We start from the raw sequence: 57671 nt of genomic DNA on the forward strand, positions 1-57671 counted from the left end.
CAAAAAAGGTTTGTGCCAAAAAAATGGTTGCAAAGAAAAAGCCAGTTGCAAAGAAAAAAACAACCACAAGAAAAACAACCGCTAAAACTAAAAAATAATGGCAGTCGCAAAAACGCTTAAATTCTCAAAAAAAGACAACGGAATTGTGCTGCTTCAAAACACACAAGACAATTCGGTTGTGGCTTCGTTTGAGCCTGCAATGAGCCTGCAACGTGAGAATGGCGACAACAACCGTTTTCGTATCACTTCATCAACTGATGACAATGGTTTTTTGATAGATTATCGCACCATAGATTGTGATTTGTGTGTCCCTGTTATTGTTAAAGCGGATATAAACGAATTTTTGATAGCGCTTTCGAGGGACTTTTTTTTTTTAGCTAAAAAAGGAGGTTCAGCCATAACTAAGTCGGGCGATTTCTTAATATTTAAACGAGCGGGTAACGTTGATCTAACAAAACTCGAAATTAATGATTTTGCTATGGGTATTGTCGAAGATCAATTTATAAAAGGCATTTATCTAGGTGGTTCATTATCTCAACTAGGTTCTTTTGATGTTTACGACAGATTACAATTTTAAACCAATTTATAAATAAAAACTAATGAAAAAGATTATGTTGATTTTGGTTGTTTTAGTACAAACAACCCTTTTTGCTCAAAGCACTCAAACAATTGAGAAGCCACTTAAATTAACAAGCGTTGCAGTTGGCACACTTTCAGACGATGTTTTGTTAAGAGGGATAACCGATAAAGAGGTTAAGAAAATATCAGTCAATAATTTATTGATAAGTAAAGCAAATTTAGCCTCACCCACCTTTACAGGAACGCCAACATTACCTACTGGTACAATTGCAACGACACAAACAGCTGGGAATAATACAACAGCAATTGCAACGACCGCTTTTGTTACAAATGCAGACAACTTAAAGGCAAATTTGGCATCACCCACCTTTACAGGAACGCCAACATTACCAACTGGAACAATTGCAACCACGCAAACTGCAGGGAATAATACAACAGCAATTGCAACGACCGCTTTTGTTACCACAGCTGACAACTTAAAGGCAAATCTAGCTTCGCCAACCTTTACAGGAACACCAACGTTACCAACTGGAACAATAGCCACAACACAAACTGCAGGGAATAATACAACAGCAATTGCAACAACGGCTTTTGTATTAAATCAAATTCCAAACATTAACGGCAATTGGACACCTACAGTGACGTTACCAGTTAATTGCACAATAGGAAGTATAGACTCAGGAACATTAATTGTTGGTAACAGTAGATTTGCTTATATTTCATTTTCTGTAACAGTAACAGTAATAACTGCAAACACTTTAACATCTATAAGAGTTAGTGATCCGAGTAGCTATAGTGGGGGGGCTAATTCGCTTGTAGGATTCGGATTTGCTTATCTTTCTGATACTAACATAGTTCCAGTAATGTATAGAAGTACAGTTGGAAATATACCTACTGTTAGCTTTTACCCTACTGCTTCAGGAACTTATAAATTAGCAGTATCTGCATCATATAGAGTCTATTAATAATTGAAATAACTCCAAACACCATAATGCAAAAATTTACAACCCTAATCACAGGCACAACCGATACAGCTACCTATATGGCAGGATTGTTCTTTGCTTTAATTGGTTTGGCTTTTCACTTCAAAGTAAAAGTTGCTAGACGAAACGCAATCTCAAAAAACACACCGTATCATTTTTCTTGGTTGTTCTTTACGCAGGACAATCTTGTAGAAATTGTTTTTTCAGTGGTTGCTATACTACTGGCATTGCGTTTTTCTGTAGAGTATGCAGGTACACAAATAACAATGTTTTACGCTTTCGGTATTGGTTTGACGTTTCCAAAATTTATTGCTTTTATGTCAAAAATACAGGGCAAAGCACGGATATAGATTTTAATTTTAGTTAGTTTTGTTTTAGTAGGAGAATAGCGGTGCAGTTTGTACCGCTATTTTTTTGGGTAAAAGTAGATTTATTTGTTGTCCCGGAACAGCTGCAGAAACTCCAGGACAACAAAAAAAGCTACATTTTATTTTTTTTATTCAGTACATTAAAAATATATACCTTTGTGTAACTAAAATATAATGTTATGGAAATCACTATAAAAATTGACCAACGTAAGAAAGAAGCTAGGGCATTGCTTGAGTTTTTAAAAAACCTACCATTTGTTGAATTAAATATAGAAAAACCACGATACAACCCCGAAACCGAAAAAGCAATACAAGATGTTCGTAACGGCAATACGTTCAAGGTAAAAAACTCGAAACAACTTTTTGCTGAATTGGGAATATGAGTTATAAAATTGAATATACAGGCAAAATAAAAAAAGATATTAAACTAGCCATAAAAAGAAATCTTAATATACAACTATTCAAAAATGTAGTTGAAATACTTGAAAGCGAAGGCAAACTTCCAGCCAAATACAAGCCTCATATTCTAAAAGGAAATTATGCAGGTTTTTGGGAATGCCACATACAACCCGATTGGTTGCTAATTTGGGAACAAAATGACGAAATTAAGCTAATTTCATTAACCCGAACAGGAACACACAGCGACTTATTTTAGTCGCTTTTTCTTTACCCCCAAAAAAAATAAACTTTTTTTTGCAATCGTATTCTTTTTTTACATACGTTTGTAATGCTAAATAAAGATTACCGTTAGGAGAAATCCTCACAACTTTTATCGTAAAAAAATCATAAGCAAACCGTTGCTATGGTGTCGGGTTCTCGAAAGAGCCGAAAATCAATTCTCCTTACGGGGTCTTTGTTTAGCACACCTAAGGCAACGGCCTTGCTATTTATTAACGTTAAATTTTTTCAAGATGCTAAACAAAGAAAAAAACACAGAAGAAAATCAAGACTATGATTTTACCACACCGCTAGGGCGTGAATTTTTAGAACAAAACCGCCACGGCGACCGCCTAATTACAAAAGGGTTGGAAGTAATGTTTATCAACTATTTTAAGGACAATCGCTACATAGGCACCAATGGCAGTGATGCCGAAGCCGTGATGGAAGCCTACCACGTATGCAACTATCTTGTTGCAAACAAAAAGCAATTGTTTAACCCTAATACTGTAGCGTGATGAGTATTCAAGAAGAACAAATAGCGACATTAAGAAAACTATGTGAAAACTACAGAGAAGTTTTCTTGCTTCAAAACGAAAGAATTGCAAAACTAGAAAAACGCAACGCAGAACCCCAAACCATGAAAGAACTTTTTGCGGAAAGAGACAAACTGCGCCTAGAAAAAATGAAAGCCCTTATCCCTGATTTTTTTAATAACCGAATACTTAATTAAGCCATGAAAACCAAAAAACTCAAAAAACGCTTGAATAAACTAGAAGCTTCATTAAATTCATTAATGTATTATTTGAAAGAGAAACCGCTGGACACAGAAGCGCAGAAAGCAACTATTATGGACCAGGATAAAGAATACATTTTATTTAATTTATCCACTTTAATACCCGAAAGTATGTTTTTAAATGAGTGGATAGATTTTAGACTTTTGAAGCATTATTTTGAGGGTTATTCTAGTCAAAAGTTAAAAGAGGGATTAAAGGAATATTGCCAACAAAAAGACCATACACTTCAATTTAGCAAGAAGTTAGTCAAAATAGAGTCGTCGGGGCATAGTGTTGCTTTAACCCATTTTATAATCGTTACTTAAATTAATTTGTAAGAATTTAATAAATCTAAAAATCCAACTTTCGAGTTGGATTTTTTTTGTTTTTGGCTTATTTACAATATTTAAGCTAAAAAAGGGGTTTTGTTTCCAAATGTTTCCAAAGTTAAAACCCCTTGTTTCCTATTTTAAAACCCCTTTGGAAACAAAAAAAAAGCTGTTAACCCAGCAAAAACGGCTATTGTTTCCTTGTTTCCAAAGTTTCCTGTTTTTTCAACTTTAAATACGACTGCTATTAACACAAACAATTTAACTTTTTATTTTTTGTAAGAATCAAAAAGAAACATTTGCATCCTGTATAGTTGCGTCGCAACCTTTGTTACGGGGCGTATACAGTTCTGTAATTTTTATATCGTAATGACGTGCCTGATCTCTTACTTTTATCGCAGGAATTCCGCTGTTTAATAAATCTGTTATTCCCGTATCTTTTAGGGAATAGAATTGGTACTTTTTTTCTAATTTCAATTCGTCTCTTATTTTCTCCCATGCTGATGCAATTTTACGTACTGGCATTTGTACAGGGCCCACGTTAAAATCATCATTAGAAAACAAATAATCATTAGGCAAAGCTTTACCAATATGGTTTTTTAAGATTGACAAGAATTGGGACGGAATTGTAATAAATTCGTCTTTTTTGTTTTTGGATATTTCTTTCGGCAAGAAGATGGAGCTTTCTTCGAGGTTAACCATACTTACTTTTAGTTTTCCTAGTTCTGTATTTCGTATCAAACAAAAGTAGGTTGTCATACACAACGCATAATATCCGTTGTCGTAGGATTGCAATTTTGCATTTATTTTATTTTTAATGTCTTCAGGGAAAACTTCACGAGTTTTAGCTGGTAATTTCATAGGCTGAATACCTGCAGTTGGGTTTTCGCTCAAAACACCTCTAGAGACAAGAAAAGAGCAAAATAGCTTCAAAAAAATCAAATGATTGTTTCGGGTTCGTGGTGAATTATTACGATCCAAATAAATCCAGTCCAAATAATTCACACAGGTTTTTTTATTGATTTCTACTGCAAAGTTTATTTTAATGCTTTTCTCCACAAAATACTGTTGCAACAAGTTTAGGTTAGAGTTGTAGGTTCTCAGAGTGTCGGCACGCATAACCCCGTCTTTGAGTTGCTTTTTTAGGTGTTTTAAGAACTCTTCAATGACTTCTTTAAAGGTTTTGAAGTTTTTACCTGTTTCTTCAAGGTAAGGCGACCAACCATCGACAAGTTTTAAGTTGATTTCAAGGACGATCTTTTTCCCGTGACGCAAACGTTCAGCTTTGTTCTTCATTACTGGCACACGTAGGCGTTGCATTACTAACACACCGTTTACAGGATGCTTTGCGTAGTACACAATCATCCACTCTTTGTTTATTCTAAGTTCAGCGGGTTTGTAATCAATAAATGCGGTGCATTTATTACGTGTGGCGGAATTTTTTGAATTTGGCATTTTTTTTTATGGCTTAAAAAACACAGTGTTTTTTAAACTATAAACGTTTGACACAAATTTGACACAGCTTTTTTTAAAAAATCTCGTTAACACCAGTATTCATAAGGGTTAACGAGATTTAAGCAGAGAGGAAGGGATTCGAACCCTCGATACAGTTACCCATATACTAGCTTTCCAGGCTAGCTCCTTCAACCACTCGGACACCTCTCTATTTTATTTTGGTGTGCAAAGAACACTAAAAAAAATGAATTTTGAAAGTAAAAAATCAATATTATTGCATTTCTCCTCTTAATGAAGTTTCGAAAATAGTTTTAAACTCATTCTGAGGTATATTTTGTCCCAATAAATACATTAATTTGGTAATTGCTGCTTCTGTAGTTATGTCTTTTCCTGAAATAATCCCAAGATTTTTCATAGTGGTGCTTGTCTCATATTGACCCATACTCACACTGCCAATAGCACATTGAGTCACATTTATTACATGTAACCCTCTTGCAATTGCTTTTTGCAATAAGAATAAAAACCAATCTTCTGTAGGTGCGTTTCCAGCACCGTAGGTTTCAAGAATGATTCCTTTTAAGCTTTTTATATTCAAAACTGCAGAAAGAACTACTTCACTAATTCCCGGAAACATTTTTATAATAGCAACATTGTTATCCAAATGAGTGTGCACTTTAAAAGCAGCCTCTGGTTTTGTACTTAAAAACAAATCTGAATTAATTTTTAAATGTACTCCAGACTCGACTAAAAAGGGATAATTAGGAGCAATAAAAGCCCTAAAATGTTCTGCATTTATTTTGGTTGTTCTATTACCTCTGTATAATTTATATTCAAAATAAAGACAAACTTCTTGAATTATTGGCTTTCCGTTTTCTTGTAAAGCTGCAATTTGAATGGCTGTAATTAAATTCTCTTTAGCATCTGTCCGCAAATCTCCAATAGGCAATTGAGAGCCTGTAAAAATAACTGGTTTAGAAAGATTTTCGAGCATAAAACTCAATGCAGAAGCGGAATATGACATCGTATCGGAACCGTGCAATACTACAAAACCATCAAAATTATAATAATTTTTTTCTATAGTACGAGCCATTTCAGCCCAATGCTCAGGATTCATATTTGAGGAATCAATTGGTTGATCAAAAGAAAAAGTTTCGATTTCACAATCCAATAATTTCAACTCGGGAATATTATGAAGGAGTTTACTAAAATTAAAAGCTTTTAAAGCACCCGTTTCAAAATCCTTGCGCATACCAATGGTTCCACCGGTATAAATCAAAAGAATCTTCGATTTAGAAAACATCGGTGTATTTTAACTTATTGACAACAGGATTTGCATACATATCCAAAAAACCTTGTTTTGCAACAGGATGTTCATGATCAATACGCAGCTCTAAACGTCGTTCAAATAACAATTTTTCGTTTTCGGTATACGAATGAGCAAATCGATTCGAATTGTTTAAAATGTCGTAAGCAATAAAATTAGTCGTCCATAATTTGTAATTTATCAAAATGGAATCGTCAATTACTTGTGCCAATGCTTGTACCTGCTTATTAGTAGTATCTACATTTTTAATAATATCATCAATTTCGGTATCTAGAACGTCCCCAATATGTATATGTATCCTTTTCTTTTGGCCGATAATCCCACTCAATAAAGTTTTAAAATCTTCATTTTTTTCCTTAATATAAACTTCATTGTTTGCTTCGGCTAACAACTGAGGCATTTTCAAAGCATCTGTAGGATCATATTCATATGAAATAGAAACAGGGACAATTTTAATCTTCTTGAAATAGTCCATAATATTAGGCTCGTCAGATCCCATGGCTATCATTTTCAAAACACCTGGATTGGTTGCGTCATTCCCATCTTTAGTTCTTCCTTCCCGTTGCGCTATCCAAACCGAACGGTTTTCATGCAACATTAACTGTGCCATATAATCCGAAAGTAATTTAGAACTCACCAGCAATTCCCTTGGCGTTAAACCTCTTTGAACTAAAAAATTCCTATTTAATTTCGATAAAATTTTCAAAAATGATTTTTTAACCAAATTGTCTCCAATGGCCGATGAAGTCATATCCAAACCATGCTCAAACAAACAAGCATTTAATAAAGTAGTATCTAGAACAATATCACGATGATTCGAAATATAAAGGTAAGCGGTGTTTTTTTCTAATTTTTCGAAACCTGAGGTCGTTAAACCTTCAGAGCTTTTTTCTAATACTTGCTGAACTCCATAATAAATAAAATTACATTGAAAATCACGAATAGAATGAGTTTTGCGAAGCTGCTCTTTCCAAACTTCATCGTCTTGCCCCGGAAAACAAAAGTTCATCAAAGCTTTCATCATCGGATGATCAATAACTTTTATTATTCCATCGTTTATTTCAGAGTCATAAAAAGATCGAATTGCGTCAAATTTATTCATTTTGGATTTCAATTTAGTTGGACAAAAGAACAAAAAAAATATTAAAGTTAAGAAGAATCGAAGTTAAAAACCGAATATTTGAATAGAATTACCCGTTGTTATCCTTGCAATATCGTTTACCGAAAGACCATAAATTTGTGCTAATTTATCGGCAACATTAATTAAGTAACTGCTTTCGTTGCGTTTGCCGCGATACGGAATTGGAGCTAAATAAGGAGAATCTGTTTCAAGAACAATATGCTTCAAATCGATTTGATGCAAAAATTGATCTATTTTTCCATTTTTAAAAGTAACTACTCCTCCTATTCCCAACTTCATATTATAGGATATCGCTTGCAAAGCCTGTGCATACGTACCCGAAAAACAATGGAAGATTCCAAATAATTCAGGAGATTTTTCCTCTTCTAAAATTTCAAAGATTTCATCGAATGCCTCGCGACAATGAATTACGATAGGAAGTTTATATAGTTTGGCCATCTGAATTTGTTTTCTAAAAGCAATTTGTTGCTCGGCCAAATGTGTTTTGTCCCAATACAAGTCAATTCCTATTTCTCCGATAGCGACAAACTTTCTCTTGGCCAGCTCATTTTCTACATGTTGCAATTCCTCCAGATAATTATCTTTTACATAAGTAGGATGCAAACCCATCATTAAGAACACATTGTTAGGATAATCCTGTTCTAAATCATACATGCTTTGGGTACAGGAAGAGTCAATTGCAGGTACAAAAAAACGACTAACTCCATTGTCAATGGCGCGTTGCATCATTTCGCTTCGATCTTGATCAAATTCCTCTGAATATAAATGGGTATGAGTATCGGTAAGTATTGCTTTTGTTTCCAAGTTTAAAATTTAATGCTGCAAAATTACTCGAAAAAACGGGCTTTACCAAAAAAGGAATTCCACAAAGATTATTTCACAAAAATTCACAAAGAAAATAAAAGACACGCAAAGACTTATAAAAAAGCATGCATAAAAAGAAAACACAGATTTACACAAATTAATCTGTGTAAATCTGTGTTCAAATTACCTTTGCAAATATTTTAAATTAATCTCTGCGAATCTTCGCGTAATCCTTTGTGCATCTTTGCGAAATAACTACGTAAAAGCTTAATCCAAATCTTCCAACAAAGCATCAACCTCATCATTCCCCTCGAAATCTTCAGGAATAGTCAATAACAATTCCTTACACGCTTTATAGTCTTTTTGTTTTAGCTTACTCAAAGCCAAACTCCAAATCGCCTTGTTTTTATAAATGGAATTACCCGATTTCAATTCATTAAAAACCAATTCTGCTTCTGGCAATCTGTTCTCTTCAAGCAAAGCAACACCATAAAAATACTGAATCTCGGCACTACTATTCGTTTTCAAAATCGTCTCAAAAAGCGGAATTGCTGATTTATATTGCTTGGCATTAAAAGCATCCTGAGCCAATTTCAAATTATCATTTGCTTCTCCCCTCTCTGTAAAAAATGCAGCATCAGGATGGTTATAATCCTCAAAAGTTGGATCCGAATTTTGATTCAAAAACAACAACCCAAACAAAACCGCCACCGAAGCCGCCGCAATATAATACCACGGTTTCAAAGCCACCACTTTTGGCTTATTCTTTTTAAAATGCTCTTTAGAAATTCCTTTTAAATTCTTCTTAAACGCTTTTAATTCATCCGCTTGACCAAATTTATTTTCCAAATGAAGCTGCAACTCTTTGTACGTTTCAAAAGCCAATGTCAAATCTGGATGATCTTTTAATTGTTGCTCAAAAGCCATTTTTTCTTCGATGGTCATTTCGCCTTGAAGATATTCATCAAATTCCAAAAAGTGTTCTTCGTTCATGGCTAGGTATTTTTTATAGATTTAAAGCGATTGGTTTCTTGAATCCATTGTGTCAATTGACCAATGCAAAGCGATTTTTTCTTGCGAACATAACCATACGTTACAGCCAGTTTCTGGGCAACTTCCTCCATCGACGGAAGCGTAAAACTCAGTTTCAGCAATTCTTGGCATTTATCACCCAGTTTCTCAAACATCATATCATACAATTGCTGTTTCTCATCAAAATGTTCTGTTTGCAAAACCAACTGATCAACAGATTCAGGAATAGATACTAAATCATCCTTAATTGTTACCCCTTTATTCGATTGTTTTTTCAACTCATTGAGCCACTTTCGTTTACACAACAAAAAAAAGTACGCATCAAAAGGACAACTCAATTTTAATTGTTGTGCTTTGGCTTGATTAAAAAGCAAAATCATCACTTCTTGAACCACATCCTGCGCCTTATCTTCATCACCCGAATTGTTCTTTATATAATGAACCACCTTTGGCACAAACTTCTTATAAATAGCATGAATAATCGCCGAATCATTATTCGCTAATCCTTCAATATACATTTGGTCAAGATGAACAGTCGTTGAGGCCATAAAAAACTTTTCCTCGAAAATACTAAAAAAAGAACGAAAACCACCGCATATTTTCGTTTATGAACAAATGCAATCATTTGGGCGTAACCCCATTATGAAAAGAGGCCAACTGTGCTTTGCGCTTATTCGGCCTCTTCTCATAATGCGGTCGGGCTATCTGGGCTACTTCGGTAGCTTCCGTCTATCCCTTACGCGCATCACGCAAATCAAGATATTTAGTGCAAAAAATAAAATAAATAAAAACAGGGGTAACAATTATAAGACCAAGTTGATATAACCCTATAAATTAATAATTGGAGTATTTAAAACTTTTAGATTATGGAAAATTTAAAAAAAATAGGAATCACTTTTATCAATAAACTTTGGACATTAATTACCCGATGAAAAAAAAATTAAAACAAGGGTAACAATATCAAACCTTAATTGATATAAGAATGAAATCAGAAATTAAAAAAAGAATTTTCAAAAACAAGGGTAACAATATCAAACCTTAATTGATATAGACAAAAGAACCGTAATTAACAACCCGAGTCTGAAACAACCTCTTGAACATTTTCAAGACAGATTCAAAAAAAATTAGAAATCATGAACAAGAATTTAAAATCAATCGCATTATTATTTTTAGGAGCCATTTCAATGACGAGCTGTACTAATGACGAAACTCCAAACACCGAAATCCCGAATATTCCAGCAACAGCAACGGAATTTGCAACGGTCAGAACAGAAGCTTTAACCAAGCTGAAACAAGAATTCACCATTACTGAAGCTTCAGGCAATGTAACACTAACAAGTGCAAAAGGAGTAAAAATCAACATCAACAGAGATTACCTTCGCAAAAACGGAGTTGCTGTAACTGGCCCTATTAAAATTGAATATGTAGAATTGTTTGACAAAGGACACATGCTAGCGGCCAACAAACCTACCATGGGATTAATGCCAAACGGCGACAAAAATTTACTAATCTCAGGAGGTGAATTCTACATAAAAGCATCTCAAGATGGAGTAGCACTTGAATCTATAGCCAATATGACCCTTCTTGTCCCAACTTCTTTAACCGATGGATTAGACACAGCAATGACTCTTTGGATCGGTAACACCGAAGATGCTGACAACCTCGTTTGGAAAAACGCTGTCGATGCCACAGGAACAAACGGCGGAAAAGGAGGAGTACAAGGAGAAGGAAACAATTATTATGTCTCTTTCGGAAACTTTGGATGGACGAACGTGGATCGGTTTTACAGCGATCCAAGACCAAAAACTACAATTCTTGCAGCAGCACCAACAGGATATGACAATACGAATTCAGCAATTTACTTGTCCTATGATGGTGAAGGGCAAAATGCGCTAGCCAAACTAGACACCTATACAGCAGCAGGTTTGTTCAGTGAGCACTACGGCCAAATTCCAATTGGGCTGGCTTGCCACGTAATCTTTGCGACCGAAGACAACGGACAATGGAGATGGGCTATCAAAGGAGTAACAGTTGCAGCAAATGATGTATACACCTTCACTCTAGCGGAAACAACTGTAGGTACAGAAGCCCAGTTAATAGCTGCAATCAATGCTATTCAATAAGTTACAAATTCAAATAAATAAAGAAAGTGGTGATTTGCTCACCGCTTTTTTTTACATTTAAAAATAATTTGAATTTAAAAAAGTTCCAAAACTATAACGACCGACCAAAATAACCCATTATGAACAAATCGCTAATAGTCTTTTTTATTGCTATTTCATTTCCATTTTACGCACAAGTAAAAGTAAAAGATACCATTACCCGAAGAGCCAATATTGGATACGAACAAAAAGCAAACACAGTTACTTACAAAGCCGAAACACCTCCGTTGATTCCAATTGCAGGAGCTCCTAAACCAAGTTATTCTTACTTATGGGAATTAGGTGATGGCCAATATAGCAAAGAAGCTGAACCCAAACATGTTTACAAAAACAAAGGAACCTATACAGCACGATTGACTGTAACCAACAATTATGACAATGGTAAACCTCCCGCTACGCGTCCCAAAAAAGTAGTAGTTAATGATATTGAAGACCCCAATTACAAAGACATTGCTTCAATTGCTGATCAAAACGGCTTGTCCATTTTTAAAAATTGTGACCCCATTCCAGATCAAGAAATGCAAGTGGTGGTGAGTTATGCTAACCTAGAAAACTATGTTACCAACGGAAAATTGTATCTCTTTTTTAACGAAAAACAATTCAAAAACAACAATTTTGAATTACAGGAAGTACGACCTTATGCAGGAGAAAGATCCGTGAAGGAAAATAATATTGTTTCGGCAGATGACTTCGACAATTCTAATCGGTATTTAGCTTCAACTGAAACATTGGCTTTAAGCAAAAAATATTTAGAGACCACAGACGAAACCGACTTGGATTCTACTTTATTAGCTGCAAAAAACAGTTATGCAGCGGTTTCCATTCTAGAAATAGACGACCACAATCCAGGAGAAACCCGAAATGTTTTTTATACTTTCAAAACCACTCCCGAAATGCTCAAAGACACCAGTGCTACCATAACTATGCGTAGCATTTATGTACCCAATCGAAGTTTTAAAAACCATAAAATAAAAAATCTAGAAATGGAAATTGTCACTTCCCACGATCCCAACAAAATGGGCTCTAATGGCAGTTTTATGAATTATAGATTGGTGCGATTCAAAAGAGTCAAATTTAAAACGAGTTTTCAAAACAATGGCGAGGGACCCGCTCGAAAAATTCAACTTGAAACCGACATCCCAGATATGTTTGACAAAACCTCTTTGAAAATTGAAAGCATGTATCCCGAATGCCCAATCTGTCCCAAGGGTGAAGTAGCCACAACCAGCTGTTTGGACGTTATTGAAAGAGAAACACAGATCTTTTTTGTTTTCAGGAATATCTATTTACCCGGAAGCAACCAGAAAAATGTAAAAGAAATCGACAGTACCAAAGGTTTTGTGAAATACTCCATGAAATTTAATGAAGACTTTCACAAAATAAAAACCAAAAGCAGAACAGCCATAATTTTTGATAAAAACGAACCTATTATTACCAATTATGCTACAACTCGATTCACTCCAGGAATATCAATTGGCGCCAAAGCAGGCTATAATTTCTACACCAATTTAGACCATTCCAAAAGTTATTTTATTGGGGCTACAATTTCACCTTTTAAGTCTTACCGTTATTATGGACAAGCCGAGTTTTTAAATAGTTTCACATCTTATAATGGTGCATCAACAGTTGTTGACCAAATTAACCAAAGTACTGGAGTTGTAAATTTAAACCGAATTACAACCACAGTCGAAAATAAAAATATCAATTGGGAAATTCCTGTATTGTTTAGATACAACTTATCCACTTATTTTGGAGTTGGAGCTGGATTTCAGGTAAACATGAATATTTCCGAAGAAGAAACCCAAAACATAAAAACGGAAGTGTACGAAGGAACCACCGATAAATTTTTATTACGAACAGAATACTCCTCGATAACAACAAAAAACACGTCCCCCGAATTAAAATCTGGGTTATTACTTGATTTTACAGCTGGATTTGCAAGAATTGGCCCCAGTTTAGGAGCGCGTTATGTATTCAACTTTGACAATGATTTTAATTATATTCAGTTGTATGCTATCTGGAAGTTTTAAAAAACAGGAAAAAAAACTGTAGCTAATAAACAACTGCAATTTCACTGATTATTATGAAGAAGCATTTTATGGCTTTATAGAAAAAATAGATTAAATTCTACCAAAGGTATTTATGGAATAAAATCTGCATTGGCCTAAGAAAAAGCATTAAACTTTAAATTTCTGATTTAATTTCTTTAATTTCGTTTAAAATTGTTACTGTATTTAGTAGTAAAATAAAATATAATGCTGAAAAATATTATTTTCTTTTACCTCTTTACTTCTCTGACGGTATTCGGACAAAAAAGACAGACTCAAGAAGACATCACCTATGACGCCATTGACTACCTTGTTGCCAATCCGTCTCTAAAAGGCATTCAAAACCTCAACACGATAGAAGCCAATTTTTGGAAAAATCAAAACAAAAAATCAAAAGACGGATTATTGTCCATCGTTGTTTTAAACTGCAACAAAGCCTATTTCGAAAATACATTTGGTAAAACAAACCAAGCCATTTCCAGTTATGAAAAAGCGTGGAAAATATACCAAACCTATCAACTCACCGATTATGATATTGTAGAATATTGCCTAAAACCATTGGGCAATCTCTACACCACTATTGGGGATTATGACAATGCCGAAAACACAATCAAACACTATTATTTTATTGCCAATAATGAGAAAAACGAAAGCAATAAAATAGCTGCTATTATTAATTTATCGAACGTATATCAAAGCTCAGGCAAAAACAAACAAGCTATTGAATTATTAGAAAATACCTTGAATACGACCAAACTTAGCTCGATTCAAAAAGGAATGATTTTGAATAATCTAGGCAATAATTATGTTGTAAATGCGAAAGAAACGACTTTCGATTCAAAAAACTATTACAAAGCCGAAGACAGCTATGAAAAAGCCATTCTTCTTTTAAAAAACAACAACAATCAATCCGAAGCTTTATCGAATTGCTATCGCAATTTAGCTTCACTTAATGGCGAAAGAAGTGATTTTAATACAGCAAACACTTATTTCGAAAAGGCAAAAACACTTTTTTTATCTTCAAAAAATCATGGTGTGCGTGCCATAGCAAAATTACATTATGAAGAAGCATTGTTGCTTTATAAACAAAGAAAATTAGACCAGGCTAATCAATCCATTCAGCTTGTATATCAAACCTTAATTCCTTTATATCACAACCAAAAAAGAATTATTCCGTTACAAAACTCACTGTATGCCGAAACCCTTTTGCTAGATGCACTAGATTTACAAGCCGATGTTTACACCCTTCAAAACCAACCTAAAAAAGCCTTACAAGTTTACACATTATGCTTTCCTATCGAAGAATCGATGAGTAATTTATTGCTTTTTGAAAATTCTAAAATCATCAATCAGATCCGAATGAGCAATCGCACCGAAAAATGCATTGCTATCTATAATGAATTGTATAAAAAAGAAAAGAAAATCAGTTATATCGAAAAGGCTTTTCAATTGGCAGAACGCACCAAATCAGGTGTTCTAAAAAGTGAACTATCCAAAACCAAAAACGCTTCAAAAAAAGAAAAACAAAAGATTCAGGAATTGCAATTTTGGAATAATGAAATTCTAAAAGAACAACAAAAAGGCGATTTAGCAAATATTTATAAAATCAACAAAGCGATCAAAAAACAAAATTTAACGATGCTTTTGCTAAAAGAACTTCAGAAAAAAAATACACATTTCAAAAAAGAAAATATCGATTTAACTACATTATATTCCAAACTAAAATCAGACGATGCCTTGATGATTTACTATTTTTCGGGTTATGAAAATATGTATTATTTTATTTTGGGTGGAAAAGAAAATGAAAAAATAAAATTGAATTCTTTCAGCAATGATGCGCGTTACTCTGTTTATTTTTGGAAATTTATTACTTATTTTAATGAAGCCAATGCGATTACCAATGACATAAAGGGATACAATCATTTTGGAAAAATAGCCTATGATAAATTGCATTTACCTCATAATACTTTCAATAAAAACCTAGTTATTATTCCAGATGGACTACTTCACTTTCTTCCATTCGAAGCCTTGATCACAAAAGAATCCAACACCACCAATTTTGAAAAAATGCATTATTTATTGCATGATTTCAATATTGGGTATAACAATTCGGCTAGTTTCTATTTGAATACTAAACCCTTTTGTCCTAAAGAAAAAACAGTTCTTGGTATTTTTCCCGTTTTTGAAAAAACCAATTATGCATTGACTTATTCCAAAACCGAACTGCAATCCATTAGAACCAATTTCAAAGGGCACTTTTTTAAAAATGATTCGGCTACTTTTCAAAACTTTAAAAAAAATGCCTCAGCATATTCCATACTGCATTTGTCAACGCATGCTAGCGCTGGCGATATTGAAACGCCTGCCAGTATTAAATTCTATGATCGAGAAGTATTGTACTCTGAGCTTTATCATTTGAATACGAATCCAAATTTGGTTGTTCTGAGTGCTTGTGAAACAGGAATTGGCAAACTCTATAAATCCGAAGGAGCCATGAGTGTTGCCAGAGGTTTTCAGTTTGCTGGAGCCCAAAACTTACTATTCTCTTTATGGAAAGTTAACGATTATACTACTGCTGTTTTTATGGGAGATTTCTATAAATATGTTAAACAAAACGACTCCTATTTTGAAGCCAATTCAAAAGCAAAACTGGATTTTTTAAAAAATAAAAACATTTCAAATGCCAAAAAATCGCCTTATTATTGGGCTGCATTTGTATATTATGGAAGCCTTGAAAACAAAGAAAAAAACAACTATGTTTTATTGGGATTCGTTATTATCGCAATACTCATTGGCGGTTTCCTCTTGTTTAAATTGATTGCTAAGCGAATCAAAAAAGAAAAAATAAAGTCCAAAAAGAAAAAACATCGTTAGGAATATTATTTCTAACTTACAAAACATATATACTGTACATGAAAAATTTACATGAAAAACTAAAGAAGGCCGATTATAAAAAAATAAAATTTAGAATTACCAAAACACAACATCTTTTAGTCAAGGCAACCATCAATGGTGTGAAAGGGAATTTCATATTGGATACTGGCGCATCCAACAGTTGTGTTGGATTTGAAAGTATCGAACATTTTGTATTGGATGCCAAAAAATCAAAAACCAAAGCTTCAGGAGCAGGTGCAACTGGAATGTTGACACAAACATCCTCAAACAACATATTACAATTGGGCAAATGGAGCAACAAGAAATTAGATCTTATTATTTTTGATTTATCGCACGTCAATGAAGCCTTAAATCATTATAAAGTAAAATCCGTTCACGGCATAATTGGAGCAGATGTTTTATTGAAAGGAAAAGGAATTATTGATTACTTCAACCATTGTTTGTATTTGAAGTAGCATACTTTTTCAACGAAGAATAAGAAATAATACCGCTAATAATCATCAAAACACCTCCTAGAATAAATGGCATTCCCGCAAATTCAAACGGGGCACCTTTATGTGTAAAATAATAAAAGAGACCCGACATTACGGGTGGCCCAATAATGGTTGCAGCACTCATCAAACTCGCAATTGTTCCTTGAATTTCACCCTGTTCTGTTGGCAAAACATGATTTGAAACTATAGCTCGTAATGCTGGGCCTGCGATTCCTGCAAGACAATACGGAATCAAAAAGAGAAACATCATCCAGCTTTCAGAAGCAAAAGCAAACAAGAACATTCCAATAGTATATAATATCATTCCGATATAAATACTTTTTTCATTACCTAGTTTTCGACTAGTCCATCGTATCAATCCACCCTGAACGAGACTTACTAAAATCCCAACAACACCCAGTGAAATTCCAACCATTTTTTCGTCCCAACTAAATTTGTACATCGTAAAATAACTCCAGTTGCTTTCTACTGCATGTCCCGCAACATATATTAAAAACAGAGCGAACAACAATCCATAAAGTGATGGGTATTTTTTTAAATTCAAAAAAGCACCAATCGGATTCGCTCTTTTTAAATTAATGGATCTTCTATTTTCTTTTGATAATGATTCGGGCAAAATAAAATAACCGTACAAGAAATTTAGCAAGCACAAAACGGCCGCCGCATAAAACGGAATCCTAGATCCGTAATGTCCCAAAATACCTCCAACAACGGGCCCAATAATAAAACCAAGTCCAAAAGCAACACCAATCATTCCGAAGTTTTTGGCTCTGTTCTCGGGCGTACTCACATCGGCTATATACGCCGAAGCAGTCGAAATACTTGCACCCGTTAATCCTGCAATTATTCTTCCTATAAACAACCACGTAATAGTTGGTGCAAACGCCAACAATAAATAATCCAATGAAAAGGCAAAAAGTGAAATTAAGATTATGGGTCTTCTCCCAAATTTATCGCTCAAATTACCAATTAAAGGCGCAAACATGAACTGGGTTATCGCATACGCAAAGGTCAACCAACCTCCGTATTTTGCCGCTTCGCTAACATCTCCATGAATTAATTCCTTAATCAATTTTGGAATAACTGGAATGATAATTCCCCAACCAGTTATGTCAATTAGCATAGTGATGAAGATAAAACTGATAGCGGCTTGTTTTTTATTTGATGCCATAAATAAATTAGTTAGTTAAGACAAATAAACAAAAAATCTGTTTAGAAAGCGATACTTGATTTTTTGTTTTTTTATAAACAAAAAACCTGTACTCAATTTTATAGTAAGTATTATTCTAAAAAGGTTTTTTTTTAAGTTCCGAAACACTCATCATCAACAGAATATCCAACTTACAAAAGTAAAGTAGTCTTAATAAAAAAAGTATAGTTTAAAATTACCTAAACTAAGGGTTTTGCCCTCATTATTTTTAATTAATCATATATAAATAAAGCCTTAAACCAGCACAAAGTGAAACCAGTACACAACATAAATGCACCGAGATTTTAACAGAAATAAAAAGCTATTGATTATTTATATTCGAAGTAATTTCTTGTGAAATTTTAATATATTTACATCAGAATATTATCTTTAACAAGTATATCCCTATGAAGAAAATTTTACTTTATTTGTTTCTTTTAACGTCTCTTAGTTTTTATGCTCAAGTTGCCAATATGACTCACTGTGCAGGAGACACTACTTTTAACTTAACTTACCACAACTCTTTATTAATTGGCAATTTAAATCCTGCTGAAACTACAGTTAGTTATCATCTAACTACTGCGGATGCCTCTAATGGTGTAAATGCTATTTCAAATCCAACGAATTTTATTGTCCCACAAATTCAACCCAACCTCTTAGCTTCGCAGACCATTTATGCAAGAATCAATCATCTGGGAAACATTACTACTAATTATTTTAGTCTGATTGTAAATCCTGTTTTTTTAGTAGCTGCTAGGATAGAACCTATAAATTGCTATAGCAATGGTACCATTACACTTGACATATTTGGCGGGCAGGCTCCTTTTAATTTTTTTTTCAATGGTTCTCTCAGTACTGATAACCTTTTGATTTACGGCCCTGTCAGCACTCTTATCATTCCAAACTTAGTTGCTGGAACATATAATATTGAAATAATAGACGCAATTGGTTGTATTACTCATGGTTCTTGGACTATAGAACCCTCATCGACAATACCTCTAGACACACCCAAAGCAACAGTCATAAACGCAACTTGCAAAGGCAGTAAAAATGGTGCAATAAACATAAACGCTACAGGAGGAAAAGAACCTTTCAACTATTCCATAGACAATGGAGCGAATTATTTCCCAAGTAATACATTTACAAATTTAGCAGCAGGCAACTATACTGTTTATGTTAAAGATGCTAGTGCTTGCATAAACTCAACAAGCGCTTCAGTAACCGAGCCTAATTTGCTACAAATGTCGGCAGCCATAACAAAACCTATAGATTGTATAAGCAATGCTACAATTACAGTTACTGCAACTGGAGGAACTGCTCCATATACCTATTCAAAAGATGGAATCACATTCGTTCAGAGTAACGTATTTGATAATTTAGTTGCAGGAACGTACAGCACTTATGTAAAAGATGCTAAAGGTTGTATCAATCAAAATTCAACAGTTATCACTCCATTAGTATCTCTAAATGCAACTATTACAAAAACGGATGTACGTTGTAAAGGAAATAATAATGGTTCTATTACTGTCAATGCTACAGGAGGACAAGCTCCTTATACTTACTCGATTGACAATGGATTTACTTTTGTTTCAAGTACTATTTTTACAGATCTATCAACTGGAACTTACAGTATGATAGTAAAAGATGATTTGAATTGTACAACATCTGTGACCACAACAATAAGCGAACCTATTCTTATATCATTAACAACAGCACTAACAAAACCTTTGGACTGTATAAGCAATGCAATTGTAACAGTTACTTCAACTGGAGGCACTGCTCCATACACCTATTCAAAAGATGGAATTACATTTGTGCAAAGTAATGTATTTGATAATTTAGTTGCTGGCACCTATACCACTTCCGTGAAAGATGCAAATGGTTGCATCAATAGTTCTAATGCTATAACTATAAGTCCATTACTACCGCTAAGTATATCATCAACAGTTCTAAATGTAACTTGCAATGGAAACAGCGATGGTATAATTACCATAAGTGTTGCGGGAGGAAAAGCACCATTCTACTATTCCATTGACAATGGAGTAACTTTTGTTTCTAGCAATGTGTTTAAAAATTTAGTCCCAGGAACTTACAACATAACTGTAAAAGATGCTAGTAACTGTATATCATCTATGATTGCAACAGTAGTAGAACCAATTCCTTTATCTGCTACAACAGCCATAACAAAAACTATAGATTGTCTAAGCAATGCTACTGTTACTGTTACTGCAACTGGAGGAACTGCTCCATATACCTATTCAAAAGATGGAATCACATTCGCTCAGAGTAATGTTTTCGATAATTTAGTTGCGGGAACGCACACCCTTTATGTAAAAGATGTTAATAGTTGTATCAATCAAAATCTCACTGTTATTTCACCTTTAACACCATTAAATGCAACAACTACGAAAAAGGATGTACTTTGCAAAGGCGACAATACAGGTTCAATAACAGCTATAGCAACTGGTGGACAGTCTCCGTATACTTATTCCTTAGATGGAATTACTTTTAATACCATTAATACCTTAACTAATTTACGTGTTGGCACTTTCAACATTACTGTAAAAGACACTAATGGCTGTACTGCTACAACAACAATTGCTTTAACAGAACCAGCAGAAAATCTATCAGCTACTGCAATATTAATTAATGATCAAGGAATAATTGTGAATGCAAATGGAGGAACTGCACCTTATAACTATTATTTACAAAACAATAACGGAATCGTAGTTGCCGGTCCACAAAAAGATGGAATTTTTACCAGATTACCAATTGGACGTTACTCTGCACAAGTAACGGATGTTAATGGTTGTGGATATATACACTGGAGCGTTGAAGTTGTGCAGGCACCAGTCCTTTCTGCCACTGTACAAGTTGATTCTATAAAATGTAATGTTCCCGGAACCATAACCGTTAATGCTACTGGAGGCTTTCAACCCTACTACTATTCATATGACAACGGCACAACATATACGAATTCAAATGTATACTCAAGTTTTAAACCAGGTACCTATGCAATAAAAGTACGTGATTATCAAAACACAACATTTTCAATTGTTGCAATGATTACAAAAGGGAGTGTTCCCGTAATTAATGTAGCAACTACTAATATAAGCTGTAAAGGTGATGCCAGCGGCTCCATAACTGCTAATGTAACTACTGGACTCGCTCCATATACTTATTCTCTAGACAACGGTCCTTTTATAAATGGCAATAGCAATATAACTTTTACTAATTTGTATGCTGGTACACATAATATCACTGTGAAGGACGCCAATGGTTGCCTCGCAACGAATCAAGTTAGTATCTCAGAACCTATTTCTAAATTAATGACTGTGACGACAGTAATAAATCAAACTATTACCGTCAACGCAACAGGCGGAGCCGGTAATTACAGCTATGCAATATCTCCTAATTTAGATAAATTTTCAACGAACAATATTTTCTCAGGATTAACTCCAGGCTCATACGTTGTACTTACTTCAGATGTGAATGGTTGTTATATCACGATGAATGCCGTAGTTGATCCTCCAGCTCCTTTAATAAATGGCCAAATCAAATTTACTTTAGAGTTTAAGCCTGGACAAACTTTGGCAGATCTTATCATTGATGGTCAAAATATTAAATGGTACATCAATCAGAATCCTTTGGCTGGAAAAACAAGTAAAACAAGTGAAGTTCCTTTACCATTATCAACTGTGATTGTAGATGGAACTACCTACTATGCTTCACAAACCATAAACGGTATTGAAAGCACAGAAAGATTGGCGGTAACAGTAAAATCAGCGACTTTAGGAACGAATGATCTTGCGATTAAAGATTTTACATATTATCCAAATCCGATAAAAAATGTTTTAACAGTTTCGAATACTTCTATTATTGATGAAGTTAGTCTAATCTCCATAAAAGGAGAAATCCTTTTGGTTAAAAAAATAAATAATTTACATTCCGAAATTGATTTATCCAATTTATCTAAGGGTATTTATTTTCTAAAAGTAAAAGCAGAAGGAACAGAAAAAATAGTCAAGCTAATAAAAGAATAAACCATTATATTTCAACAAAAAACCCGACTCGTATCACAAGTCGGGTTTTTTTATTTTAATCCTGAAAACTTCTTATAAGTATCGGGACTGAAATCTAAATTCTAAATTTTGCCATCTAAGTTCTACAACTCAAATGCTTTTTTAGGATTGTTGTCACAAAGCAATTCTAATGGGTTTTCTAGGGCTTCTTTAACCGCTACCAAGAAACCAACAGACTCACGACCATCAATAATTCTGTGGTCATAAGAAAGTGCCACATACATCATTGGGTGAATTTCCACTTTACCGTTTACTGCAATAGGGCGTTCGATAATGTTGTGCATTCCAAGGATTCCAGATTGAGGTGGGTTTATAATTGGTGTAGACAACATACTTCCAAAAACACCACCGTTTGTAATGGTGAATGTTCCTCCTGTCATGTCATCAACTGTAATTTGTCCATCACGTGCTTTAATAGCCAAACGTTTGATATCCGCTTCAATTCCACGGAAAGTCAAGTTTTCGGCATTACGTACTACAGGTACCATTAATCCTTTTGGTCCAGAAACCGCAATGGAAATATCGCAAAAATCGAAAGCAATTTTATAATCACCGTCCATCATAGAGTTTACATCTGGATATAATTGTAATGCTCTTGTAACCGCTTTAGTGAAAAATGACATATAGCCTAAACCAATTCCTCCATGTTTTGCTTTGAATGCATCTTTGTATTCATTACGCAACGTGTTGATTGGCGTCATGTTTACTTCATTGAAAGTAGTCAGCATCGCTGTTTCATTTTTCGCAGCCACTAATCTTTCGGCAACTTTACGACGCAACATAGACAACTTCGTTCTTTCTGTACCACGAGAACCTCCAGTAGGTGTTCCCATAGATGGCACAGCATTTACAGCATCGTCCTTTGTAATTCTACCAGCTTTTCCAGTCCCAACAATAGTTTCTGGAGCTATGTTTTTTTCGTCTAATATTTTTCTTGCTGCAGGAGAAGGATGTCCTAGCCCCCCAGCCCCCGAAGGGGGAGCTTGAGCTACAACTGGTATTGCTTTAATTTCTTCTTTTTTTACTTCAACTACTTTCTCAACAGTTTCTACAGTAGTTCCCCCTTTGGGGGCGGAGGGGGCTCCATCAGTATCAATAAGACAAACTACTGCTCCAACAGCAACCGTATCTCCTTCTTCTGCTTTTAGCGTGATAATTCCGCTAACTTCTGCTGGCAATTCAAGAGTTGCTTTATCTGAATCAACCTCTGCAATTGCTTGGTCTTTTTCTACATAATCTCCATCCTTTACTAACCAAGTTGCAATTTCTACTTCTTTGATTGATTCCCCTGGTGATGGGACTTTCATTTCTAAAATCATACAATTTTTGTTTAAAGTTTAAATCGTTTAAAGTTGCAAGTTTTGTTAAACCTGAAACTTTAAACCTGAAACAATTCTTTTTATCTAAATAAATTTTTATCAAATACCATTCTGATTGCATCTGCCTGACGACGTTTTGCTCTGGTATAACTTCCTGCAGCTGGTGCAGCATAAGCTTTTAGCGATGCTAATCTCCATTTTACCAAATCAAAATTCATCAACATATAACTATAAGCTCCCATGTTTTTCGGTTCTTCTTGTGCCCAAACATAATCATCTGCATTTGGATATTGCGCGATAATGGCTTTCAATTGCTCCACAGGTAATGGAAACAACTGTTCGATACGAACAACAGCCACATCAGTACGTCCGTTTTTCTCTCGTTCAGCAGTAATATCATAATAGAATTTACCCGTACAGAAAACTAGACTTTTCACATCCGCTTTATTTACGGTCACATCATCAAACGTTTCTTGGAAACTTCCGTTGGCAAAATCTTCTACTGGAGAAACTACTCTTGGATCACGCAATAAACTCTTTGGTGTAAATACAATAAGAGGTTTACGGAAATTGGTTTTCATTTGTCTTCTCAACAAATGGTAGAAATTTGCAGGTGTTGTACAATCAGCAACATACATATTTTGTCTGGCACAAAGTTGCAAATAACGTTCCATTCTTGCTGAAGAGTGCTCTGCTCCTTGCCCTTCATAACCGTGTGGCAATAACAATACGATTCCGTTTTGATTGTTCCATTTGTCTTCACCGCAAGAAATGTATTGATCTAACATAATCTGTGCTCCATTACTGAAATCTCCAAATTGTGCTTCCCAAATAGTCAACGTTTTTGGGCTTGCCAAAGCATATCCATAATCAAATCCTAAAACACCATATTCTGACAATAGGGAATTGAAGATGTGAAACTTACCTGTTGCCCCTTCTAGATTGCTCAATAAAGTAACTTCTTCTTCAGAATCCTCTACTTTGACAACGGCGTGACGGTGTGAAAAAGTACCACGCTCTACGTCTTGTCCCGAGATACGAACATCGTACCCTTCTTTCAACAAAGATCCATAAGCCAAATGTTCGGCCATAGCCCAATCTAACTTATTGGTTTCGAAAAACATTGTTTTTCTGTCGTTGATTAATTTTTGGATTTTATTGATAAACTTTTTATCGGTTGGCAAGTTGCAAATTACATCTGCTATTTTAGTCAACTCTTCTTTTGGATAAGAAGTGTCTACTTTTTCAAGCATTTTTTTATCGGTAACTTGCTTAAATCCGCTCCATTCATTTTTCATAAATGGAGTTATAATTGTCAAATCTTTTTTACGAGATGCCTCAAGATTTTCTTCTAGATCTGTTTTATATTCTTTTTCTAATGCATTAACATAAGAAGCATCTATAACACGTTCTGCCAATAATTTTTCGGCATAAATATCACGCGGATTTTGATGTTTTGAAATTATTTTATACAAAACTGGTTGTGTAAAACGAGGTTCATCGCCTTCGTTATGACCGTATTTTCTATATCCTAATAAATCAATAAATACGTCACGACCAAATTCCATTCTAAAATCCAATGCAAATGCCATGGCATGTACAACAGCTTCAGCATTATCTGAATTTACATGTAATACAGGGGACAAAGTTACTTTGGCCACATCCGTACAATAAGTTGAAGAACGGGCATCCAGATAATTAGTCGTAAAACCAACTTGATTATTAATCACAATATGAATAGTTCCTCCTGTTTTGTACCCATCTAATTGAGCCATTTGAATGATTTCATACAATATACCTTGCCCAGCAATTGCAGCATCTCCGTGAACAGCAATAGGTAATACTTTAGAAAAATCATCTGGATAATAACGGTCTTGTTTGGCTCTGGTAATTCCTTCAATAACGGCACCTACTGTTTCAAGATGAGAAGGATTTGGCGCTAAATTAATATTGATTTTTTTACCCGATCTTGTTACTTTATCTGCAGTAAGACCTAAATGGTATTTTACGTCTCCATCAAAATATTCCTGATCGTAATCTTTACCATCGAATTCTCCAAAAATATCTTGGGTTGATTTACCAAAAATATTCGCCAATACATTCAAACGACCACGGTGTGCCATTCCCATTACAAATTGCTCTACTCCTTTATCGGCTGCTTTCTCGATTAAAGCGTCAAGAGCTGGAATTATAGATTCTCCACCTTCTAGTGAAAAACGTTTTTGCCCTACATATTTAGTATGCAAAAAGTTCTCGAAAGAAACAGCTTGATTTAATTTATATAGAATGGCTTTTTTTTCTTCAGATGTAAAGTTAGGCTGATTGTCATTTATTCTTAATTTCTTTTGAATCCATTCTACCATTTCTGGTTTACGAATGTAGATATATTCAATTCCAATATGCTGACAATAGATGGTATCTAAATGCCCTATAATTTCTTTAAGCGTACAAGGTTGCACACCTATTACTTTGGCTGCATCAAAAACGGTATTCAAATCCGAAGCTGAAAGCCCAAAATTTTCTAAGTCAAGTGAAGGCAAATATACCCTTCTATCCCTTACAGGATTGGTCTTTGTAAACAAATGACCACGACTGCGATAGCCTTCGATTAATTTAATAACCTTAAATTCTTTTTGAAGTTTATCTGAAATTGGTGTGCATTCGATTGCACTTGAAACTGTGCTAGTTGGTGCCACAGTTGGTGTATAAGCAACTTGATTTTCCTCATTATAGGTAGTCATACCAAAGTCAAATCCTTGAAAAAAACTTCTCCAACTTGGTTCTACGCTATCTGGATTTTCTAGATATTGATCGTATAATTGAGCAAAAAATTCGGAATGTGCTGCGTTTAAAAATGAAAACCTATCCATAATGTTATTGAATATACTTTTTGTTAAATAGTTTGGCAAAAATACAATAAAGCAATTTATTTAAATCGATTTTTTACGTACTTTTACGTAAAAATATGTTAAATAAAAGCCACTAACATGAAAAAAAACGCCTCTCCTTATTATTTAAAGTCAATTTTTATATTCATAGTCTTATGCTTTTGCGAAAACGTAATAGCTCAATACCAACAAATACCCCAGTCTAGAAGTCCGTTTTGGCAAAATGTTCAATTTGGTGGTGGTTTAGGGTTGAGTATTGGAAGCGGTTACACTGAAATTTCGGTTGCTCCGAGTGCTATTTATAATATAAATCCCTATTTGGCTACTGGTTTAGGCCTACAAGCAAGCTATGTATCTTCCAAAAACAATTATAATTCAGGAATATATGGTGCAAGCATACTCACCTTTATAAATCCAATACCCGAAATTCAGTTCTCCATAAATTTAAATGAATCCTATGTTACTAATCATTACGAAGCTTTTTATGGACAAAATGGCTATACAGACCAATTTTGGAATACTGCTTTGTTTCTTGGAGCGGGTTATCGTACAGGAAATGTAACCATTGGACTCGCTTACAATGTATTGTATAAAGAAAATGACAATGTTTATAGTGATCCTTTGATGCCTTTTGTGAGGGCTTATTTTTGATTAAAAAGTTGCTCAGTTTTTAAGAATCTAAGCTTCTAAAATAAAAGTATTCTAAAAATATCAGATTCTTAAAAACTTAGAAACTTTACTTATATTTATTCCGAAACCACACCTTTTGCCATTCTCTTTTTAAAATTAAAAAAGCAACTTGTTCGGCTAGAATTACTAAATCGGAACCGTCCAGTTTTTTAATTTCCTCTTCGGAAACATCAATTATGTATAACAAATTGAGATATTCGGCAAACTTATACTGAATCAGTCTATATATTTTTTCGTGCAATTGGGATTTCAGCTCATCTGGAGAAAGACTCAATGGAAAATCAACAGCTTCATTAGCCAAATTAAAATCCTTATTCAATTGAACAATCAAATTGATATAAAGTGTTTCACTTTCTGCTTCCTGAAGTAACAAATCGGTATTTAAAGGTGCTATAAACATAATTTTAATTTCAAAATTCAATGGCAATCGCAAAACTCAATTAGTGACAAACAGTAAAATTTCACGAAGAAACATTCTAATTACATTGGCAACAAAAAAATTCAATTCAAATTTAAACTTTCAAGATTCATATTCCAATTGAATTTTGTTATTGACATTATCACACCTTCCTTCCCATCAGGTTTTCACCAAAAGCTCTCAGCATTTCTTTTTTAGAAAGTGCAATATCCATTTTATCTAAAGTTTCAAATGCTTGAAAAGTGTACTCTTTTATAGCATCTTGCGTAGCGGCAGATGCACCCGATTGATTAAAAATAGACTTAACCTCCTTTATTTTTGAGTCATTATCACTAGAATGAGTAGCAAACAAATCATTCAATTGCTGAGCCTGTCTAGCATCCGAAAATTCAATTGATTTCAAATACAAATAGGTTTTTTTGTTTTCAATAATATCGCCGCCCACTTGTTTTCCAAATGTTTCGGGATCCCCAAAAGCATCTAAATAATCATCTTGCAATTGAAAAGCCAAACCTAAATGCAACCCAAAATTATAAATTAAAGTAGCATTTTCTTCAGAAGCATTCGCTATAATAGCCCCCATTTTCATTGCTGCAGCAACCAATACGGCTGTTTTGTACTCAATCATTTTGAGATATTCTGGAATAGTAACGTCTTTACGAGTTTCAAAATCGACATCCCATTGTTGACCTTCACAAACTTCAAGAGCTGTTTTGCTAAACAATTTAGCCAAATCCCTAAAAACACTTGGCTCGTATTGTTCAAAATATTGGTAAGCCAAAATCAACATGGCATCACCTGATAGAATTCCCGTATTGATATCCCATTTTTCATGCACCGTTGATGAACCTCTTCGTAACGGAGCATCATCCATTATATCATCATGCACCAATGAGAAATTATGAAAAACTTCAACAGCCATAGCAGCAGGAAGTGCTTCTTTATAATCTACATTAAAAACCTCAGCGGTCATTAAAGTCAAAACAGGACGCATCCGTTTACCGCCTAATTGCAATATATAATCTATTGGCTCATAAAGATTCTTTGGTTCTTTACTGATTTTCTGATTTTCTAAATAGCTAATGAAAAATTCTTGATACTGATGAATAGCGTGCATAAAATAAGGACTAATTTATTTTTTTGAAGTCTTTTTATTCGAATATAAAGATCCAAAGATACAATTCAAATATGAATTATTGGATTGTAAATTACTGTAAAAAAGCAACTATAGTTTTTCCTTATAATATTCATTGAAAAATACATTGGAAACTTTATTGGTTTTTAAAGTTTCCTTCTTATATTTGCGTCATAAAAAACAAAAGAAACTTTATTAGTGTTTAAAGTTTCCTGATGATTTTTCCTTTAACAAAAATTTCAAAACAAAAGATTAGGCAATAACATTACTAAAAATAACTACCATGGAAAATGAATGGGCCATTGACTCAAACCAATCAGACGTATTAATTAAATCGAGACATTCACTCATTGGTTATATGCCTGGAAACAAAACCAATTTCAAAGGCCACGTAGCCATAGAAAACAATGAAGTAGAAGATGCTTCGATTGAATTTTCATTAAATGTACATGACAAAAAAGTGAATTCGATTCAAAAAAATAAAGAACCAAAATTCATCGATTTGTTTGAAGAAGATGAAACTCCATTGATACAATTCAAATCGACCTCTTTTCAGAAGATAAATAAAAACATCAATTTCTTGAAAGGCTTTTTAACCATCAAGAACATTACCAAAGTTGTCGAATTGGATACCGAATTTATTGGATTCAACAATTACAACGGTGTTCAAAAAGCTTCTTTTGAAGTTACTGGAAACATCAATCGCAAAGATTTTGGACTGAATTACAATATACTTTCCCACAATGGAGGTTACCCAATAGGCAGGGATATTAAACTCATTGCTAACTTAGAATTTACTCATTAATAATTACCAACTCGTATTAAACATTACAAAAATCAAAACCTCATTTACCAACTAACTTTTACTGTATTATTTAATTACAAATAAGTTACCCATAAAATGAAAGAAAAAATTATATCAAAAGCGGCGGAACTCTTCTTAAAACTAGGTTTCAAAAGTGTTACGATGGACGATATTGCAAATGAAATGTGTATTTCTAAAAAAACGATTTACAAATTTTTCTGCAACAAGGAAATCCTAATCGAAGAAAGTACAGAGATGGTCCATCAAACCATTCATGAAAGCATTAATACTATCGCAGCAAAAAATTACAATGCCATCAAAGAAAATTTTGAAATCAAAAAAATGTTCAAAGAGATGTTTAAATCTGGAGAAAATTCACCAGCCTATCAATTGAAAAAACATTATCCAGAGATTTATAACACCGTAATGTCAAGAGAAATAAACGAATGCAACACGGTCTTTAGACAAAATATTGTAAAAGGAATTCAACAAGGTTTGTACCGAGAAAATTTGAATATCGATATCTACGTAGGATTTTATTACAACCTTATTTTTAGCATTCACGGAATGGCTAGTACGGAAAAAGAATCACAAAAATTAGAATTAGAAGCATTAGAATACCACACTAGAGCAATGGCAACACTTAGTGGAATAGCAGAACTAGAACAACAATTACAAAATCCAACCTTACTATGAAAAGAATACTTTTATTAACATTTTTAACCTTTGCTCTCACTGCAAAATCCCAAGAGGAAAGCACTACAGCAACAAAGTCTCTAACTTTAAAAGATGCCCTTACTTATGCTTTGGAAAATAAAGCTGATGCAAAAAAAGCAAAACTAGAAGTTGAAAATAGCGAATATAAAATCCAAGAAGTACGATCAAGAGCTTTGCCACAAATCGCGGTAAATGGAAGTTTAACATACAATCCGGTTCTTCAAACAAATGTACTAGATGGCGCCATGTTTGGCCAACCAGGACAATCAGTTCAAGTTGCTTTTGGACAAAAATGGACTTCAGGAGCTGGAGTTTCCTTGAGTCAAGCAATATTTGACCAATCGGTTTTTACAGGTTTGAGAGCCGCTAATTCCACTCGGGAATTCTATCAAATAAACAATCAATTAACGGAAGAACAAGTTATCGAAAGAGTTGCAAACAGTTACTATTCTGTTTATGTACAACGTGAAAAATTGATGTTATTGGATAGCAATTATGTAAACACAACTAAAGTACGTGACATTGTAAAAGGACAATTTGACAATGGATTGGCTAAAAAAATAGATTTAGATCGAATTATCGTAAAAATGTCAAACATTGATACAGAACGTTTACAAATCAAAAATCAAATTGAATTACAAGAAAATGCTTTGAAGTTTTATATGGGAATGCCTATTGAAACCAAAATTGAGATACCAAAAACAGAATTTGAAGTAACGCCACAAGTTATTACAGAAGCCCCAAACACTGCAAACAGAACTGAATATTTACTTTTGAAAAAACAAGAAGAATTATTGGAGTTTCAAAAAACAGCCATTAAAGCGGAATATTATCCAACACTTTCATTAGTGGCAGGATATAATTATTTAGGCCAAGGTCCAGAAATGCCGTTTTTTGCAAAACCTGCGGATGGCGTTTATTGGTCGGATTATTCTGCTATCGGATTGAATTTGAGAGTACCTATATTCACTGGTTTTGGAACTCGTGCCAGGGTAAGACAAGCGGATATAAACATTAAATCACTTCAAGAAGGGATAAAAGACACTCAATTATCACTTGATTTAGAGTACCGAAATGCCAAAGCACAAATTGAAAACAACTTGACAACAATCAAGAATCAAAAAGAAAATATGCGCTTGGCAGGTGACATTCTAAAAAACACCAAAAACAATTACCTGCAAGGTTTAGCTTCATTAACCGATTTATTAGACGCTGAAAATGCATCACTTGAAGCACAAAACAATTATACTAGAGCAGTTTTAGGATATAAAATTGCAGAAATATCATTAATCAAATCCAAAGGCGAATTAAAAAATTTATTAAACTAAATAACTCAAAATGAAAAAAACGATTTACATTATACTTGCAGCTGTATTGATAGGTGGTACTGCATTCACATTATTCAATAATAAGAAAAAAAATGCTGAAGACACCGCCATTGTTGCCGAAAAAAATAGTTCGGTTGCAGTAAGAGTAGCTACAGTTGTTACTGGAAAATTAGATGATGCTTTCAAAACTAACGGTAATTTTGAACCTATTCAAGAATTGACTTTTTCAGCTGAAAAATCCGGAAAAGTAATCAGTGTTTTAGTTAAAGAAGGGGATTATGTAAATGTTGGACAAACACTACTAATCGTTAGAAGCGATGTTATAAATGTTAATGCTCAAACCGCTAAAGCAGCTTATGACAATTCTAAAGCAGATTATGCAAGATATGAAAATGCATTTAAATCTGGTGGAGTAACCAAACAACAATTGGATCAGTCCAAATTAGCCTTGACCAATGCCGAATCAAACTTGAAACAAGCCAATATAAACGTTGGAGACACAAAAGTAAAAGCTCCAATTAAAGGATATATCAACAAAAAATATGTTGAACCAGGCTCAATTTTGACAGGAATGCCTGCCACTGCATTATTTGACATAGTGAATGTTTCTAAATTAAAATTAAAAGTAACCGTTAACGAAAGCCAAGTAGCCAACTTGAAACTGGGAAACAATGTTGCTATTAATGCAAGTGTGTTTCCAGATAAATCGTTTACAGGAAAAATCACTTTTATAGCTTCAAAAGCTAATGAAACTTTGAATTTCCCTATTGAAATTGAAGTAACAAACAATCCAAATAACGAAATTAAAGCAGGAATGTACGGAACTGCCACTTTTGAAAGTGTTACTTCAAAAAATACCGAAGTTAAAACGATACCAAGAACAGCATTCGTAGGAAGTGTAAGCAGCAACGAAGTATTTGTGGTAAATAACAATATAGCTACTTTGAAAAAAATAGTAGCTGGGAGAATCTTTGGAGACAAAGTTGAAATATTAGACGGATTGAATGATGGCGATGTAGTCGTTACAAGCGGACAAATCAATTTGAGCGACAATACCAAAGTAAGTATCGTTAAATAATTTCCTTAAAGAAAACAAATGAAAATAGTCGATATATCAATAAAACGACCATCAATTATCATAGTATTATTTACCATTTTACTATTGGGTGGTCTGTTCAGTTACAAACAATTAAGCTACGAATTAATTCCAAAATTTGAAGTAAATGTAGTTACAGTTTCTACTGTTTATCCTGGAGCTTCCCCTGGTGAAGTTGAAAACACAGTAACCAAAAAACTGGAAGACGCGATTTCTACGATGGAAAACATCAAGAAAATAGAATCCAAATCGTATGAAAGTCTTTCGGTGGTTATGATTACACTCACCACCGAAGCCGATGCAGATTATGCATTAAATGATGCGCAACGAAAAATCAATGCCGTCCTGAAAGACCTACCAGATGATGTAGATCCACCCTCTTTGAGCAAATTCTCGCTAAGTGATTTGCCAATTATGACAATTGGTGCCACAGGAGAAATGGATGAAATTGCCTTTTATGATTTATTGGACAAAAAAATCCAACCAATAGTATCTCGTGTACCAGGTGTAGCGCAAGTAAACCTTGTGGGTGGACAAGAGAGAGAAATCAAAGTAAGTTTGGATTCTAAAAAAATGCAAGGATACGGACTTTCAATTCCACAAGTGCAACAAGCGGTTCTTGGCTCTAACCTTGATTTTCCAACAGGGAACATTAAAACTAGAGAAAACAAAACACAAATTCGTTTGTCCGGAAAATACAAATCAGTTGAAGAAATGCGTAATCTGGTTATTTCTTCCAACAATGGTATTCAAATTCGATTAGGAGATATAGCGGATGTCCAAGATGCGCAGAAAGATGTAGAGAAAATTTCAAGAGTAAATCAAAAAAGTTCCATCATCCTTCAGGTCATCAAACAATCAGATGCCAATGCTGTAGCAGTTAGTGCAAAAGTAAAAAAAGCCATTGCCCAAATCGAGAAAGATTATGCTAAATCAAATTTAAAATTAGATGTAGCCAATGATAGTAGCGAATTTACTTTAACAGCTGCCGATTCCGTAATGCATGATTTATTTATTGCCATCATTTTGGTAGCATTTGTAATGTTGTTCTTCTTGCACAGTATCCGTAATGCAATTATTGTAATGGTTTCTATTCCAGCCTCACTGGTAGCCACTTTCATCGGTATTTATTTAATGGGTTACACACTAAACTTGATGAGTTTGTTAGGACTTTCATTAGTGGTCGGTATCCTTGTGGATGATGCGATTGTAGTATTGGAAAACATTCACCGTCACATGGAAATGGGAAAAAACAAAGTACGTGCCGCTTATGATGGAGCCGCCGAGATTGGTTTTACCGTAATGGCAATTACACTGGTAATTATCGTAGTTTTCCTTCCTATTGCGATGAGTACAGGACTTGTTTCTAATATTATTACACAATTCTGCGTAACGGTAATTATAGCAACACTGTTCTCTTTACTGGCTTCATTCACCATTGTGCCTTGGTTATTTTCACGTTATGGAAAATTAGAACACATCACTAAAAAAACTTTTTTTGGTAGAGTAATTTTAGGATTCGAATCCTATTTAGATGTTTTCACTCACAAAGTAACCGACATATTAAAATGGTCACTAGTACATAAAAAAAGCACTTTGGCTATCGTTGTTGCGCTTTTCTTTGCGTCCACTATAGGACTTGTTGGTGGTGGTTTCATTGGAGGAGAGTTTTTTGCAAAAACCGACAAAGGGGAATTCTTAGTACAAATAGAATTGCCAAAAGATGCTTCGGTAGAGCAAACTAATTTTATGACCCAAAAAGCAGAAGAATTTTTACGAGGCAATAAAAATATTGTGGATCTAATTACCACTGTTGGACTTACCAGCGAAGGTATGGGAGCAACACAATCTACAGCATATAAATCGGAAATTCTAGTTTCATTGGTGGACAAAACCAAACGTGAGGACAACTCCTTCATCTTTGCGGCAAAAATAAAACGGGAACTGGAAAAAGTATTAGTTGGTGCTAAAGTAAAAACTGTTCCTATGGGACTATTGGGAGCCGATCAAGCCCCAATTAAGTTAACCGTTACGGGACCAAATTTTGAAGACGCTATGTCTTTTGCAAGCAAAGCCGCTACAGAATTGAAAAAAATTCCAGGATCGTCAGAGGTAAAATTAACTTCAGAATCAGGAAATCCAGAAATAAAAGTTGTAGTAAACCGTGATAAAATGGCCGCTTTAGGTTTAACTCTTCAAACAGTAGGGTTGACTATGCAAACCGCTTTTAGCGGAAATACAGATGGTAAATTCCGTGCAGGAGAATATGAGTACGACATTAACATTCGTTTTAATGAATACGACCGTTCGAATGCTAAAGATGTAAACGATTTAATTTTTATAAACAGTGCAGGACAACAAATCAAGTTAACCCAATTTGCCGATGTTATCGAAAGTTCAGGGCCAAGTGTGTTAGAACGAAGAGACAAAAGTACAGCTGTATCTATAGAAGCCCAGACCGTAGGACGCCCTTCTGGAACAGTGGCTACCGAATGGGAAACTGTTTTCTCCAAAATGGATAGACCAGCAGGTGTAAATTATGTTTGGGGTGGTGATATGGAAAACCAAACCGAAGGTTTTGGAACTTTAGGAATTGCTTTATTAGCTGCAATTATCTTGGTATATCTTGTAATGGTAGCTTTGTATGATGACTTTGTAACTCCATTTGTAGTTTTATTTTCTATTCCATTATCATTCATCGGAGCTTTATTAGCTTTGGCATTGACCAACAACTCTTTGAATATCTTTACCATATTAGGGATCATTATGCTAATTGGTTTAGTGTGTAAGAATGCCATTTTACTGGTTGACTTTGCCAATCATAGAAAAGAAGCGGGAGAAACTACATTCAATGCACTTGTTCAAGCCAACCATGCCCGTTTACGTCCTATCTTAATGACGACAATTGCGATGGTAATTGGTATGATTCCAATTGCTTTGGCCAAAGGAGCCGCAGCTGAAATGAACAATGGTTTGGCATGGGTTGTCATAGGAGGTTTACTGTCTTCTCTTTTGCTTACTTTGATTGTTGTTCCCGTTGTTTATTCAATATTCGACAGCATTAGAGTGCGCTTAGGAAAAGACAAAAAAGAAAATTATGGCGAATTAATGACCGCCGAATACAAACACCGAAAATTAGTAGACGGTTTTAATCCAAAACATAAGGTTTAAAATAGTTTTTTAGTATTATCCAAAAGGGCTTTCAATATTTTTGAAAGCCCTTTTTTTATTGGGTGTTTTTAACTTGGGTTAGATTATTAATTTGGAGCAGAAACATTTGGCTTTTTTGGCAAACATCGTCCCGCTTTCCGTTACAATCTTATAAGCCGAACCCCGGCTAATAAGGATTTTCACTTCAATCGGGGCTAAAAGGCTATATTTTGCTTTTTTGCCAGCATGCTGATAGGCGGATTTGCACACGAACGAAGCAAACTGACTAAGTAAACCCGATAGCGCGGATTTGCACACGAACGAAGTGAACTGACGAAGTAATCCGTGCCTATCCCAATTATCAAGTTCAACTTGTATTTATCATTGTTATTTTTATAACGCTCACTTTATTGATATACTTTGTGGGCACGGATTGCAAATCCGCGCTATCGTACATAAGAGACTTTTTTACATATCCGAGCGATCAGGGTTCACAATTTTAAGTTCAACAAGTCTTTTCTGTTTCCAAGGTTGTGCAGAGTCGTATTTATTTCTTTGACCTGATTCCCAATTAAGAACTTTTACAAATGGTTTTCTTGCTTCTCCTTTTGGATTTTCAATAGGATAAAGTTTCTTCATCTCTAACCAGTCAAGAACATCAAACTCAAAATTATTTTTTTCTTTTCCAATTATTGTGTCAATTCCTAAATCGTTTAAATCCTTTGATCTTGATTTTACAAGTTCAGGTTTTGTTCCATTTTTTGTGTGGTTCCTAATAAATGTGAGATTGTCAGCCAGCCAGCCACCTAATTCTGCAACTATTGGATCAGGGTCAGTCTGTGAAGGAATCCATCTTCGTATTCCTGCTTTCAAACATTTATTTTTTAAATTTTCCAAATCAATCAAGTGTTGAATAAATCCATCTTGATTTACTACGCCACCTTCATTTTCAGATTCAAATAAAAAATTAACTTCTTTTAATCTTCTTAATTCATATGGAGAAATTGGTTTTTGATCTTTTCCGCTTATTCTGCGTCTTTGTCTAATACACCAAGTTGCCTGTTCTTTGTATTTGAAATTAGGGTCTCTTTTTTCCCAAACTACCCAAACATATGATTGTTTCTTAAGAAAACTATATTCAATTGATTTCGAGAGTTGAATTTCCCATTTTTGCATTGAATTCAATTCTTTTCCATTTCCCCAATAAAATCCTTCTTTTTCTAATAAATCAAGATGTTCGGACGGAATACGTTTTACTCCATTTTCATCTTCCGCTTGATAAAGATTTTTTTGTTTTCTATACCAAGGATATAATGAATGCTTTTTATTAACTATCGGATTTCCATTGTTTGATTTCTTATATAGTTTGAATTCTTCAAGCTTTTCAGGCCAACTCAATAAATACTCGGATGTAATTTTTAGATTTTCTTCTTTATGGTCTCTCTCGCCATTTGGTTTTGTGCGTTCAGCTTTCTTTTTAAGTCTTTCTTCTTCACGTTTTTTTTCTTCTTCTAAAAGTAAAAGCTCTTCTTTTATAAAATCTTTATCTGCTTGATTATGTTTATCTCGATAAATCAAATACCTTTTTTCGTAATCTGATATTATTTCTTGGGAATTTATTAATGTTGATTTGGATTCAAAATGTTTAAATAATTCTTTAAACTGAATATCAAAATTTGAGTCTGAATCAAAACAAAGTTTTACTGAGGTTTCGATATTTGTTTTTAAACCACCGCTTGTTAAGTTGGACGAACCTACCAAGGCTACAATACTTTCTTTGTTTTTTAAATAGTAAATTTTAGGATGATATGTAATGCCTTTTTCATTAGTTATAAAGACTTTAAATCCCAAGTTATAGAGTTTACTTAATGCTTTTGGCTCAGTTATGTAAAAATCTTTACCTACGTAAAAAGTTGTTCGATCTTTCAATGTTATTAGCTTGTCAAGCAAAAAATTAAGTCCTGAAATTTTTAAGAATGCAATACAGATAGTAACTTCATCAGATTTGTCAATTTCCAATAAAATCTCGGTTAAGTGATTTTCATCAATATTATTACTTATTAATTTCATTGTTGCATTAAGTTATTGAATTCTCCTAGCATCGGTTAAACTGACTCACAACGTCCCCGCGCTATAAGCAGTTTGGGACTAAATTAAGCCCTATTTTCGGATTTGCCAAATCTTCCAAATACAAAACCAACTTCAAATTAAGCCTAATACCCAAATTGCTTGTAGCGTGTGTTGGCGGTAGTTACTTTATTAATTATATTAGAAAAGTAATTAAACTATAATCGATTTTCATCTCGTAATCAATACTATACCAACAGTTAACAGAATAATACCAAATACTGCTCCTATAAAATTCCCCAATTTATCAGAACTTAAACAGTATTTATTTTTAGGATAATTTTTGTCGTAGTAAATTTTTGTTTCTTTTCCAATATAATCGCTCATTCCAGAGCTAATACTTTTTACTTCATAAACAGTTCCATCGATATGCTTAAAGGTATAATAACAATTAAGGCTCTTAGTTTGCCTATCATTGGATGTACCGCTAACTTTTTCCATTCTAGACAGAATTGCTGTTGTAGAAATTCCATAGGTTTTAATTTTAAATGAAATGACTATTGCAAATAATCCCCCCGTTCCAAAAACTAAACCCGATATGATGCAAATTATTCCTGGCCACATATTATTTATGATTGCTTTAAAAGTTTATATTTTCTGTTCTATTCCTAGTTAAATTCTAACTAACGTTTTTTTTTGTTTTAAAAATCAATGATTTTATCTAATATTCATTCAAGTTTTTACTTTCTCTCTGCGAAGTCTCCCGACTTCGTACTTTTTTTAAATGTTCTTGTAAAATGTAAATCTAATAAAAGTCTCCCGACTTTTTCCGTGAACATCTTATAAATTCAAAACGTTTTATTATAAATCGAAACGCTCCCACTTTAAATAAAAATAAAAAAACTACAAAATAATCGAACTGTTACTTTGTAGCTTTTTATAACTTTTGAAATGCATATCATTCTAAAGACATTTACGTTAAAAGTCGGGAGACTTTTGACATATTTACGATTTTCAAGAACTTTTAAAAAAACGCAAAGTCATGAGACTTCGCGGAGCGGGGCACTGATTGCAAAACCCGATAGCGCGGATTTGCAATCCGTGCCTATCCCAATTATCAAGTTCAACTTGTATTTATCATTGTTATTTTTATAACGCTCACTTTATTGATATACTTTGTGGGCACGGATTGCAAATCCGCCTTTCGTATTAAAATAACAATTTAAAGAATTATTGTTTAGGGAATTTATCTATTAATTTATTTAATAAATCTATTGTTAATTTCAGTTTTGACGGATCATCATCTGGCAAAACTGCCTCCTCTTTATTTTGTTGCATCTTTTCAAAATAATTCATAATCTGATTCCATCTTAAATTTTCTCTTTTTTGCTCCAATCCTTTCCTTTCAACTCTGATTGAAGTAAATTTATCTTCAGTTACTTCATCTTCTACTTCCTCCTCTGCCACAGCCATTCCATATTCATTGAGAGACTGTGCAACATTACCTGATATAGCATAAATGGCAGACATATTTCGTTTATCTTGATTAATTTTTTCATAGGTTACCAAAAGCCCTTTTAATAATTTATACATCCCTGTTAGAACCGCACTTAAACACAAAGCCCAGGGTAATTTTACAATCAATATCCCTAAAGCATAATTAATAATATGCCAGGTTGAAATAAAAATTCCTTGTGATTTAATAAAAGTATCATAGCTATCAAATGTATTTAACAACTTAGGAATACTAAAACCGATTGCTAATATTGCCGCGATCAATAAACCCCATATAACAATTGAATATAAAGTCATATTCTTGTTAGTTTCTGTTAAAAAGTCACTAAATTGATTAATAAGTTTAACTTTATTGTTAGCATTACTTTCAGCAATAGCTATTTTATTGTTAGCCTCATCGACTGCGTTATTAAGTCTTAAATGAAGTTCTAATTCTTTTAATTTTTGATCTGAATCTAACGACTCTTTTTTTGATTTATAATCCTCTTCTAGTTTAGTTTTTTTTGTTAAATAGTTTGAATCTAGAGTAACTTCCTTTACTCTTCTATCCTCTATTATTTTATCGAGTTGCGCTTCTTTCGTTTTTATTTCATCTATTAACCCATCCCTTCTAAAAATTAATTCATCAACTTGCTTCTGAATACTTTCCAATAATGTGTGAGCAAGTGACCCTTCATTGTCTCCGTTTGCATTACCAATTATCGCTGTAAGATTAATATGTTCTTTTTCTAAATCTTTTATCAATTTTTGTTGCCTTTTAATTTTTTGATTTAAATCTGCACTCTTAATGGCTTCAGCTAACTCCATACCATTTAACGCATTCTTTAAAGCATCAAAACCAGCCTGACCACTACCATAACTATTGACATTCAATTGCGAAATAACATGTGCTCCATAATTAATCCCTGGCATTTGCTCCAAGATCGATTTAACATCATTTATAATATTTTCATTATCCATTATTTTTACGTTTTAATTAATTGATATTTACCCCGCTCGGCAAAGTCTCATGACTTTGTGTTTTTTTTTAATGTTTCTTAAAAATTGTAAACATGACAAAAGTCTCCCGACTTTTTCCGTGAATACTTCTTTATACCTTTTCCCAAATATAGATAATAATAATCACAAACTTACAAATCACAAATTTCATTCATTTCAACCCTTTTTATGCTCCGCCCAGCAAAATAAGGCATCCGAAGAAAAAACAATGCCCTGATACGAGCTTCCGTGTCCCTGTTACATGCTTCCGTAGGCCTGATGCGGTCTTCCGTAGGCCTGATACAAGCTTCCGTCTCCCTGTTGCAATCTTCCGTAGGTCTGTTGCGAGCTTCCGTGTCATTGATGCGGTTTTCCGTGTTCCGGACACAGACTTCCGTACTCTTATTGCATTCATCTTATATCCAAAAAAGAATTATTCTATTCTTAGCGATTTTTTCTAACACCAAAAAGAGAGTTTAGAACTATTTATTATCTTTTTCTTGTTAAATTTAATATATGTAGTTGTAATCGTAAAGTAATTATTTATATTCGTAGGTATTAACCTTAGAAAAACATTAATTATGAAAAAACCATCAGTAGTTCGATTGTACAAATTTTCAGATGCGACATTAGTAACCAAGGGGAAAGAAAAAATTGCTTTTATGCGTAGAGATGCGGCGGCTTTTACCCCTTTTGGTGTTACAGCTCCTCAGGTAACCACTCTCGAAACGGCAATTACTGCTTTTTCGAATACCATCACCGATGTTGAAGCAATAAGCAATCAAACAGGAGTTACTGCCGCCAAAGATGCAAAAGCCGACCAATTGCGCGTGGCGATACGAGCAGTCATGGCGCGCGCCGAGCTTAAATACGGTAACAGCAATGCGAAATACAAAAAATTTGGAACAGAGGCGCTTTCGCAACAATCGGATTCGGATTTGCTTATTACCGGAAAAAGAGTTGTTCGCGTGGGTACCGAATTTTTGACAGACCTTACTCCAAACGGGCTTACCGCTGCGATGCTCACCGCAATCACCACGCTTTGCAATGAGTTTGAAGCACTGATAATTGACCTGAAAATAAAAATTGGGGAGCGTGATATTATACAAGAAGACCGCGTAGAAGCGGGTAATACGATCTACAAAACTTTGATACAGTATACCACAACTGGACTTAGCATTTGGGAAACCACCGATATTGCCAAATACAATGATTATGTGGTTTACAATACAGTAAGTGGCGAAAATCTAGAGGTTGTTACTGAGCCTACCGCCTAAACAACTTTCATTCCTACTAAAAAAAGGGCTTTCAACTATTTTGAAAGTCCTTTTTTTATGGCGTTAAATACCAAAAACTATTCTTAAAAAAGCTAATAACTTAATTATAAACCCAATCTAAAAAATGGGAAAAGGAAACTAATTTTGTTTTTAACGTTTCCTTGTTATATTTGCACTACTAAAATTTTGCCAAATTGTAATTCACACACCGTCGAAACAATTTGAAGAAAAGGTTTAAAATTTGCGCCTTTTCGCTTTATATTTACATCAAATTATTAAATAACAATCAGTTACATATTCAAATGAAAGAAAAAATTATATCAAAAGCCAGCGACTTGTTTTTAAAACTTGGGTTTAAAAGCGTCACTATGGATGATATTGCTTGCGAAATGTGTATTTCCAAAAAGACCATTTACAAATATTTTTGCAACAAGGAAGTGCTTATCGAAGAAAGTACCGAAATGGTTCACAAGGAAGTACATGGAATTATAGATACGATTGTTGCTAAAAACTACAATGCTATTGAAGAAAATTTTGAGATCAGAAAAATGTTCAAAGAAATGTTTCAGGCGACAGATACTTCTCCTCTTTATCAATTAAAAAAACACTACCCCGATATTTATCAAAAAGTGATGTCGCGTGAAATCGAAGAATGCAATCTGTGTTTTAAACAAAATATTGAAAAAGGAATAGAACAAGAATTATACCGAAAAGATCTGAATACAGATGTCTATGTAAAATTCTATTATTCCTTAATTTTTAGCATTAAAGAGAATACGATTTCCGAAAGAGAATCAACGAAACTTGAATTGGAAGCACTCGAATACCACACTCGAGCAATGGCAACTCCAAAAGGGATAATCGAACTTGAAAACCAACTGCAAAAAACCCCACAATAATGAAGAAAACAATTATACTAATTCTACTAATTTTTGCCTGGAGCGTCAATGCACAAGACACAAATAAGAGCTACTCCTTTACTTTGCAACAGGCGATAGATTATGCATTGGAATACAATTACGCTGTAATTAATTCAGAAAGAGATATCAAAGCAGCCAAACAAAAAAAATGGGAAACAACTGCAATGGGTCTACCACAAATTAATGCAGGACTGGATTATACCAATAATTTTGTTTTACAAAAATCAGTTGTACCAGCAGAATTCTTTGGCGGAACTCCTGGAGAATATGCCGAGGTAGCTTTTGGCACAAAACACAATATGATTGCACGATCTACTCTGAGTCAACTTATTTTTGACGGTTCTTATATCGTTGCACTTCAAGCATCAAAAACGTATTTAAAGTATTACGAAAATGCTAAACTAAGAACCGATATTGATATAAAAGAAATGGTTATAAACTCGTATGGAAATGTTTTATTAGCCAAAGAAAATATCGAAATCCTTGAAAGAAACATTACCTCTTTGCAAAAAACACTAAATGATACTAAAGCCATTTACAACAATGGATTAATTGAAGAAGAAAGTGTCGAGCAATTGCAAATCACGCTGGGTTCGTTAGAAAGTACCTTGAACTACAACAAACGATTATTGGATATTACTTTTCAAATGCTAAAAATAAATTTAGGGATTGAACTTAATCAAACTGTTGTTTTGACAGATCGTCTGGAAGATTTGACCCTTCAAAATATGGATTTAGCTTTTTCGAATACCGAGTTTGATGTCAATAACAACATCAATTTTAGAATTGCTTCCAATTTTGAGGAACAAAGAACATTGGAATACAAACTAGAAAGAAGTAAAGCGTTGCCTTCATTGGCAGCCAATGTCAATTTTGGATATACCGCTTTTAAAGATGAATTTCAGTTTTTTACCCAAAATCAAAAATGGTTTAATTATTCGAATATTGGTGCTAGTTTGAATGTGCCAATATTTAGTAGTTTGGCCAGAAGTTCCAGAACACAACAAGCCAAAATTGCTGTAGATCAAGCCAAAACCCAATTGACCGAAACGGAACAAAAATTAAAATTACAATACGCTACCGCAAAAAGTGAATACGAATACAGTATCGCAGATTACGAAACCGCAAAAAACAATTTGCGCTTATCCGAAAGAATTGAGAAAAAACAACAAATCAAATTTACGGAAGGACTTTCGACCAGTTTTGATTTTAATGATGCCCAACGCCAATTGTATACTTCACAACAAAAGTACTTACAAACAATGGTCACTATTATCAATAAAAAAGCAAGTTTAGAAAAAATAACGACTAAATAATGATACTCATAAAATATAGAACTATGAAAAAAATAATTATTCTAATCACTCTTTCAATTGTATTGTTCGCTTGCAATTCATCCGAAAAGAACCAATCTGTTGAAAAACTAATTGCTTCAAAAGATCTAAAAGCAATAACGGCAAAGAAAAATGAGCTACAATTGCAGATTACCCAACTTGAAGAAGCTATAGCAACATTAGACACCAATAAAGTTACAGAAGCATTAGTTACTGCCATACAATTAAAAGACACGGTTTTTAACCATTATCTCGAAGTACAAGGAAGCATTAACACCAATGAAAATGTATTAATTCAACCTGAATTTCCAGGAAACTTAGTAGAATTGAATGTGAAAGCTGGACAAAGAGTTTCCAAAGGACAAGTTCTAGCCCGAACCGATGATGGAGGAATGAGCCAACAACTGGCTAGTGCCGAAAATCAATATGCTCTTGCCAAAACTACTTTTGAACGCCAAAAAAACCTGTGGAGTCAAAAAATTGGATCCGAAATTCAATTTCTGCAAGCGCAAACTCAAATGATTTCGGCACAAAAAGGAGTAGCACAAATAAAAGCACAAATAGCAAAAACCGTAATAAGAGCACCTTTCTCTGGAACAATCGATGAAGTTTTTGTCGAAAAAGGAGAAGTAGTTGCAGCAAGCGCTCAGGGTTTGATGCGTATTGTAAACTTAGGAAATATGTATGTTTCTACTTCTATCCCCGAAACGTACATTGGTAAACTAAAAATTGGTACCGAAGTAGATGTTTTTTTAACTTCTTTGGGCAAAACCTACAAAGGAAAAGTGCGTCAAATAGGGAATTTTATCAATCCAAACAATAGAAGTTTTGGAATAGAAGTTAGCGTTCCCAATCCAGAAAATTTATTGAGACCAAACCAAGTAGCCAAATTAAAAGTGATTGATTATGTAAACAAAAATGCAGTGGTTGTTCCTACAAATGTTGTACAGCAAGATGGACAAAAAAACACTTTTGTTTATACCGTTATCAACTCGAATGGAAAAACAGGAATTGCAAAAAAAGCAATTGTAAAAACAGGGCAATCATCTGATAATGTTACCGAAATTTTGAGTGGTTTAGATGCTAACACCATTATTGTTACCGAAGGGATGAACACTATTTCAGACGGGATGAAATTGAACTTTTAGCCCCCTAACCCCCGAAGGGGAAATAAAAGCGCTTGAAAAAATAAGTTGTATTGATAAAGCTGATTTAATAACTTAAAATCCTATTGACCCCTAATAGGAGTTCCCCTTTGGGGGCTAGGGGGCTTATATGTCACACCAAAACAAAGAATTCGGAATATCAAGTTGGGCCATCGAAAATCGAGTTACGGTTTATATCCTAACTTTATTGATTGTTATTACTGGAATCATTGCCTACGTTACGATGCCTCGTGAAGATTTTCCTGAAATTATAGAGAATAAAGTATATATCTCTTCTATATTTCCTGGAAACTCAGCAGAAGATGTCGAAAAATTAATCATAAAACCACTCGAGAAAGAATTTAAAAACATCAGCGGGGTCGAAAAAATAACTTCGAGTTCTTTTCAAGATTACGGAATGATCATTGTCGAATTTGGAGACAAAATCAGTATTTTGGATGCAAAGACAAAGATCAAGGACAAAGTAGATATTGTAAAAGCAGATACCGACTGGCCAAATCTTGACAATGGAAGCAAAGTAGAACCAAGTGTTTTTGAATTGAACATTTCGGAAGAAGTACCCATTCTAAACATCAATTTACAGGGAAATTACACCACTCAACAACTAAAAAAATATGGCGAACTACTTCAAGACGACATCGAAGAAATACCCGAAGTTAAAAAAGTAGACATCCTTGGTGTAGATGACAAAGAAGTTGAAATTGCCGTAGACATTTTTAAAATGACCGCTGCTCAAGTATCCTTTGATGACATCCAGAATGCAGTAAAATATGAGAATATGACACTTTCTGGTGGAAATCTAATCTCTCAAGGTTCTAGAAATAACATCAGAATCGTAGGTGAAATCAAAGACCCGAAAGAACTGGAAAACATTATTGTAAAACACAATGGCGGAACCGTTTACCTAAAAGATATTGCTGTTGTTCGTTTTAAAGAAAAAGAAAAAACAACCTATGCCCGTGAAAAAGGAACCGAAGTAGTCATGTTGAACGTAAAAAAACGTTCCAATCAAAACATGATTTCGGCCATTGAACAAGTGAAAGAAAAAATTGAAGAAGCCAAAACATCTTACCTTCCTTCAAATCTTAAAATTGAGTTGACAAACGATCAATCTTCTCGTGTAGAACACCAAGTAGATGAATTGTCAAACCACATCATTTTCGGAATTGTGTTGGTAATGATCGTATTGATGTTTACCATGGGATTACGAAATTCTCTATTTGTTGGAGCCGCTATTCCTTTGTCTATGTTAATGGCATTTAGTATACTTTCGGCATTTGGATTAACCTTAAATACTATGGTTCTGTTCGGATTGGTAATGGGACTGGGAATGCTTGTTGATGACGGAATTGTAGTAGTTGACAACGTTTTTGCCAATATGAAAAAAGGCATGAACCGTATGCAAGCTTCCAAAATAGGTATTGGAGAAATCGCTTGGCCTGTAATTGCGTCAACGGCAACTACCTTAATGGCCTTTTTGCCTTTTGCTTTGTGGCCAGGGACAATGGGGAAATTCATGAAATATTTTCCAATCACATTAACCGTTACTTTATCCGCATCGTTGTTTGTTGCTATGGTAGTTAATGCTGCCATGACCGCAGGTTCTATGGAAATTGAAGATAAAAATGTGACCAAAAAATCGGCTAAGACCTATTCAATCATTTTTACAATAATTGCTGTTATTTTTGTCTTAGTCGGTAATATATACGATTCCAAACTGGCAAAAGCGATCGGGCACCTTGCTATCATTTCGCTTGGGCTAATGTGGTTGTACAAATTGAAATTGTACCAATGGACGCAAGATTTTCAACACAGTTTCTTTCCTAGAATGGAAGAAAGATACAAAGTGTTTTTGGCTAAAATTTTAACCCAAAGAAATGCTTGGATTTCTTTGGTTGGAATAATTGGATTATTATTTTTCTCTTTCATCTTATTGGGAATCTTCCCTAGAAAAGTATTATTCTTTCCAGATAATATTCCAAATCAAGTGATTACCTATATTGAATATCCGCAAGGAACCGATATTGAAAAAACCAACAAGGCTACCCTATTTGTAGAAAAACAAGTAATAAACATATTAAGTAAATATGTAGATAAGAGCACCAATAAAAATTACTTGGCTGAATCCATCGTCTCCCAAGTTGGTGTTGGAGCCGGAAATCCAAATGTAGATGCTGGATCTGATTCTGAAACCCCTTTCAAAGGAAAAGTAACAGTAAATTTTTCGGAATACAAATTTAGAAAAGGAATCAGTACTGCCGATATTTTAGAAGAAATTAGAGGAAAAGTAAAAGCAATTGCAGGAGCTACAGTTACTGTAGAAAAAGATGCAAACGGTCCACCGGCAGGTTATCCAATCAGCATTCAGTTGACAGGAATTGATTATGATGAAATGCTTAGAGAAGCGGACAAAATGATCACTTTCATCAATTCAAAAAACATTCCTGGAATAGAACGTTTGAGTATTGATGTCAATAAAGAAAGTCCTGAACTTGAGGTAAAAGTTGACCGTGTAAGTGCAGGAAGTCTTGGTGTTTCTACAGGACAATTGGGTTTCAATTTGCGTCGTTCCGTATACGGTCAAGAAATCTCCACTTTCAAAGAAGGTGATGACGATTACAACATCACCATGCGTATGCAAGATGACCAACGCAAGAACGAAAATATATTATTCAATCAGGCATTAACTTTCAGAAATCCAGCCAATGGACAAATGATGCAAGTTCCTATTTCGGCTGTTTCCGAAACAAAAAAAACAACAACCTACAATCAAATCAAAAGGAAAAACCAAAAACGTATTATGACGGTGTACTCCAATGTTCTGACGGGTTACAATGGAGATGAGATTACAAAACAAATTGCTGCCGATTTAAAAGGATATGAATTACCAAAATCAGTAAGTTACTCCTTTTCAGGAGTGCAAGAAGAACAAGGAAAAAACCAAAGCTTCCTGATGTATGCTTTATTTTTGGCTTTGGCAGGAATCACTATCATCATCGTATTGCAGTTTAATTCCGTTTCCAAATCGATGGTTATTTTATTTACAGTCTTACTAAGTTTTAGTGGCGTCTTTTATGGTTATGTCATTGCCAACATGGATTTTGTAATCCTGATGACCATGATGGGAATCATATCACTCGCAGGGATTGTAGTAAAAAATGGAATTGTATTAATGGACTTCTTCGTATTATTATTGGACAAAAAAGTAGCTGATAATCATTTAGAAAGTCACGATGATTTAACTTTAGACGAAATCAAAGAAGTAATTATCGAGTCTGGAAAATCCAGACTTCGACCAGTTCTATTAACAGCTTTAACCGCAGTATTGGGATTAATTCCTCTAGCGATTGGTCTAAACTTTGACTTCTTCTCTTTGGTAACCGAACTGAATCCACACATTTTCATGGGAGGAGACAACGTAATATTCTGGGGACCATTGGCCTGGACCATCATTTTCGGATTAACTTACGCTACAGTTTTAACTTTAGTAATGGTTCCCGTAATGTTTTACCTTGTTAAGAGAACCAAATATTGGTTAAGAGATAGAAGAAACAGCAGAATCGCATCAGAAGAATAAACAGAATTCAACTCAAATCACAAAACCACTCCTCTCTAATTTTGAGAATGGAGTGGTTTTTTGGTTTAAAAGAAGTTTTTTTTAAAACATCAGAATTATTAGGGCGTAACCCCATTAAGAAAAGAGTCCTACTCTACTATGCGCTCACACGGCCTCATTCCTTAATGCGGTCTCCAGATAGCTATTGGGAATCCGTTTCTACTTCGGCAGCTTACTCCTATCCCGATGTCATAAAGTTAAGCTTTGTTTTTTCTCGCAAAGACACGAAGACGCAAAGTTTAGTGCCGATTTCTTTGCGTCTTCTCGTCTTTGCGAGAGTTATATTTTGAAAAAGCGTAGTGAGAAATTCTTAACTTAATGACATTGCCTACTATCCTTTACGCTTATACCAGCAAAAAAAATAGTTATTTTGGATTCAAATCCAATAAAAACATAATTATTTTGGATTCAAATCCAAAATAACCATAATAATTTTGGATTTATAACTTAAATAATTACTTTTGTTTCTTCAAAATCAATTCATTATGGTAAGAAGACAACAAACAGACTACGCCAAAGCCCGCTTATTCAAAGGAAAAGCGCTACTGGTTTTTGGACCAAGGCAAGTTGGAAAAACCACTTTTGTTGAAAATCTAATTGCCGATTTAGACAAAAAAACACTTTTTCTGAACGGAGACGAATCGGATGTGCTTGTTTTATTCGAAAACCCAAATGTTACCAAACTAAAAAACATCATTGGCGACAACGAAGTCCTTGTTATTGACGAAGCACAGCGTATCACAAACATTGGCATTGTAATCAAAATTATAGTAGACCAGATCAAATCGGTTCAAGTTATCGCCACAGGTTCGTCCAGCTTTGAATTGGCCAACAAACTCAACGAACCCTTAACTGGAAGAAAATACGAAATGTATTTGTACCCACTCGCATTTTCAGAAATGGTAACTCATAACGGATTATTAGACGAAAAAAGAAACTTGGAACAACGCTTAATTTACGGAAGTTATCCAGAAATAATAACAAACCCAATTGACGCCAAGGAACACATAAAACTGATTGCCAATAGCTATTTGTACAAAGATTTGTTCCTATTAGACCAAATATCAAAACCTGTATTGCTTCAAAAAATAGTCAAAGCATTGGCACTTCAAGTAGGAAGCGAGGTCAATTACAATGAACTCAGCAGACTCCTTCAAATAGACAACAAAACCGTTGAAAAATACATCGACCTGCTCGAGAAAACATTTGTAGTTTTCAAGCTTCCCGCCCTGTCCAATAATATCCGAAATGAAATAAAAAAAGGCAGAAAAATTTATTTTTATGACAATGGCGTAATCAATGCTGTTACTGGAAACTTCAATCCTTTGTCACAAAGAACCGACATTGGCAGTTTATGGGAGAACTACATTATAAGCGAGCGTATAAAACACCTTAACATCCAACAAAATGAAGCTATTCCCTATTTTTGGCGAACCACACAACAACAGGAAATAGATTATATTGAAAAAATAGACAACCAAATTTTAGCTTGCGAAATAAAATGGAATCCTAAAGTGAAATATAAAATTCCCGTTACTTTTTCTACAAATTATGAAAATGTAGCATCAAAAATAGTAACACCAGACAACTACGAAGAGTTTTTATTTTAATAAAATAAAACCGATTTAAATCCACACATCTTTATGGGAGGAGACAACGTGATTTTCTGGGGAACATTGGCCTGGACCATCATTTTTGGTTTGACGTACGCCACGGTATTAACTTTGGTAATGGTACCCGTAATGTTTTATTTAGTCAAAAGAACCAAATATTGGTTAAGAGACCGAAGAAATAAAAGAGTTTCATTAGAAAATTAAATACATAAAAAAGCCACTTGTTAACTAGAAAAACAAGTGGCTTTTTTTAATTTCTGAATTAGACTTCGTTTCGAAACTATATTATTCAAATAATTCAAGTACTGACGAATATACTTAAAAAAGGAGTGCGTACTTGGATATGATGAAATTGAAACTTACCGAGGGGGAAGAAAGATCGTATTCATTATATAATTCTTAATAATTAGTTTTTTACGAATCTCCCGTTGACGATAAAGCACCAAAATCATCAAAACTAATGTCCCACGTTTTAGGGGATTCGTTTCCGCGCCATGTAACTTCAACTCCACCATCAATAATAATGTATTGTCCTATGATAAAACGGGAATCATCTAAAAGTAAAAATTTAACCAAAGGGGCAATGTTTTCTGCTTTTGCAAAATCACCATTCGGTTTAGGTAAACTATTTATCCCTTTTGCTTTTACAGGATCTTTCATATCATGCTCGATTAATGCAGTCAAAACAACACCTGGAGCAATCAAATTCATCGAAATATTACTACCTGCCCAATCGCTTTTGAAGGCATTTTGTCGCACCCATTTTGTTATGGCTGTCTTACTTGCTTGATAGGTCCAAAAAGGATTTTTTTGAATAAGATTCATCGCCTTCTCTTTATCCATTTCTAATAACGCTTCAACAACATCATTTGGAATACCCGGTGTAATAACAACAGAATTGGATGCATTTATGACAACCCTTCCATTATTAGATTTTTTGAGATAAGGTTGTAAAGCAGTAATCAATCTAATTATTCCAAAATAATTTAAACCAAAAACAAGAGCCGCATTTGAGCTATCTACACCTGCATTGGCAAAAACGCCATCAATATTCCCTCCACTCAATTTTATAATTTCCTGAACCGCATAATCTACTCCTTCAGGTGTTGATAAATCTGCTTGAACCTCGGCGTCAGCTGTATTGGTAACTCCAATTACTTTAGCACCATTTTTCTCGAGCAATAATCGTGATGCATATCCCATTCCAGATTGAGAACCTGTAACTACAATTGTTTTTGTTGTTTCCATAAAAAAATAAATTTAAATTCCGTTCTTTTGGCTAATCACACTCATTATTTTTGTTGTATTACAATCACTTTTCCAGTAATGATGTTTTGGTTTCAAAATCCACTAAAACTGTGATCATTCCTGCAACAAGTCCAGTAACAATGGTAGCCGTTGTATGTGAAACTTCAATAGAACCCATATATCTCTGAAAAAGGATTGCAAAAATAGTAACCAGTCCAAAGGCAAAAACACAATGCTTTAATGCTTTTAAAAAATAACCTGGAAAATAGGGTGGCTTATTTGGCATTTTAGTAGTCCAAAATGCTATTGAGGTCACAAAAAAACACAAAGATACCGCAACTGGAACTGCCTTAGAAAAAACCGTTGGTATCTCAGAAGAAATACTATTTTGAGTCAAAAAAATAGTTGGGTAATCTTTAGCCATAGAAAACCAATATTGCAAGGAATTAATAATAGCATTAATAAGTCCGGCTAATAATGATCCTTTTAGTATTGCTGCTTTTGTCATAAAGTCGTTTATAAAAATGAAAACAAATCACTTAACTAATCGTTACAATCTTTTTATTGCAATTCAATGAAGGTTTTTTTTGTACAAATATTTCGATTGTTATATTAAAAGTATAAAATTTTAACAAAAACAACAGCCCCTTTTTTAAATATTTTACAAAAAACACAAATTAAATACCTTAATTTCAAAACACTAACAGCCAAAAACCTGATTTTCATTGCCGAAACAGCCCAAACATTGAAAAAAATTACGATCACAAAAAAATCATCAATTGGAGTTGGCTTATGCAAAAGGACTGCAAAATTTATCCCATGGCCTGAAATCAAAATAGTGTAGAAATCTGATTTTTCGGATTACCCTAAGTTAATTTCAATTTACAGGTTTATTCTAAATGAATACATTTGAAACAACAAACGTCTTGCTGATTATTAGTGATCTTAAAAAGTATTTAGCCTTATGCATACCCGAAAATCGGCAACAATAAGTATTATAAAACAAAAAGGAATACCTAATTATGAATTCACCACTAACAACCAGTTTGTTGCAGACAAACTACAATAAGTAAAAAGGCGGTACCGTATATGACTCCTAAAAATTAAAATTAACCTATATGAAAATAAAACAGTTTAGGAGTAAACCGTCGAAAGTTTTTAAAATCAACTACAAAATTTACTACCGTAATAATCATTATAGGCTTTGAAACCCCTAACCTATTTGGCGCCAATACTCACAACCTGAAACATCTATAAATAAAATTTGGGAAAACTTTCTGGACTTTTATCATATTTATATACCTCAAGGAGATCCAAAAGGATCGTGGCAGGCGATGGGATAACTCGTTAAAGCAGGCAAGATTAGGGTCTTTTGGGTCAGCCATTTTGACGCTGAACAACTTAAGGTGTTATTGCCATATACCAAAATTATACCCGCAATCAATCAAATTGAAACCAATGTTTTCGTTCAGGAAAATATTTTATACCCTTTACTGAAGGGTTCTGCAATTCAAATGGAAACTTGTCCTGCTTTATCAACAGATCGAAGTAGAATTTTTAGTCCCAAACACTGGTTGCAATCGGAAAAAAAACAAATAACATTACCAAGGTATGCCTAAGATCGCATTACCTACGAGGAATTGTCGCTATCCCAAGATCTTCCTAAAAAGCACACATGATTGAAAATCTTAACATTTAAAATTTTCTATCAAACCAAATTACAACAGACATAAGTAGGCCACTTGATTTTAAATTGATTTTAAGCGTAAATAAAAGATTAATAATAAAAACAAGTTTGTGTTAATTTTTAAAATAAACACCCAATACAACCCTATTTTTATTATGTTATCTTTAATTTTTTAACTATTTTTTCATTTGTGAAACTATTTTTTTTTATATTTGTGTATAAAAAATTATAGTACTCTTTTAATTTAGTAATTATGAAAAATGCTAAACTTTTATCCGTAATTTTTATTTTATTTTTAAACTTTTTTTCAAATAATTTGATTGCTCAAAATTGGAATAAAACATATCCAAACAACAAAGCAATAAACAATAGGCATTACCCCGTTGCTGGTATTGGTTCATGGAATGTATTAGGAACGGTTCACGCTAATTATTCTTTGGATCATGATGTTTTAAATGTCCCCGGTCAAAGAGATTATTATAGCAAACTAAAATTTAGAGTTACAGATGCACCCGTAAACATAAGAAAAATGCTTGTACGCTATCATTCTGGCGCTCCACAAATTATTCAAACACGTTATGAAATACCAAGAGGAGGCGAAAGTAGAATAATCGATTTAAGAGGCGGGACACGAAAAATTAAATCTATTGAATTTTGGTATGACACAAAAGGCATATTTCAGGGAACCGCTGATGTAACCGTATATGGTAGAAGATGATTTTTTCGATAAAAGGTACAAAATTTAAGAAAAACTTCTTATTCCTTAAAGAGATAAGTGACCTCCAAATTATTTGGATTTAAATAAATCCAATAACAAATAGACCATACTGATTTACAATATTCCGAACAAATAGCCGCATACAACATTAAAATACTATTTTTTGAATTTGGGAATTTTAGAGATTTATAAAATTTATAAATGCCAATTTATGATGATCCTTTTTATTTTAAAATGGAATAAATCGCAAAAAGGAATAAATTAAAATTCAAGAGAAACGTACCTTACTTTTTATGACTCAAAGTCTATTTATTTACAATAAGGATATTCAAATTATAGAAATATATCAGAATCATAAAATTTAATATATTAAGCATACTATATTTTTTTTGTAATTAATTTTGTAATTATATTTTAATATGTTAAATTTAATGATTCAATTTTAAAATAAAAGGAAATTTTCAATTAATTCTATCCTTTGTAGCATTTAAAATTGCAGCCCCAATACTTTTTAAACCTACTCTTGCATTTTAAAAACATTTCTTTTTGAGGAATTAAATATTATTTATCGCAGACAGTAAGTCTTGTACAACAAAATTCTTCTACGCGGTTTACAATTGCCAAAAGTTTGTTTTTTTAAGACTTTTTTTTTAAAATATACACGTGTCAACTTTGACATTCATACTATATAATAATTAAGGCCGTTCGCATAACTAAATGACAAACAACTTTTAAAAATTTATTTTCTAGAAAAACAGTTTACAGATCGAATAATCTTATAAGCTTTTTTTGAAACAACGATAATTTTGTAAGTCGTTTTAAATAAAGACCCTTTAATATAAACTCTAACTAAAATGCTATTTATATGTTTTACAAGAATCCTTTAGTACCACTTAAATTCTTTTTAGCCTTTCTTTTAATAGTATCTGGCACAAAACTACAGGCGCAAGGGCATTATACTGGAAGTAGTTTCAATCCAAATGATTATTTTATCCCCCCTAGTCCTGGCTGGGTATTTTCTTTATACTATTCTTATTCTAAACAAGATTTCTACAATAATTCAGGTGATAAATCGGATAAATTTGAAATAAGCCAATCTCCCCCGTTATCAATTGAATTAAGCCAAAACGTATCAACCAGTTCAATTATTCCGATGATTCTTTATTTTGGAAAAGGAAAAATATTGAATGCCAGATGGGGCGCTTCACTCCTACCTATTGCAAATAAACCAAATGCAAGTATAGTACTTGATTTTTATTCCGGTCAAAACAATGCTGGCGAACAAGTTATTAACATTAATTCCTTTGGATTAGGTGATTTTTACATACAACCCATTTGGCTAACTTGGGAGAAAGAAAATTTAGCAACTTCCATTTCATATGGTCTTTGGATGCCCACAGGTAAATACAAAACCAATAGTCCTGAAAATGTAGGACTGGGTTACTGGTCACATAATTTTCGAATCGCCAGCCGCATCAAGCCAATTCCAAAAATAAGTTTTACAACTGCATTAACTTATGAATTGAACAGCAAACAAAAAGGGATCGATTATATTGAGGGTAGCCACCTAACCTACGACATTAGCTCCTCTTACAATTTTACAATGGGTCATGAAATAGGACTTTATGGATATAGCACTTGGCAAACAAGTAATGATAAAGGAGAAAAGGGAAGTGAATTAAAAGACAAAATATATGGTATTGGAGCTTATGGATCGTACTGGTTCATTCCAGGCAAAATAGGTGTATTAGCAAGATTTACAGATAATTTTGGAATACGCAACAGATACGCTGGATTATCCGTGCAACTGGGCATAAACTATCTACTACTATAACTTAGTTATTTAATCTTAAAGGTGTAAATATCTGATTCTAAAACAACACAGACAATATTTTTTTTTTTAAAATCGCAATAAATTGATTTACTGTTTGACAAAATAATTTGCGATACGGTTTTCAATTCAAAAACTGTATAAATTTATAAGTTTCCTATTTTATTAAATTCATCCAAAATTAAAACCCTATGAAAAGAGTCAATTTAACAGCTTTCCTTATCTGTATTATGCAGATTTCGTTTGCACAAAACAAAGCTACCTCAAGTAGCGGTAAATCTCAAGAGGGAGATAAGCCAAATATACTAATCATTATGGCTGACGATGTTGGATGGTTTAACGTAGGCGCCTACAACCTTGGGATGATGGTACCAACACCAAATATTGACCGTATATCCAAAGAAGGCATGATATTCACAGATCAATATGCCGCACCCTCCTGTACTGCTGGAAGAGCGATGACCATAACTGGACAACTGCCTATCAGAACAGGATTGACTACAGTAGGAATGGCTGGTTCGCCAATAGGTTTGGATAAACGTGACCCAACTCTTGCAGAGGTTCTTAAACCTCTAGGATATAAGACTGGGCAATTTGGGAAAAATCATTTGGGCGATAGAAATGAACACCTTCCAACGGTACACGGGTTTGATGAATTCTACGGAAATCTTTATCATCTCAACACGGAAGAAGAATCATACTTAGACACATGGCCTAAAGATGCGGGGTTTGACCAAAGATACAAACCACGGGGTGTTTTGGATTGTGTAGCCTCTAATACCGATGACGCCACTGTTGATTCGCGTTTTGGAAAAGTTGGAAAACAAACCATAAAAGACACTGGACCACTTGATCCAAAAAGAATGGAAACTGTGGATGAAGAATTTACTTCACGAACAATCAATTTCATGGAAAAATCAGTTAAAGAAGGCAAACCTTTTTTCGCTTGGTTCAACCCTTCCAGAATGCATATTTACACTCATTTAAGAGAAGAACATAAAAAACTTGCCGCAAAATACTCTTCCGAATTTGATATTTATGGTAGTGGTATGATAGAACTTGATAATTATGTTGGTGAACTACTAAAAAAACTAGAAGAACTTGGAATCGCTAAAAACACTATCGTAATATTCACTTCTGATAATGGGGCTATGGTGGATTGGTATCCTGATGCAGGTACAACTCCATTTAAGGGAGAAAAAGCGACCACTTGGGAAGGAGGAGTTCGTGTACCGATGCTGGTTCGATGGCCAGCTAGAATACCGGCAGGTAAAATCTCAAATGGAATACAAGATCATACAGACATATTCACCACATTAGCGGCAGCTTGTGGCGTGGATAACATAAGGGAGAAATTGGCAAAAGAAAATAAAGTTTATATCGATGGTGTAAACAATCTTGAACACTGGACAGGTAATGCGGAGTCACAAAGAAATTTTGAACTTTATTACAACGAAAAAGATTTAACTGCCATTAGAATTGGCAACTGGAAATCACATATGTCAATACGCGAAGGATTCTTCGATTATAACAAGCCGAGCGCTTTATTAATTAATCTTAGACAAGATCCTTTTGAAAAACATCTCGAATGGAAAAGCAGAGAAATTGCCATGAAACTAGGAATCGCTTGGGGAGGACAAGTTCAGGATTTATTAGCCCAACACTTTGCTACATTTGAAAAATTTCCAGTAAGACAAGAAGGAGGAACTTTGAAACCAGGCAGCAAAAAATAAAACACATATCAAACGATAGAAATAAAAATGTCGTTTAAAATTAACATGAGAGACCGTCTAAATATCTTAGGCGGTCTTTTTATTTAATAAAAATACCAATTTAA

45 protein-coding genes, 1 tRNA gene and 1 pseudogene (1 of these 47 cut by a window edge) are annotated in these 57671 nt (G+C 34.0%); 30 read left to right on the plus strand and 17 right to left on the minus strand.

Going from position 1 to position 57671, the window contains the following annotated elements; genetic code table 11:
* From OYT91_RS12090 to OYT91_RS12130, 9 genes are all read left to right on the plus strand, one after another.
* A protein-coding gene (locus OYT91_RS12090; RefSeq protein ID WP_281238165.1) for a hypothetical protein crosses the window boundary here: on the plus strand, positions 1-98 show its end. The gene continues 367 nt to the left of window position 1, outside the view; the window shows 98 of its 465 coding nt (coding positions 368-465); the start codon falls outside the window, past its left edge; the stop codon is at positions 96-98.
* The gene (locus OYT91_RS12095) at positions 98-577 is read left to right on the plus strand and encodes a hypothetical protein (protein ID WP_281238166.1); all 480 of its coding nucleotides are present in this window, start codon (positions 98-100) and stop codon (positions 575-577) included. Before OYT91_RS12090 ends, OYT91_RS12095 begins: the two co-directional genes overlap by 1 nt.
* A gap of 22 nt (positions 578-599) precedes the next feature.
* Complete coding sequence (locus tag OYT91_RS12100; RefSeq protein WP_281238167.1) at positions 600-1544, plus strand: hypothetical protein; 945 nt, start codon at positions 600-602, stop codon at positions 1542-1544.
* A 26-nt stretch (positions 1545-1570) separates the two neighbouring features.
* Positions 1571-1912 carry a hypothetical protein gene (locus OYT91_RS12105; RefSeq protein WP_281238168.1) on the plus strand — a complete coding sequence of 114 codons (342 nt, stop codon included), beginning with the start codon at positions 1571-1573 and terminating at the stop codon, positions 1910-1912.
* A gap of 197 nt (positions 1913-2109) precedes the next feature.
* The gene (locus tag OYT91_RS12110; protein ID WP_281238169.1) at positions 2110-2313 is read left to right on the plus strand and encodes a hypothetical protein; all 204 of its coding nucleotides are present in this window, start codon (positions 2110-2112) and stop codon (positions 2311-2313) included.
* Complete coding sequence (locus OYT91_RS12115) at positions 2310-2585, plus strand: type II toxin-antitoxin system YafQ family toxin (RefSeq protein ID WP_281238170.1); 276 nt, start codon at positions 2310-2312, stop codon at positions 2583-2585. Before OYT91_RS12110 ends, OYT91_RS12115 begins: the two co-directional genes overlap by 4 nt.
* Before the next feature lie 256 nt (positions 2586-2841).
* Positions 2842-3105, plus strand: a complete 264-nt coding sequence (locus OYT91_RS12120) for a hypothetical protein (RefSeq protein ID WP_281238171.1) — start codon at positions 2842-2844, stop codon at positions 3103-3105.
* Positions 3105-3320 (plus strand): hypothetical protein, encoded by a 216-nt coding sequence (locus OYT91_RS12125; RefSeq protein ID WP_281238172.1) that lies wholly within the window; start codon positions 3105-3107, stop codon positions 3318-3320. The genes OYT91_RS12120 and OYT91_RS12125 overlap by 1 nt, the downstream gene beginning before the upstream one ends.
* 3 nt (positions 3321-3323) lie before the next feature.
* The gene (locus OYT91_RS12130) at positions 3324-3689 is read left to right on the plus strand and encodes a hypothetical protein (RefSeq protein WP_281238173.1); all 366 of its coding nucleotides are present in this window, start codon (positions 3324-3326) and stop codon (positions 3687-3689) included.
* Between the two features lie 288 nt (positions 3690-3977).
* Here the strand turns inward: OYT91_RS12130 and OYT91_RS12135 are convergent, their stop codons facing one another.
* The 7 genes from OYT91_RS12135 to OYT91_RS12165 all read right to left on the minus strand — a co-directional run bounded on the left by OYT91_RS12135 (position 3978) and on the right by OYT91_RS12165 (position 9996).
* Positions 3978-5147: a tyrosine-type recombinase/integrase gene (locus tag OYT91_RS12135; RefSeq protein ID WP_281238174.1), complete on the minus strand. Its 1170-nt coding sequence runs from the start codon at positions 5145-5147 to the stop codon at positions 3978-3980.
* Between the two features lie 123 nt (positions 5148-5270).
* Positions 5271-5357: transfer RNA gene (locus OYT91_RS12140), tRNA-Ser, on the minus strand.
* A 61-nt stretch (positions 5358-5418) separates the two neighbouring features.
* Positions 5419-6447: an asparaginase gene (locus OYT91_RS12145; RefSeq protein WP_281238175.1), complete on the minus strand. Its 1029-nt coding sequence runs from the start codon at positions 6445-6447 to the stop codon at positions 5419-5421.
* Positions 6437-7573, minus strand: a complete 1137-nt coding sequence (locus tag OYT91_RS12150; protein ID WP_281238176.1) for a 1-acyl-sn-glycerol-3-phosphate acyltransferase — start codon at positions 7571-7573, stop codon at positions 6437-6439. Before OYT91_RS12150 ends, OYT91_RS12145 begins: the two co-directional genes overlap by 11 nt.
* Positions 7574-7636: 63 nt before the next feature.
* Positions 7637-8416: a TatD family hydrolase gene (locus OYT91_RS12155; RefSeq protein ID WP_281238177.1), complete on the minus strand. Its 780-nt coding sequence runs from the start codon at positions 8414-8416 to the stop codon at positions 7637-7639.
* Between the two features lie 267 nt (positions 8417-8683).
* The gene (locus OYT91_RS12160; RefSeq protein ID WP_281238178.1) at positions 8684-9409 is read right to left on the minus strand and encodes a tetratricopeptide repeat protein; all 726 of its coding nucleotides are present in this window, start codon (positions 9407-9409) and stop codon (positions 8684-8686) included.
* Between the two features lie 2 nt (positions 9410-9411).
* Entirely contained in the window at positions 9412-9996 is a 585-nt protein-coding gene (locus OYT91_RS12165) for an RNA polymerase sigma factor (protein WP_281238179.1), read from the minus strand.
* 585 nt (positions 9997-10581) lie between these two features.
* Between OYT91_RS12165 and OYT91_RS12170 the strand changes: the two genes are divergently transcribed.
* The 4 genes from OYT91_RS12170 (at position 10582) to OYT91_RS12185 (ending at position 17008) form a co-directional block, all read left to right on the plus strand.
* Positions 10582-11571: a hypothetical protein gene (locus tag OYT91_RS12170; protein WP_281238180.1), complete on the plus strand. Its 990-nt coding sequence runs from the start codon at positions 10582-10584 to the stop codon at positions 11569-11571.
* Positions 11572-11690: 119 nt separating this feature from the next.
* Positions 11691-13640, plus strand: a complete 1950-nt coding sequence (locus tag OYT91_RS12175) for a PKD domain-containing protein (RefSeq protein ID WP_281238181.1) — start codon at positions 11691-11693, stop codon at positions 13638-13640.
* 225 nt (positions 13641-13865) lie between these two features.
* Entirely contained in the window at positions 13866-16532 is a 2667-nt protein-coding gene (locus OYT91_RS12180) for a CHAT domain-containing protein (RefSeq protein WP_281238182.1), read from the plus strand.
* Positions 16533-16570: 38 nt separating this feature from the next.
* Positions 16571-17008, plus strand: coding sequence for a retropepsin-like aspartic protease (locus OYT91_RS12185; protein ID WP_281238183.1), 438 nt, complete (start codon positions 16571-16573; stop codon positions 17006-17008).
* On the opposite strand, the gene OYT91_RS12190 is transcribed toward OYT91_RS12185, so the two are convergent.
* Positions 16983-18218, minus strand: a complete 1236-nt coding sequence (locus OYT91_RS12190; RefSeq protein WP_281238184.1) for a TCR/Tet family MFS transporter — start codon at positions 18216-18218, stop codon at positions 16983-16985. The genes OYT91_RS12185 and OYT91_RS12190 overlap by 26 nt on opposite strands.
* 425 nt (positions 18219-18643) lie before the next feature.
* Here OYT91_RS12190 and OYT91_RS12195 point away from each other — a divergent pair, with 425 nt between their 5' ends.
* Positions 18644-22279, plus strand: a complete 3636-nt coding sequence (locus OYT91_RS12195; protein WP_281238185.1) for an FIDD domain-containing protein — start codon at positions 18644-18646, stop codon at positions 22277-22279.
* A gap of 122 nt (positions 22280-22401) precedes the next feature.
* On the opposite strand, the gene odhB is transcribed toward OYT91_RS12195, so the two are convergent.
* Together odhB and OYT91_RS12205 are read right to left on the minus strand one after the other, a co-directional pair.
* The gene (gene odhB / locus OYT91_RS12200) at positions 22402-23637 is read right to left on the minus strand and encodes a 2-oxoglutarate dehydrogenase complex dihydrolipoyllysine-residue succinyltransferase (protein WP_281238186.1); all 1236 of its coding nucleotides are present in this window, start codon (positions 23635-23637) and stop codon (positions 22402-22404) included.
* An 80-nt stretch (positions 23638-23717) separates the two neighbouring features.
* Positions 23718-26507, minus strand: a complete 2790-nt coding sequence (locus tag OYT91_RS12205; RefSeq protein WP_281238187.1) for a 2-oxoglutarate dehydrogenase E1 component — start codon at positions 26505-26507, stop codon at positions 23718-23720.
* A 117-nt stretch (positions 26508-26624) separates the two neighbouring features.
* Between OYT91_RS12205 and OYT91_RS12210 the strand changes: the two genes are divergently transcribed.
* Entirely contained in the window at positions 26625-27176 is a 552-nt protein-coding gene (locus tag OYT91_RS12210; protein ID WP_281238188.1) for a hypothetical protein, read from the plus strand.
* An 85-nt stretch (positions 27177-27261) separates the two neighbouring features.
* On the opposite strand, the gene OYT91_RS12215 is transcribed toward OYT91_RS12210, so the two are convergent.
* Complete coding sequence (locus tag OYT91_RS12215; RefSeq protein ID WP_281238189.1) at positions 27262-27615, minus strand: hypothetical protein; 354 nt, start codon at positions 27613-27615, stop codon at positions 27262-27264.
* 160 nt (positions 27616-27775) lie between these two features.
* Positions 27776-28750: a polyprenyl synthetase family protein gene (locus tag OYT91_RS12220; protein WP_281238190.1), complete on the minus strand. Its 975-nt coding sequence runs from the start codon at positions 28748-28750 to the stop codon at positions 27776-27778.
* Between the two features lie 301 nt (positions 28751-29051).
* On the opposite strand from OYT91_RS12220, the gene OYT91_RS12225 reads away from it, so the two are divergent.
* From OYT91_RS12225 to OYT91_RS12245, 5 genes are all read left to right on the plus strand, one after another.
* A complete protein-coding gene (locus tag OYT91_RS12225) occupies positions 29052-29573 on the plus strand; it encodes a YceI family protein (RefSeq protein ID WP_281238191.1) in 522 nt (173 codons plus the stop codon).
* Positions 29574-29669: 96 nt separating this feature from the next.
* Entirely contained in the window at positions 29670-30269 is a 600-nt protein-coding gene (locus OYT91_RS12230; protein ID WP_281238192.1) for a TetR/AcrR family transcriptional regulator, read from the plus strand.
* Positions 30266-31618: a TolC family protein gene (locus OYT91_RS12235; RefSeq protein WP_281238193.1), complete on the plus strand. Its 1353-nt coding sequence runs from the start codon at positions 30266-30268 to the stop codon at positions 31616-31618. The genes OYT91_RS12230 and OYT91_RS12235 overlap by 4 nt, the downstream gene beginning before the upstream one ends.
* A gap of 10 nt (positions 31619-31628) precedes the next feature.
* Positions 31629-32696, plus strand: coding sequence for an efflux RND transporter periplasmic adaptor subunit (locus OYT91_RS12240; protein WP_281238194.1), 1068 nt, complete (start codon positions 31629-31631; stop codon positions 32694-32696).
* 18 nt (positions 32697-32714) lie between these two features.
* Positions 32715-35885, plus strand: coding sequence for an efflux RND transporter permease subunit (locus tag OYT91_RS12245; RefSeq protein ID WP_281238195.1), 3171 nt, complete (start codon positions 32715-32717; stop codon positions 35883-35885).
* A gap of 447 nt (positions 35886-36332) precedes the next feature.
* Here OYT91_RS12245 and OYT91_RS12250 read toward each other — a convergent pair whose 3' ends face one another.
* The 3 genes from OYT91_RS12250 to OYT91_RS12260 all read right to left on the minus strand — a co-directional run bounded on the left by OYT91_RS12250 (position 36333) and on the right by OYT91_RS12260 (position 40406).
* The gene (locus tag OYT91_RS12250; protein WP_281238196.1) at positions 36333-37934 is read right to left on the minus strand and encodes a phospholipase D-like domain-containing protein; all 1602 of its coding nucleotides are present in this window, start codon (positions 37932-37934) and stop codon (positions 36333-36335) included.
* Positions 37935-38162: 228 nt separating this feature from the next.
* Entirely contained in the window at positions 38163-38555 is a 393-nt protein-coding gene (locus OYT91_RS12255) for a hypothetical protein (protein ID WP_281238197.1), read from the minus strand.
* A 606-nt stretch (positions 38556-39161) separates the two neighbouring features.
* On the minus strand, positions 39162-40406 hold the full coding sequence (locus tag OYT91_RS12260) for a hypothetical protein (RefSeq protein WP_281238198.1): 1245 nt from the start codon (positions 40404-40406) through the stop codon (positions 39162-39164).
* A 599-nt stretch (positions 40407-41005) separates the two neighbouring features.
* Between OYT91_RS12260 and OYT91_RS12265 the strand changes: the two genes are divergently transcribed.
* The 7 genes and pseudogenes from OYT91_RS12265 to OYT91_RS12295 form a co-directional block, all read left to right on the plus strand.
* Positions 41006-41701, plus strand: a complete 696-nt coding sequence (locus tag OYT91_RS12265) for a hypothetical protein (RefSeq protein WP_281238199.1) — start codon at positions 41006-41008, stop codon at positions 41699-41701.
* 302 nt (positions 41702-42003) lie between these two features.
* Entirely contained in the window at positions 42004-42600 is a 597-nt protein-coding gene (locus tag OYT91_RS12270) for a TetR/AcrR family transcriptional regulator (protein ID WP_281238200.1), read from the plus strand.
* A complete protein-coding gene (locus OYT91_RS12275) occupies positions 42600-43937 on the plus strand; it encodes a TolC family protein (RefSeq protein ID WP_269221571.1) in 1338 nt (445 codons plus the stop codon). The genes OYT91_RS12270 and OYT91_RS12275 overlap by 1 nt, the downstream gene beginning before the upstream one ends.
* A 23-nt stretch (positions 43938-43960) precedes the next feature.
* A complete protein-coding gene (locus OYT91_RS12280) occupies positions 43961-45103 on the plus strand; it encodes an efflux RND transporter periplasmic adaptor subunit (RefSeq protein ID WP_281238201.1) in 1143 nt (380 codons plus the stop codon).
* A 127-nt stretch (positions 45104-45230) separates the two neighbouring features.
* The gene (locus OYT91_RS12285) at positions 45231-48698 is read left to right on the plus strand and encodes an efflux RND transporter permease subunit (RefSeq protein ID WP_281238202.1); all 3468 of its coding nucleotides are present in this window, start codon (positions 45231-45233) and stop codon (positions 48696-48698) included.
* A 524-nt stretch (positions 48699-49222) separates the two neighbouring features.
* Positions 49223-50347: an ATP-binding protein gene (locus OYT91_RS12290; protein ID WP_269221568.1), complete on the plus strand. Its 1125-nt coding sequence runs from the start codon at positions 49223-49225 to the stop codon at positions 50345-50347.
* 9 nt (positions 50348-50356) lie between these two features.
* Positions 50357-50554: pseudogene (locus tag OYT91_RS12295) on the plus strand (hypothetical protein); the annotation flags it as partial.
* 210 nt (positions 50555-50764) lie between these two features.
* Here OYT91_RS12295 and OYT91_RS12300 read toward each other — a convergent pair.
* A complete protein-coding gene (locus OYT91_RS12300; RefSeq protein WP_269221566.1) occupies positions 50765-51598 on the minus strand; it encodes an SDR family oxidoreductase in 834 nt (277 codons plus the stop codon).
* A 64-nt stretch (positions 51599-51662) separates the two neighbouring features.
* Complete coding sequence (locus tag OYT91_RS12305; protein WP_269221565.1) at positions 51663-52106, minus strand: hypothetical protein; 444 nt, start codon at positions 52104-52106, stop codon at positions 51663-51665.
* 1432 nt (positions 52107-53538) lie between these two features.
* Between OYT91_RS12305 and OYT91_RS12310 the strand changes: the two genes are divergently transcribed.
* From OYT91_RS12310 to OYT91_RS12320, 3 genes are all read left to right on the plus strand, one after another.
* The gene (locus OYT91_RS12310; protein ID WP_281238203.1) at positions 53539-54003 is read left to right on the plus strand and encodes a DUF2541 family protein; all 465 of its coding nucleotides are present in this window, start codon (positions 53539-53541) and stop codon (positions 54001-54003) included.
* 865 nt (positions 54004-54868) lie between these two features.
* Positions 54869-55837 (plus strand): SphA family protein, encoded by a 969-nt coding sequence (locus OYT91_RS12315; RefSeq protein ID WP_281238204.1) that lies wholly within the window; start codon positions 54869-54871, stop codon positions 55835-55837.
* Between the two features lie 188 nt (positions 55838-56025).
* Positions 56026-57567, plus strand: a complete 1542-nt coding sequence (locus OYT91_RS12320; RefSeq protein ID WP_269221560.1) for an arylsulfatase — start codon at positions 56026-56028, stop codon at positions 57565-57567.
* Positions 57568-57671: the final 104 nt, after the last annotated feature.

Source organism: Flavobacterium praedii, assembly GCF_026810365.1.
GTDB classification, from domain to species: domain Bacteria; phylum Bacteroidota; class Bacteroidia; order Flavobacteriales; family Flavobacteriaceae; genus Flavobacterium; species Flavobacterium praedii.

Excerpts from the sequence above, each read along its gene's own strand:
- OYT91_RS12095 (WP_281238166.1), top strand. The coding sequence starts at position 98 with ATGGCAGTCGCAAAAACGCTTAAATTCTCAAAAAAAGACAACGGAATT.
- OYT91_RS12100 (WP_281238167.1), top strand. The coding sequence starts at position 600 with ATGAAAAAGATTATGTTGATTTTGGTTGTTTTAGTACAAACAACCCTT.
- OYT91_RS12105 (WP_281238168.1), top strand. The coding sequence starts at position 1,571 with ATGCAAAAATTTACAACCCTAATCACAGGCACAACCGATACAGCTACC.
- OYT91_RS12110 (WP_281238169.1), top strand. The coding sequence starts at position 2,110 with ATGGAAATCACTATAAAAATTGACCAACGTAAGAAAGAAGCTAGGGCA.
- OYT91_RS12115 (WP_281238170.1), top strand. The coding sequence starts at position 2,310 with ATGAGTTATAAAATTGAATATACAGGCAAAATAAAAAAAGATATTAAA.
- OYT91_RS12120 (WP_281238171.1), top strand. The coding sequence starts at position 2,842 with ATGCTAAACAAAGAAAAAAACACAGAAGAAAATCAAGACTATGATTTT.
- OYT91_RS12125 (WP_281238172.1), top strand. The coding sequence starts at position 3,105 with ATGAGTATTCAAGAAGAACAAATAGCGACATTAAGAAAACTATGTGAA.
- OYT91_RS12130 (WP_281238173.1), top strand. The coding sequence starts at position 3,324 with ATGAAAACCAAAAAACTCAAAAAACGCTTGAATAAACTAGAAGCTTCA.
- OYT91_RS12135 (WP_281238174.1), bottom strand. The coding sequence starts at position 5,147 with ATGCCAAATTCAAAAAATTCCGCCACACGTAATAAATGCACCGCATTT.
- OYT91_RS12145 (WP_281238175.1), bottom strand. The coding sequence starts at position 6,447 with ATGTTTTCTAAATCGAAGATTCTTTTGATTTATACCGGTGGAACCATT.
- OYT91_RS12150 (WP_281238176.1), bottom strand. The coding sequence starts at position 7,573 with ATGAATAAATTTGACGCAATTCGATCTTTTTATGACTCTGAAATAAAC.
- OYT91_RS12160 (WP_281238178.1), bottom strand. The coding sequence starts at position 9,409 with ATGAACGAAGAACACTTTTTGGAATTTGATGAATATCTTCAAGGCGAA.
- OYT91_RS12165 (WP_281238179.1), bottom strand. The coding sequence starts at position 9,996 with ATGGCCTCAACGACTGTTCATCTTGACCAAATGTATATTGAAGGATTA.
- OYT91_RS12170 (WP_281238180.1), top strand. The coding sequence starts at position 10,582 with ATGAACAAGAATTTAAAATCAATCGCATTATTATTTTTAGGAGCCATT.
- OYT91_RS12175 (WP_281238181.1), top strand. The coding sequence starts at position 11,691 with ATGAACAAATCGCTAATAGTCTTTTTTATTGCTATTTCATTTCCATTT.
- OYT91_RS12180 (WP_281238182.1), top strand. The coding sequence starts at position 13,866 with ATGCTGAAAAATATTATTTTCTTTTACCTCTTTACTTCTCTGACGGTA.
- OYT91_RS12185 (WP_281238183.1), top strand. The coding sequence starts at position 16,571 with ATGAAAAATTTACATGAAAAACTAAAGAAGGCCGATTATAAAAAAATA.
- OYT91_RS12190 (WP_281238184.1), bottom strand. The coding sequence starts at position 18,218 with ATGGCATCAAATAAAAAACAAGCCGCTATCAGTTTTATCTTCATCACT.
- OYT91_RS12195 (WP_281238185.1), top strand. The coding sequence starts at position 18,644 with ATGAAGAAAATTTTACTTTATTTGTTTCTTTTAACGTCTCTTAGTTTT.
- odhB (WP_281238186.1), bottom strand. The coding sequence starts at position 23,637 with ATGATTTTAGAAATGAAAGTCCCATCACCAGGGGAATCAATCAAAGAA.
- OYT91_RS12205 (WP_281238187.1), bottom strand. The coding sequence starts at position 26,507 with ATGGATAGGTTTTCATTTTTAAACGCAGCACATTCCGAATTTTTTGCT.
- OYT91_RS12210 (WP_281238188.1), top strand. The coding sequence starts at position 26,625 with ATGAAAAAAAACGCCTCTCCTTATTATTTAAAGTCAATTTTTATATTC.
- OYT91_RS12215 (WP_281238189.1), bottom strand. The coding sequence starts at position 27,615 with ATGTTTATAGCACCTTTAAATACCGATTTGTTACTTCAGGAAGCAGAA.
- OYT91_RS12220 (WP_281238190.1), bottom strand. The coding sequence starts at position 28,750 with ATGCACGCTATTCATCAGTATCAAGAATTTTTCATTAGCTATTTAGAA.
- OYT91_RS12225 (WP_281238191.1), top strand. The coding sequence starts at position 29,052 with ATGGAAAATGAATGGGCCATTGACTCAAACCAATCAGACGTATTAATT.
- OYT91_RS12230 (WP_281238192.1), top strand. The coding sequence starts at position 29,670 with ATGAAAGAAAAAATTATATCAAAAGCGGCGGAACTCTTCTTAAAACTA.
- OYT91_RS12235 (WP_281238193.1), top strand. The coding sequence starts at position 30,266 with ATGAAAAGAATACTTTTATTAACATTTTTAACCTTTGCTCTCACTGCA.
- OYT91_RS12240 (WP_281238194.1), top strand. The coding sequence starts at position 31,629 with ATGAAAAAAACGATTTACATTATACTTGCAGCTGTATTGATAGGTGGT.
- OYT91_RS12245 (WP_281238195.1), top strand. The coding sequence starts at position 32,715 with ATGAAAATAGTCGATATATCAATAAAACGACCATCAATTATCATAGTA.
- OYT91_RS12250 (WP_281238196.1), bottom strand. The coding sequence starts at position 37,934 with ATGAAATTAATAAGTAATAATATTGATGAAAATCACTTAACCGAGATT.
- OYT91_RS12255 (WP_281238197.1), bottom strand. The coding sequence starts at position 38,555 with ATGTGGCCAGGAATAATTTGCATCATATCGGGTTTAGTTTTTGGAACG.
- OYT91_RS12260 (WP_281238198.1), bottom strand. The coding sequence starts at position 40,406 with ATGGATAATGAAAATATTATAAATGATGTTAAATCGATCTTGGAGCAA.
- OYT91_RS12265 (WP_281238199.1), top strand. The coding sequence starts at position 41,006 with ATGAAAAAACCATCAGTAGTTCGATTGTACAAATTTTCAGATGCGACA.
- OYT91_RS12270 (WP_281238200.1), top strand. The coding sequence starts at position 42,004 with ATGAAAGAAAAAATTATATCAAAAGCCAGCGACTTGTTTTTAAAACTT.
- OYT91_RS12275 (WP_269221571.1), top strand. The coding sequence starts at position 42,600 with ATGAAGAAAACAATTATACTAATTCTACTAATTTTTGCCTGGAGCGTC.
- OYT91_RS12280 (WP_281238201.1), top strand. The coding sequence starts at position 43,961 with ATGAAAAAAATAATTATTCTAATCACTCTTTCAATTGTATTGTTCGCT.
- OYT91_RS12285 (WP_281238202.1), top strand. The coding sequence starts at position 45,231 with ATGTCACACCAAAACAAAGAATTCGGAATATCAAGTTGGGCCATCGAA.
- OYT91_RS12290 (WP_269221568.1), top strand. The coding sequence starts at position 49,223 with ATGGTAAGAAGACAACAAACAGACTACGCCAAAGCCCGCTTATTCAAA.
- OYT91_RS12300 (WP_269221566.1), bottom strand. The coding sequence starts at position 51,598 with ATGGAAACAACAAAAACAATTGTAGTTACAGGTTCTCAATCTGGAATG.
- OYT91_RS12305 (WP_269221565.1), bottom strand. The coding sequence starts at position 52,106 with ATGACAAAAGCAGCAATACTAAAAGGATCATTATTAGCCGGACTTATT.
- OYT91_RS12310 (WP_281238203.1), top strand. The coding sequence starts at position 53,539 with ATGAAAAATGCTAAACTTTTATCCGTAATTTTTATTTTATTTTTAAAC.
- OYT91_RS12315 (WP_281238204.1), top strand. The coding sequence starts at position 54,869 with ATGTTTTACAAGAATCCTTTAGTACCACTTAAATTCTTTTTAGCCTTT.
- OYT91_RS12320 (WP_269221560.1), top strand. The coding sequence starts at position 56,026 with ATGAAAAGAGTCAATTTAACAGCTTTCCTTATCTGTATTATGCAGATT.